Source organism: Candidatus Kaiserbacteria bacterium, assembly GCA_016699245.1.
GTDB lineage: Bacteria > Patescibacteriota > Minisyncoccia > Phycocordibacterales > UBA918 > Damh-18.
This window is the reverse complement of sequence record CP064968.1, coordinates 634387-692057: the sequence shown is the minus strand read 5'-3', so window position 1 is coordinate 692057 and position 57671 is coordinate 634387. Positions and strand designations below refer to the sequence as shown.

The 57671-nt window shown below is 44.0% G+C and carries 60 protein-coding genes, 5 tRNA genes, 1 other RNA gene and 1 other annotated feature (1 of these 67 running past the window's edge); of the genes, 39 read left to right on the top strand and 27 right to left on the bottom strand.

The window, feature by feature from the left end; genetic code table 11:
• Positions 1-531 carry the 5' portion of a hypothetical protein gene (locus IPH92_03390; protein ID QQR64579.1) on the bottom strand. 249 nt of this gene lie to the left of the window's left edge, so only the first 531 of its 780 coding nucleotides appear in the window; its start codon is at positions 529-531; its stop codon lies beyond the left edge, outside the window.
• A gap of 222 nt (positions 532-753) precedes the next feature.
• Between IPH92_03390 and IPH92_03385 the strand changes: the two genes are divergently transcribed.
• From IPH92_03385 to IPH92_03375, 3 genes are all read left to right on the top strand, one after another.
• The gene (locus tag IPH92_03385) at positions 754-1413 is read left to right on the top strand and encodes a hypothetical protein (GenBank protein QQR64578.1); all 660 of its coding nucleotides are present in this window, start codon (positions 754-756) and stop codon (positions 1411-1413) included.
• 262 nt (positions 1414-1675) lie between these two features.
• On the top strand, positions 1676-2284 hold the full coding sequence (locus IPH92_03380; protein QQR64577.1) for a hypothetical protein: 609 nt from the start codon (positions 1676-1678) through the stop codon (positions 2282-2284).
• A gap of 131 nt (positions 2285-2415) precedes the next feature.
• On the top strand, positions 2416-2805 hold the full coding sequence (locus IPH92_03375; GenBank protein QQR64576.1) for a DUF1801 domain-containing protein: 390 nt from the start codon (positions 2416-2418) through the stop codon (positions 2803-2805).
• A gap of 71 nt (positions 2806-2876) precedes the next feature.
• Here the strand turns inward: IPH92_03375 and ssrA are convergent.
• Both ssrA and smpB read right to left on the bottom strand, forming a co-directional pair.
• Positions 2877-3283, bottom strand: a transfer-messenger RNA (tmRNA) gene (gene ssrA / locus IPH92_03370).
• Positions 3284-3376: 93 nt separating this feature from the next.
• Positions 3377-3820, bottom strand: coding sequence for an SsrA-binding protein SmpB (smpB, locus tag IPH92_03365; GenBank protein ID QQR64575.1), 444 nt, complete (start codon positions 3818-3820; stop codon positions 3377-3379).
• A 119-nt stretch (positions 3821-3939) separates the two neighbouring features.
• On the opposite strand from smpB, the gene IPH92_03360 reads away from it, so the two are divergent.
• Together IPH92_03360 and ftsH are read left to right on the top strand one after the other, a co-directional pair.
• Positions 3940-4578 (top strand): hypothetical protein, encoded by a 639-nt coding sequence (locus tag IPH92_03360; protein ID QQR64574.1) that lies wholly within the window; start codon positions 3940-3942, stop codon positions 4576-4578.
• A gap of 220 nt (positions 4579-4798) precedes the next feature.
• Positions 4799-6739 (top strand): ATP-dependent zinc metalloprotease FtsH, encoded by a 1941-nt coding sequence (gene ftsH / locus IPH92_03355; protein ID QQR65453.1) that lies wholly within the window; start codon positions 4799-4801, stop codon positions 6737-6739.
• Between the two features lie 158 nt (positions 6740-6897).
• Here the strand turns inward: ftsH and IPH92_03350 are convergent, their stop codons facing one another.
• From IPH92_03350 to IPH92_03325, 6 genes are all read right to left on the bottom strand, one after another.
• Positions 6898-7596 (bottom strand): ABC transporter ATP-binding protein, encoded by a 699-nt coding sequence (locus IPH92_03350; GenBank protein ID QQR64573.1) that lies wholly within the window; start codon positions 7594-7596, stop codon positions 6898-6900.
• A gap of 129 nt (positions 7597-7725) precedes the next feature.
• Entirely contained in the window at positions 7726-8973 is a 1248-nt protein-coding gene (locus IPH92_03345) for an FtsX-like permease family protein (protein QQR64572.1), read from the bottom strand.
• 1 nt (position 8974) lies between these two features.
• On the bottom strand, positions 8975-10477 hold the full coding sequence (locus tag IPH92_03340; GenBank protein QQR64571.1) for an efflux RND transporter periplasmic adaptor subunit: 1503 nt from the start codon (positions 10475-10477) through the stop codon (positions 8975-8977).
• A 193-nt stretch (positions 10478-10670) separates the two neighbouring features.
• A complete protein-coding gene (locus IPH92_03335) occupies positions 10671-11318 on the bottom strand; it encodes an ABC transporter ATP-binding protein (protein ID QQR65452.1) in 648 nt (215 codons plus the stop codon).
• A gap of 58 nt (positions 11319-11376) precedes the next feature.
• Entirely contained in the window at positions 11377-12624 is a 1248-nt protein-coding gene (locus tag IPH92_03330) for an ABC transporter permease (protein ID QQR64570.1), read from the bottom strand.
• Between the two features lie 6 nt (positions 12625-12630).
• Complete coding sequence (locus IPH92_03325; GenBank protein QQR64569.1) at positions 12631-14139, bottom strand: HlyD family efflux transporter periplasmic adaptor subunit; 1509 nt, start codon at positions 14137-14139, stop codon at positions 12631-12633.
• Positions 14140-14357: 218 nt separating this feature from the next.
• Here IPH92_03325 and IPH92_03320 point away from each other — a divergent pair, with 218 nt between their 5' ends.
• A complete protein-coding gene (locus IPH92_03320) occupies positions 14358-15020 on the top strand; it encodes a hypothetical protein (GenBank protein ID QQR64568.1) in 663 nt (220 codons plus the stop codon).
• Between the two features lie 5 nt (positions 15021-15025).
• Here IPH92_03320 and IPH92_03315 read toward each other — a convergent pair.
• The 4 genes from IPH92_03315 to IPH92_03300 all read right to left on the bottom strand — a co-directional run bounded on the left by IPH92_03315 (position 15026) and on the right by IPH92_03300 (position 19028).
• Positions 15026-15098, bottom strand: a tRNA-Ile gene (locus IPH92_03315).
• A 225-nt stretch (positions 15099-15323) separates the two neighbouring features.
• On the bottom strand, positions 15324-16478 hold the full coding sequence (locus tag IPH92_03310) for an SDR family oxidoreductase (protein ID QQR64567.1): 1155 nt from the start codon (positions 16476-16478) through the stop codon (positions 15324-15326).
• Positions 16479-16490: 12 nt separating this feature from the next.
• Positions 16491-17648 carry a hypothetical protein gene (locus tag IPH92_03305; protein ID QQR64566.1) on the bottom strand — a complete coding sequence of 386 codons (1158 nt, stop codon included), beginning with the start codon at positions 17646-17648 and terminating at the stop codon, positions 16491-16493.
• 12 nt (positions 17649-17660) lie between these two features.
• The gene (locus tag IPH92_03300; GenBank protein QQR64565.1) at positions 17661-19028 is read right to left on the bottom strand and encodes an aldehyde dehydrogenase family protein; all 1368 of its coding nucleotides are present in this window, start codon (positions 19026-19028) and stop codon (positions 17661-17663) included.
• 189 nt (positions 19029-19217) lie between these two features.
• Between IPH92_03300 and IPH92_03295 the strand changes: the two genes are divergently transcribed.
• A complete protein-coding gene (locus tag IPH92_03295; GenBank protein QQR64564.1) occupies positions 19218-20081 on the top strand; it encodes a ThiF family adenylyltransferase in 864 nt (287 codons plus the stop codon).
• 2 nt (positions 20082-20083) lie between these two features.
• Here IPH92_03295 and IPH92_03290 read toward each other — a convergent pair whose 3' ends face one another.
• The 3 genes from IPH92_03290 to IPH92_03280 all read right to left on the bottom strand — a co-directional run bounded on the left by IPH92_03290 (position 20084) and on the right by IPH92_03280 (position 22246).
• Positions 20084-20788: a hypothetical protein gene (locus IPH92_03290; GenBank protein ID QQR64563.1), complete on the bottom strand. Its 705-nt coding sequence runs from the start codon at positions 20786-20788 to the stop codon at positions 20084-20086.
• 64 nt (positions 20789-20852) lie between these two features.
• Positions 20853-21584, bottom strand: coding sequence for a hypothetical protein (locus tag IPH92_03285; protein QQR64562.1), 732 nt, complete (start codon positions 21582-21584; stop codon positions 20853-20855).
• Entirely contained in the window at positions 21572-22246 is a 675-nt protein-coding gene (locus IPH92_03280; GenBank protein QQR64561.1) for a 1-acyl-sn-glycerol-3-phosphate acyltransferase, read from the bottom strand. Before IPH92_03280 ends, IPH92_03285 begins: the two co-directional genes overlap by 13 nt.
• Positions 22247-22311: 65 nt before the next feature.
• Between IPH92_03280 and IPH92_03275 the strand changes: the two genes are divergently transcribed.
• Genes IPH92_03275 through IPH92_03265 form a run of 3 tightly spaced genes read left to right on the top strand, consistent with a single transcriptional unit; the run spans position 22312 to position 23879 of the window.
• Complete coding sequence (locus tag IPH92_03275; GenBank protein QQR64560.1) at positions 22312-23007, top strand: 4'-phosphopantetheinyl transferase superfamily protein; 696 nt, start codon at positions 22312-22314, stop codon at positions 23005-23007.
• Positions 23004-23252, top strand: coding sequence for an acyl carrier protein (locus IPH92_03270; GenBank protein ID QQR64559.1), 249 nt, complete (start codon positions 23004-23006; stop codon positions 23250-23252). Before IPH92_03275 ends, IPH92_03270 begins: the two co-directional genes overlap by 4 nt.
• 3 nt (positions 23253-23255) lie before the next feature.
• Complete coding sequence (locus tag IPH92_03265) at positions 23256-23879, top strand: hypothetical protein (GenBank protein QQR64558.1); 624 nt, start codon at positions 23256-23258, stop codon at positions 23877-23879.
• Between the two features lie 76 nt (positions 23880-23955).
• Here IPH92_03265 and recG read toward each other — a convergent pair whose 3' ends face one another.
• The gene (gene recG, locus IPH92_03260) at positions 23956-26130 is read right to left on the bottom strand and encodes an ATP-dependent DNA helicase RecG (protein ID QQR64557.1); all 2175 of its coding nucleotides are present in this window, start codon (positions 26128-26130) and stop codon (positions 23956-23958) included.
• A 142-nt stretch (positions 26131-26272) separates the two neighbouring features.
• Here recG and IPH92_03255 point away from each other — a divergent pair, with 142 nt between their 5' ends.
• Together IPH92_03255 and IPH92_03250 are read left to right on the top strand one after the other, a co-directional pair.
• Positions 26273-26944 (top strand): hypothetical protein, encoded by a 672-nt coding sequence (locus tag IPH92_03255; GenBank protein ID QQR64556.1) that lies wholly within the window; start codon positions 26273-26275, stop codon positions 26942-26944.
• 120 nt (positions 26945-27064) lie between these two features.
• Entirely contained in the window at positions 27065-28222 is a 1158-nt protein-coding gene (locus IPH92_03250) for an NADP-dependent malic enzyme (protein QQR64555.1), read from the top strand.
• Positions 28223-28322: 100 nt separating this feature from the next.
• Here the strand turns inward: IPH92_03250 and IPH92_03245 are convergent, their stop codons facing one another.
• The 4 genes from IPH92_03245 to IPH92_03230 form a co-directional block, all read right to left on the bottom strand.
• Positions 28323-28475 (bottom strand): hypothetical protein, encoded by a 153-nt coding sequence (locus IPH92_03245; GenBank protein ID QQR64554.1) that lies wholly within the window; start codon positions 28473-28475, stop codon positions 28323-28325.
• Complete coding sequence (locus tag IPH92_03240; GenBank protein QQR64553.1) at positions 28472-29428, bottom strand: hypothetical protein; 957 nt, start codon at positions 29426-29428, stop codon at positions 28472-28474. Before IPH92_03240 ends, IPH92_03245 begins: the two co-directional genes overlap by 4 nt.
• A 124-nt stretch (positions 29429-29552) precedes the next feature.
• Positions 29553-29867: a hypothetical protein gene (locus IPH92_03235; GenBank protein ID QQR64552.1), complete on the bottom strand. Its 315-nt coding sequence runs from the start codon at positions 29865-29867 to the stop codon at positions 29553-29555.
• Between the two features lie 43 nt (positions 29868-29910).
• Entirely contained in the window at positions 29911-30459 is a 549-nt protein-coding gene (locus tag IPH92_03230) for an RNA polymerase sigma factor (GenBank protein QQR64551.1), read from the bottom strand.
• Between the two features lie 290 nt (positions 30460-30749).
• On the opposite strand from IPH92_03230, the gene IPH92_03225 reads away from it, so the two are divergent.
• The gene (locus tag IPH92_03225) at positions 30750-31340 is read left to right on the top strand and encodes a PAS domain-containing protein (GenBank protein ID QQR64550.1); all 591 of its coding nucleotides are present in this window, start codon (positions 30750-30752) and stop codon (positions 31338-31340) included.
• A gap of 33 nt (positions 31341-31373) precedes the next feature.
• On the opposite strand, the gene rsgA is transcribed toward IPH92_03225, so the two are convergent.
• The 5 genes from rsgA to IPH92_03200 all read right to left on the bottom strand — a co-directional run bounded on the left by rsgA (position 31374) and on the right by IPH92_03200 (position 35106).
• Entirely contained in the window at positions 31374-32453 is a 1080-nt protein-coding gene (rsgA, locus tag IPH92_03220) for a ribosome small subunit-dependent GTPase A (GenBank protein QQR64549.1), read from the bottom strand.
• A gap of 76 nt (positions 32454-32529) precedes the next feature.
• On the bottom strand, positions 32530-33183 hold the full coding sequence (locus IPH92_03215) for a hypothetical protein (GenBank protein QQR64548.1): 654 nt from the start codon (positions 33181-33183) through the stop codon (positions 32530-32532).
• A gap of 44 nt (positions 33184-33227) precedes the next feature.
• Positions 33228-33989, bottom strand: a complete 762-nt coding sequence (locus IPH92_03210) for a tryptophan-rich sensory protein (GenBank protein ID QQR64547.1) — start codon at positions 33987-33989, stop codon at positions 33228-33230.
• 316 nt (positions 33990-34305) lie between these two features.
• Positions 34306-34392: transfer RNA gene (locus IPH92_03205), tRNA-Ser, on the bottom strand.
• 102 nt (positions 34393-34494) lie between these two features.
• Positions 34495-35106, bottom strand: coding sequence for a ComF family protein (locus IPH92_03200; GenBank protein ID QQR64546.1), 612 nt, complete (start codon positions 35104-35106; stop codon positions 34495-34497).
• Between the two features lie 52 nt (positions 35107-35158).
• On the opposite strand from IPH92_03200, the gene pilM reads away from it, so the two are divergent.
• The 26 genes from pilM to IPH92_03070 all read left to right on the top strand — a co-directional run bounded on the left by pilM (position 35159) and on the right by IPH92_03070 (position 57548).
• Positions 35159-36253: a type IV pilus assembly protein PilM gene (gene pilM, locus IPH92_03195; protein QQR64545.1), complete on the top strand. Its 1095-nt coding sequence runs from the start codon at positions 35159-35161 to the stop codon at positions 36251-36253.
• Between the two features lie 62 nt (positions 36254-36315).
• Entirely contained in the window at positions 36316-37071 is a 756-nt protein-coding gene (locus IPH92_03190; GenBank protein ID QQR64544.1) for a hypothetical protein, read from the top strand.
• Positions 37068-37634: a hypothetical protein gene (locus tag IPH92_03185; GenBank protein QQR64543.1), complete on the top strand. Its 567-nt coding sequence runs from the start codon at positions 37068-37070 to the stop codon at positions 37632-37634. Before IPH92_03190 ends, IPH92_03185 begins: the two co-directional genes overlap by 4 nt.
• 13 nt (positions 37635-37647) lie before the next feature.
• Positions 37648-37947 (top strand): hypothetical protein, encoded by a 300-nt coding sequence (locus IPH92_03180; GenBank protein QQR64542.1) that lies wholly within the window; start codon positions 37648-37650, stop codon positions 37945-37947.
• Positions 37948-37970: 23 nt separating this feature from the next.
• Positions 37971-39794 (top strand): type II/IV secretion system protein, encoded by a 1824-nt coding sequence (locus IPH92_03175; protein QQR64541.1) that lies wholly within the window; start codon positions 37971-37973, stop codon positions 39792-39794.
• A gap of 17 nt (positions 39795-39811) precedes the next feature.
• Positions 39812-40177: a response regulator transcription factor gene (locus IPH92_03170; protein QQR64540.1), complete on the top strand. Its 366-nt coding sequence runs from the start codon at positions 39812-39814 to the stop codon at positions 40175-40177.
• A 5-nt stretch (positions 40178-40182) separates the two neighbouring features.
• On the top strand, positions 40183-41253 hold the full coding sequence (locus IPH92_03165; protein QQR64539.1) for a PilT/PilU family type 4a pilus ATPase: 1071 nt from the start codon (positions 40183-40185) through the stop codon (positions 41251-41253).
• A 4-nt stretch (positions 41254-41257) separates the two neighbouring features.
• The gene (locus tag IPH92_03160) at positions 41258-42466 is read left to right on the top strand and encodes a type II secretion system F family protein (protein QQR64538.1); all 1209 of its coding nucleotides are present in this window, start codon (positions 41258-41260) and stop codon (positions 42464-42466) included.
• A 150-nt stretch (positions 42467-42616) separates the two neighbouring features.
• On the top strand, positions 42617-43105 hold the full coding sequence (locus IPH92_03155; protein QQR65451.1) for a type II secretion system protein: 489 nt from the start codon (positions 42617-42619) through the stop codon (positions 43103-43105).
• A 41-nt stretch (positions 43106-43146) separates the two neighbouring features.
• The gene (locus tag IPH92_03150; protein ID QQR64537.1) at positions 43147-43575 is read left to right on the top strand and encodes a type II secretion system protein; all 429 of its coding nucleotides are present in this window, start codon (positions 43147-43149) and stop codon (positions 43573-43575) included.
• A 232-nt stretch (positions 43576-43807) separates the two neighbouring features.
• Positions 43808-44512, top strand: a complete 705-nt coding sequence (locus tag IPH92_03145) for a transposase (GenBank protein ID QQR64536.1) — start codon at positions 43808-43810, stop codon at positions 44510-44512.
• A gap of 2 nt (positions 44513-44514) precedes the next feature.
• Complete coding sequence (locus IPH92_03140; protein ID QQR64535.1) at positions 44515-45336, top strand: prepilin peptidase; 822 nt, start codon at positions 44515-44517, stop codon at positions 45334-45336.
• Complete coding sequence (locus tag IPH92_03135) at positions 45329-45970, top strand: prepilin-type N-terminal cleavage/methylation domain-containing protein (protein ID QQR64534.1); 642 nt, start codon at positions 45329-45331, stop codon at positions 45968-45970. The genes IPH92_03140 and IPH92_03135 overlap by 8 nt, the downstream gene beginning before the upstream one ends.
• 5 nt (positions 45971-45975) lie before the next feature.
• On the top strand, positions 45976-46584 hold the full coding sequence (locus tag IPH92_03130) for a prepilin-type N-terminal cleavage/methylation domain-containing protein (GenBank protein ID QQR64533.1): 609 nt from the start codon (positions 45976-45978) through the stop codon (positions 46582-46584).
• Between the two features lie 5 nt (positions 46585-46589).
• A complete protein-coding gene (locus tag IPH92_03125; protein QQR64532.1) occupies positions 46590-47132 on the top strand; it encodes a prepilin-type N-terminal cleavage/methylation domain-containing protein in 543 nt (180 codons plus the stop codon).
• Positions 47104-47772 carry a hypothetical protein gene (locus IPH92_03120; protein ID QQR64531.1) on the top strand — a complete coding sequence of 223 codons (669 nt, stop codon included), beginning with the start codon at positions 47104-47106 and terminating at the stop codon, positions 47770-47772. Before IPH92_03125 ends, IPH92_03120 begins: the two co-directional genes overlap by 29 nt.
• Positions 47773-47879: 107 nt before the next feature.
• Positions 47880-49907: an NAD-dependent DNA ligase LigA gene (gene ligA / locus IPH92_03115; protein QQR64530.1), complete on the top strand. Its 2028-nt coding sequence runs from the start codon at positions 47880-47882 to the stop codon at positions 49905-49907.
• Between the two features lie 72 nt (positions 49908-49979).
• Positions 49980-50273: an Asp-tRNA(Asn)/Glu-tRNA(Gln) amidotransferase subunit GatC gene (gene gatC / locus IPH92_03110; GenBank protein QQR64529.1), complete on the top strand. Its 294-nt coding sequence runs from the start codon at positions 49980-49982 to the stop codon at positions 50271-50273.
• Between the two features lie 5 nt (positions 50274-50278).
• Complete coding sequence (gatA, locus tag IPH92_03105; protein ID QQR64528.1) at positions 50279-51709, top strand: Asp-tRNA(Asn)/Glu-tRNA(Gln) amidotransferase subunit GatA; 1431 nt, start codon at positions 50279-50281, stop codon at positions 51707-51709.
• Between the two features lie 14 nt (positions 51710-51723).
• Positions 51724-52311, top strand: a complete 588-nt coding sequence (locus IPH92_03100; GenBank protein QQR64527.1) for a hypothetical protein — start codon at positions 51724-51726, stop codon at positions 52309-52311.
• A gap of 766 nt (positions 52312-53077) precedes the next feature.
• Positions 53078-53764, top strand: a complete 687-nt coding sequence (locus IPH92_03095; protein ID QQR64526.1) for a nucleotidyltransferase family protein — start codon at positions 53078-53080, stop codon at positions 53762-53764.
• 15 nt (positions 53765-53779) lie between these two features.
• Complete coding sequence (locus tag IPH92_03090) at positions 53780-54469, top strand: NTP transferase domain-containing protein (GenBank protein QQR64525.1); 690 nt, start codon at positions 53780-53782, stop codon at positions 54467-54469.
• Between the two features lie 114 nt (positions 54470-54583).
• A tRNA-Met gene (locus IPH92_03085) sits at positions 54584-54657 on the top strand.
• A gap of 434 nt (positions 54658-55091) precedes the next feature.
• Entirely contained in the window at positions 55092-55754 is a 663-nt protein-coding gene (locus tag IPH92_03080) for a hypothetical protein (protein ID QQR64524.1), read from the top strand.
• Between the two features lie 66 nt (positions 55755-55820).
• Positions 55821-55895 (top strand) — tRNA-Asp (locus IPH92_03075).
• Between the two features lie 521 nt (positions 55896-56416).
• Positions 56417-56556 (top strand) — a sequence feature (23S ribosomal RNA rRNA prediction is too short).
• 179 nt (positions 56557-56735) lie between these two features.
• On the top strand, positions 56736-57548 hold the full coding sequence (locus IPH92_03070) for a hypothetical protein (GenBank protein QQR64523.1): 813 nt from the start codon (positions 56736-56738) through the stop codon (positions 57546-57548).
• Positions 57549-57583: 35 nt separating this feature from the next.
• On the opposite strand, the gene IPH92_03065 is transcribed toward IPH92_03070, so the two are convergent.
• A tRNA-Thr gene (locus tag IPH92_03065) sits at positions 57584-57656 on the bottom strand.
• Positions 57657-57671 lie beyond the last annotated feature (15 nt).

Here is a 57671-nt window from a genome sequence, read left to right as displayed (position 1 = left end):
TTTGTTCCGGAGGACATCTTGGTCAATAGTACCGAAGTGTTCGGCGGGCTTGTCGAGGATGGCGGCATCGTATGTGGGTGCGGGCACCGCGCTTTCAATGTATTCCCTGACACGCAAGGTACACGCTTCGCCCAGCCTGAACAGCAAGCGGTCATAGCCGTAAGCATCGAGATATGCCGCAAGAACCTCGACGCCTGTATTACCGAAGAAGGACTCGGTGGACATGCAACATTCACGTACCACGATTTCGGGCGTGATGCCATCACGTTCGGGAAGGTCTACCCACCGTATACGTTCAATGCCTTCAGCCCAACTGGTGTAGAGCGTATCAAGTCCGTGTCGCATACTCATCAAACACTCCATTTCGATTTGGTCGATAAGGTCTTCAGGATGATGTCGCCTTTCAGCAGCGGCCGTGGCTGCCTCCATGCGTTCCTTGTGTTCGACGATTTTCTGCGGTAGAGGCCTACCGTTTTGCATGTGGTCTAAAATGCGTATTGTCGCTTCGCGACTCAATACTTTGTGCGTCATGTGGTTCTCCTAGAAGGTTCAAATTGATGGGGAACTTATAGGGTTCTGCACCCAAAAGCTAGTCGAACAGTATAATGAAAAGGTTGGTTTGTAAATACAGACTGGTAATGCGCTTGCACATTACCAGTATCTATTGACTTAAGTGTGTTTATATTTTAGGGTATGACAAGTTCTTTTACATGAATCCAGACAGTTTCGTCATAGCAGAAAGTGGCCATATTTATGGCTATTCTCTGCTATGACGAAACCAGTCGGCCAAGTCCCCTAGCAACAAACAAAAACCTTGAAATGGAGTCAGTTATGGTATCTACTCAACGTAATGCAGAATTGGAAGCGGCTTTCGAAAAAGGAGCTGCCTGGGGAGCAAGTATCAAATTCCTCGACACGATTAACTCGGTCGATGAGTTAGAAGAACTTGCTCCCTTGCTGAAAGACGCGAGTCGTCAAGATTCCGAGCCAGTCGATGATAGACTGCTTTCCTTTTATCGGAAATGTCTCACTCTCTGGCCTGATCCGAAACTGGAAGACTGGTTTATGAAGGAGTTTCCACTGGTAACCGCACGTCTCGACACTCCGCAGAAAGTTCGAATTTTCCTGCGAGGCGCTGAGTTCCGTCGAGTGAGCGTTTCGACGATGGCGTCCGTTTTCGAGGACATCATCAAGAAACACGAAGGCGAAGGACAGAAAGTGGTTCGATATGAGCGCTATCGCGGAAATTCTTGGTGTGACGCTCTCCGTATCGTGTATCACACTCAACTCCAAGCCTGGACTCTGACTGGCCTGATGTTGCCCGGATACACGCGCTGTAGCATCTGTAGTGTCGAAGGACTGTCCATCGACTGGCGTTCCAAAGAAGAAAGGGAGGCCGCCGGCGAACAGTAACAACAAACGCTATGAAGATGCTCGTATCACTCCACCCCCCTCGAACAATTTAGTTCGAGGGGGTTTTATTTTTTTGTAAAGTCGAAATGAATTATTTTGACTTCCGTATTAGGACTAACTTTTTTATCATTTTCTCCATAGGTCAGACCTATGGAGAAAAACAGCCCTAGTTAGCCATATATATTGAGTGTGACTAGCCACATAAAGATAGTAGAACAGTAATGTATAATCAAGTTGTATTTATGAGTCTAGGAAAGAAAACATGGGATTTGAAGGTTTAAATAAACCAATAAAGAATACGATAGAAACAGACAAATATGGCAATCCTGAAAAAGGAGAACAGTTACTTGAACAAGATGTGGCAAGTTGTAGAGACTTCAGAGATTTGATTGTGAATGTTATAGATAGATATGACGATTGGAAATACTCAGATGGGGAACCAATGGATAAAGAACAACTAAAAGAAATAATAAATTCTGTAAGGTTGGGTGAAAGAGGGGTCGAGACTGTAACCCGACGATATGGTTTGCGTAGTAAAGTGACAGAACTTTTAAATCAATTAATTACGAATATAGAAGAACCAGCAAAAATTGAAAGTAAAGAAGAAGATTTAACTTCTCCTGAGAACCAAGCTAAGTTAGCACAAGAGTATCTTGATGCCTATGCAGACTATAGAGAAATTGCTGACAGAAGAAGTAATGATTTGAGAATATTGGATAAATTAAGAGATGAGGCGGTTTCTCCAGAATCAATCGCTGAGCAGGAAGCTTTATTCGCTTCAACACATGATGCAGAAGAGATGGCAATGAAAAAGTATGTAGAAATTGGTAAAAAATTAACAGAGCAAACTAAAAATGAATACTTAAGATAATACTATAATACCGCTCAATAGAGCGGTATTATTAATGTGGTGGAGCAGTTTAACTCAAGTAAAAACCTCTTTGATAGAAATGGAGTGTCCTAATTTTTTGAAGATTATTGATTTGTGGTAAATTTATGTATATGGAAAAGTATAAATCATTAGAAGAATTTTTTTCTGGTCAAGATGCTGAAAAACTCCAGCAAATCATGGCAGTACGTAAAGTTATTTTGAGCTCTAGTTCTGATTTAACAGAATCTCTCAAGTGGAATGCTCCAAATTATTTATATAAAGGAGAAGATCGCATCACTTTTAATGTGATGAATAAGCAAAATAAAGTGAAAGTTGTAATCCATATGGGTGCTAAAAAGAAGGAAGATAAGAAAGGCTCACCTGTTATTGCCGATCCTGATGAGTTGGTAGAATGGAACTCTGATATCCGGGGGGTTATTCAGTTTGAAAATTTAAATGATATAAATTTGAAAAGTAAAAATTTCAAAAAACTAATTAAGAACTGGCTAAACGTTGCATAACGTTGCATAACGTTGAAGTTGTCATTAAAAAACTGCCTTCGGCAGTTTTTTAATGTTCTATGTATTTCTATATGTGGAGATGGGCGGATTTGAACCGCCGTCCGAGAGTGACCGAACGTCTGGGTCTACAGTGTGTAGTTTACCTTTTGATTTGAACTGATGATGTAAAAGGAAAACCAAAGCATCAGCAGTCGAGCCTCGAAGAATTTGGTCTCTACCGGAGGCGAGGGAAGAGACTAGAGCCTGATGTTTATATCACCACGCGTATCGTATTAGGCATTCGACACGGTGATGCCACACGAGCGGGGTAACCTAATTTCTTGGGTTACGCGAATGCTGGTGCGAATCCGAATGCGTTAGCATAAGGACTTGGTACGCTTTTCTTAGCACGTACGGATAGATGCATTTTAACGAAGTTACATCCAACTTCGACACTGCACAGATCGTGCGGGGCAAACCGTCAAAGCCTGTCATCCCCCCATTGGTACCTTTTGAAAGACTTCAAAAAGTGACAATGGGCGAATTGCTGGCTTATACAATGACGTACCCGAGGGTACTTTATTACCGGTAACTACTGGTACTTAAAATCGCGGGCGAGGTCGCGCTTCACGTCGCGTTCTTTGATACTTTCACGCTTGTCTTGCTTTTTCTTTCCACGGGCAAGGGCAATACGTAGCTTGATTTTTGAATTAACATTATGCCACTTAATGGGCACTATTGTCAAACCCTGGCGTTCGCTCCCTTGGTCGAGAATTTGAATTTCCTTTTTATTGAGGAGGAGTTTGCGGGGACGCTCGGGGTCATACCCTTTGCCTGCATTTACTTGCTGGAAAGCGGGAATAGACGCACCCACGAGAAATGCTTCGCCACCACGGATAATCACGTGCGCTCCGTCTAGTTTCCCTTGGCCATTACGGAGTGATTTTACCTCGGTACCGAGCAGGGAAACACCCGCCTCGTAGGTCTCGAGGATTTCAAAATCAAAGGTGACCCGTTTGTGTACAATGAGTGCCATCTTCCTACTATAACGTTTCTCGCGAATGGAGGGAAGTGTGATTAGGAAAGAAGTTCGCTCTCATTACTTTCATGGTGAAGAAAATTCATGCTGGTTTCAGCATGATACACTATACTTATATGTTAGAAGCAATACTCAGCCAAACTGAGATTTACCTCCAATCAGATATAGCCCTCGTAAGTCTTTTTGTAATTTGGCTCATTACCTTTCTAACCGGAGAAAATGGAGCGCTCCTCGCTCTTGTTCTGGCTTTTCAGGGATATCTTCCTATTCAGGATGCTATCCTCTTTTCATTTCTCGGGTCACTCTCAGCTGATATCTTTTGGTATGGTATGACCGTAAGTACAATCCGCCCATGGATTGAGAAAAAATTTAAGAAGAAGTTTCCAAAAAAAGTTGAAGCAGAGCAACGCTCATTTTTTGCACTTGCAGATACACATCCTTATATTGTGCTCGTTTTCATAAAATTTTTAGTGGGCATACGATTGTTTCTTACGGTGTATATTATCTCCAAAAAGAATATTCCATTTATTCGCTACGTCATAGTAAATGTGTTTGCAAACATTCTTTTCATAGCAGGACTTACGCTCCTCGCTTGGTTTTTCAGTGAGAGTACAGAATATGCATTTAAGACAGAGCAAACTATTACTCATTTGTTTACACTCATCGTGGTTGTCTCTATTGGGGGAAATATCGTGTTACGCTTTCTTGAGAAGGTTGTATTGAAAATTATTAATACGCCGAAAGAAAAAAAATAACCAAAATAATAGAGTGATGGATATTTTGTGCAGATTTATATTTCGCTCCTGATTTCTCGCAAAAATGCCCAGTATATGTATAATGGGCATCATGACACAGAATCACGAACCACAAAAAAATACACCGCCTGCTCCGGGTGAAAATGAAACAATTTCCACTGAAACGGGTACTGATAAGCCTAAAAACAAGAAGAAATCCCCGCTCAAAATGCCTGACCGTATGCCCGTAGGTCCCGGTAATTTTTGGAACAATATTCTTTCGACTGTTCTTTTCCTGATTGCGCTCACATTCCTTTATTCCTATGCGACGGATACAAATGGAGAACCCGAGGAATATTCAGTCTCACAGATTGCAGAACAAATAAAGAATGATGAGATTAAAGAGATTGTGGTAAAGGGTACCGCGCTCGAAATTCACTACAAAGATGAAACGCGCACACAGGGTCTTTCCAAAAAAGAGAATGATGCTGCCATCACCGAAACACTTACAAATCTCGGTGTAACATCTGAACAAATCTCTCGTGTTGCGATTAAGGTACAGAATGAGTCTGGATTCAAATATTGGCTCTCTAATCTTGCACCTTTCTTATTCCCACTCATTTTGCTCGGGTTTATCATTTGGTTTTTCACGCGCTCGGTAAAGGGTGCGGGGATGCAGGCGCTCAACTTTGGTTCCTCAAAAGCGCGTGTTATCTATCCTGACGACACAACGCAAAAAGTAACCTTCAAGGATGTTGCGGGTGCAAAGGAGGCAAAACAGGAACTCGAAGAAATCGTAGACTTTCTCAAGAACCCAAAGAAGTTTCTCGATATTGGTGCGCAGATACCGAAAGGGGTGATGATGATGGGTGCACCGGGTACCGGAAAGACGCTCCTTGCACGCGCCGTTGCGGGTGAAGCAGGGGTACCGTTCTTCTCAATTTCTGGTTCTGAATTCGTTGAGATGTTTGTGGGAGTTGGAGCAAGTCGTGTACGTGACCTCTTCCAGATGGCAAAGAAAGCAGCGCCGGCAATTATTTTTGTTGATGAAATCGACGCGGTAGGGCGCGTGCGAGGCACGGGTGTGGGGGGAGGGAACGACGAACGTGAGCAAACCCTCAATCAAATCCTCGTGGAGATGGACGGCTTTGAGCCGAATGAAAAAGTGGTGGTGATAGCAGCCACGAATCGTCCTGACGTACTCGATCCCGCGCTCTTGCGCCCTGGCCGCTTCGACCGCCGTGTGACGATTGACCTTCCTGATCGTATCGACCGTGAAGCAATTCTCCAAGTGCATGCCCGCAAGAAGCCACTCCAGGAAGATGTGAATCTCGATATTATTGCGCAACGCACACCAGGCTTCTCAGGAGCCGACCTGTACTCGCTCATGAATGAAGGTGCTATTCTCGCCGCGCGTGAGAGTAGGAAGAAGGTGGGGCAGTTCGACCTCATTCGCTCTATAGAAAAGGTGATGCTCGGCCCCGAGCGCAAGAGCCATGTGCTCAGTCGTCGCGAGCGCGAGATTACCGCCTATCATGAGGCAGGGCATGCGCTCGTGGCATCAGTACTTCCGTATGCCGACCCCGTACAAAAGATTTCTATCATCTCGCGCGGACGCGCTGCAGGATACACGCTCAAGCTTCCTGACGAAGATCGTCGCATGCAGTCAAAGAAGGAGTTTCTCGATGATATTGCAATGACCTTAGGTGGCTATGTCACCGAGGAGATGATTTTTGACGACCTCACCACTGGCCCTTCCAATGACTTGCAGGTGATTGCCAATCTCGCGCGCGACATGGTGACCAAGTATGGCATGAGTGACAAGTTTGGTCCTATTGCACTTGAAGGTACAGGTGGCCGTCTTATTGGCGGCGGTATGAGCGAAGACCGTGGTTATTCACTTGAGGTCGCAAAGCAAATTGACGAGGAAGTTAATATGATTGTGGAATCGGCTCGTATGCGCGCAAAAGATATTCTCGTGCGCCATAGGAAAGCACTCGATGCGGTAGCAAAGCGTCTCCTTGAGGTAGAGACACTTGAGCGTGATGAGTACGAAGCGATTTTGAAAACAGAGGGGGTAAAGATAGAGGATGCATACAAGGCAATGCGCGAAAAAGAAGAGCGAATTGGTGATCCTTCGAAAGTGCTTGAGCCTGCTACCGACACGCTTGCAGGAAAATAATTGAAGTAAATAAAAAACACCACGGACGCAGTACCTGCGCCCGTGGTGTTTTTTATTTCATTCATATGCAGATGATTTCGTGGCAGTGGTGGCGCGAGGTAGATACATTGCTTATTATTAACACTCATTGGGAATACGCGATTAAAGATTATATGTTCTCAAACTCTGTACTCTGGTGTTGTATCACGCACATCCTCATGGGTAATAACACCATCCTCGAGAAAGATAATCCTATTGCACTTATCGGTGTACTCTGCTTCATGGGTAACCATAACAACGGTTTGTCCACTTTGATTTATTTCAGCAAGAAGATCAATGATTCTGCGACCTGAGACACTGTCAAGGTTTGCGGTTGGTTCATCTGCAAACAGAATTTTTGGCCTTCCTGCTATTGCGCGAGCAATTGCAACACGTTGCTGTTCGCCACCAGACATTTTGTTGGGAAGATGTGTGTACCTCGTCTCAAGCCCTACGCGTTCAAGAGCAGTATGAGCCAAATTCTCTGCTTCATCCCATTTCATATTGCGCATAAGGAGTGGGAGTATGACATTTTCAAATGCAGTGAGATCGAGAATGAGTGCGTAATCTTGGAAAACATAGCCCAACGTGTTGAGTCTGAAGATAGTAAGTTCATCTTCATTCAGTGCAAGAATATCGGTTCCTGCAACAGTAATACTTCCTTCACTCGGTTTATCGAGGGCTGATAGTTGGTACATAAGCGTAGATTTACCAGCCCCCGATTTACCCATGATTGCAATGAACTCATTCTCTCGAACAGAAAGTGACACATTTTTGATAACATGGAGTGACGTATCCGCTTCTATAAAATATTTGTGTATACCGAAGGCCGAAATCATTACTGAGTCTGTTCGGGGTGTATTCTGTTGTATATGCTCGAATGCCATTCAGTCGTGATTGTTAATAGTATATATTACGATTTTTCTCTGCTTATTGTATATTCATTACCAGTTTTCACAAAACAAATTTTATTTTCTACCAAGCACTGCATTGAGTGTATTTTGCCTTGTAATGAGCCATGCGGGAACGAATCCAGCGATGAGTGTTACGCATATGAGTGCACCTGCACGAAGGAAAAGATCGGTGTCGGTGAGTGAAAGAGACACATATGAATAGGGGAAGTCGATAGGATTCTCTATGAAGTAGGGAATAAGGAAAAAATATGTGAGGAAGAGACCAAGTGCCGCCCCGATAATGGTGTATGTTCCTGCTTGTATGACGTATGCGTATTCAATACTCTCCTTACTCATGCCAATCGCTTTGAGGATACCAATTTGCCGTCTCCGTGAAAGTGCGTTGATGAAAATAATGATAAAAATAGTAATAGACGCCACGATGATACCAATGACACCAACAAATAGACCAAGAACGTCGAACGTCTTCGACACGTCAAGTATATATTTTGGTAATGACTCTGTAAAAGTCTCTACGCGAGTGAACAAACGTATATCAGTCATTTGCAATGCTTTTTTTACTACATCTTCATCTTCTCCTGGTTTTAATCTAACGATAATCTGATTAACATTATGGTCATCGCGACCAAAAAGTCGGCGAAATTCTTTCTCAGGCATGAACATACTGAAAGAGATGAGATCAATTTTTGAATCAATGATTCCTTTTACCACAAATTCTTCACTTCTATCTCCTGCAGTGACACGCACGGTGTCACCAGGGTATACGTTTTCAAGTGAGGGAAATACACTTCCAAATTCCACGGCATAACGGTCTATTGCATATTTTCCGAGTATGATGTAACCACTCTCTCCTTCTTTGAAGTATTCGCCCTCACTGATAATCGACTCAATGGCGACTGTCTCTGCTTCCTTCACAGGATTAATACCTGTCATGGTAATAGAGATAATGTCTGGATCAATACTGAGGTCACGACGTTCTTTGTAGTTTGCTTCTATCGTCGCGAGATTTGTATAGCGGGGTGAATACGATTGAATTTCGGAGAATGTATCGAGTATTCCGAAGATGCGTGCTGATTCCTTTATGGCGCTTTCACCAGCGAGGGGGTTAATGATAATGTCCGCAAGCCCCTCACTACGGGTTGCCTTCATAGCGCCATCAACGATACCTGAAAGAATGCCACTGACAACGACGAGATTGAGAAACGTGAATACGATGACAATAATAATAAGTATTGTTGTCCAGGGATTCGTGTGTTGCATCTGTCTCAGGCCTAGAAATAGTCCAATGCGGAGATTGAGCATACTATGGTGCAGTTACTTGAGTTCCGAGTGGAAGATCAATAATCTCGACAAGACCATTTGTACCCACAAGGCCGGTCGTAATTTGTGTCGGGGTGGTTTCATTTTCTCTATATACAAAGTTTTTTCCATTTTTGCGTTCTATAAATCGTTCTGGGAGAGTGAGCGCTTGTTGTTTTTCTTTGGTGATGATACGAACATCGGCATTGAGACCTGCGCGGAGCCAATCAGGAGCAGTTTCAAATGTAATTTTTGTATCATAATATGCAACACCTTCTACTTGCTCTGCGTAGGGTGAGATGTAGGCAATAGTTCCTCGAAGTGGTGTTTCGGGGAGCGCATCAAAGGTGACGTCTGCTTGATTACCAAGTTGTATCTTAGCAACATCAACTTCAGGAATACGTGCCTTGAACTCGTAACGACCATTTTCCATGAGCGAAATAGAACGAGCGGGGTGTACTACCTCGCCCACTCGAAGTGTATTTTCGGTAATAGTACCCGCAAAGGGAGCCCGAATGGTGTAGTCGCGTATCTCTGCTTCAAATCGGGCAACATCTGCTCGCGCGGCTGCTATATTTGCCTGAGCACCCCCCAGTAACCCTTGTCGTGCAGGTGCTATTACACTCGACTCCGTATTCTGCGCAAGAGTGAGCGCTTGTGTTGCGCGCTCGATTGCGTTTGTACGCTCGGTGACTGCAAGATCATATGCATTTTTTAGATTTAGGTACTCTGGGCTTCGTGTGTTGGGAAGGCTAATAGTCCATGTGGTATTGCGATACCTATCATTATCATCGAATTGAATAGTGAGCCCGCACATGCCGAGCGGTGTAGCAACAGCAGTGTACGCTGTGTACGTACCACTCTCGAGACCGGTGAGAACATATGAATAACCACTCGCAGATTGAGAACTGAATACTTTAAGCGTGTACCCCCCTTCTGTATCACAGATATAGTTCCCTGAAATGATTGGGGGAATGTCATCATTTGTGCTTTTTTCAGGAATGGCGGTGAGTCCCTCTGAAAGAAGTCTTGCGCGTGCATTTTTTACAATAGCATCGTATTCCTTAGTGACTCGTGCGAGTTCTGCATCTGCTATCGCAACGTTTGTTTTTGCTATTTGCTTGTCAACGTCTTGTGTCCCCGCAGCAATATCATCTTTTGTATACTCATAATACGCAAGTGTTTCCTTTGCGGATTCGTATGATGCAATGATGGAATCCTGGGTAAGTGATGCAATAATATCTCCCTCTTTCACAACGTCCCCCTCTCGAAAAAAGATGTGCTGTATGGTGCCGGAAACAGGGAAGCCGAGTTTTGCTATATTAAGCGCATCCATCTTTCCAGATGCTTTTACGAACACTGAGATATTTGCGTGTGATACACGCTCAGTTGGCCGGATTTCTTTATTCGACTCATGACTTTTCATGTAGAAAAATGCACCAATGAGAATTACCCCAAGGGTGAAAAGCGTATACAACACAAAATAACGCGTGAAGAGTATCTTCATACTTTCATTCAGTATAACAAGCAACAGGTAAAAAATACATGTAATTATATGAAAAGAGTGAGTAGTAATTTTGAGTCTACAGAGAATGCCGAGGTTACGTAACTGACGAGATGAAGGGATATCTATAGTTTAAAAGGAGTATAAAATATGGTATTACATCTTTTTTGTATACTTATAATATGGAGTGTTGATGTTACGCAATAGTGCATCTATTTTTATTTTGTTCCTCTTTCACCACAACACCATCTTCCATGTACACGAGTCGATTGCAGTATTTTACGTACTCTTCTTCGTGCGTCACCATAACAATCGTTTGACCCTTGCAATTGAGGTCGCCAAGGAGGTCGATGATGGCATTTCCTGAGATACTATCAAGATTGGCCGTTGGTTCATCGGCAAAAATAATCTTTGGATTACCGGCAATGGTGCGCGCAATCGCTACACGCTGTTGTTCACCACCAGAGAGTTGTGCAGGAAGGTTGTTGTATTTATCGGAAAGCCCAACCGCAATAAGTGCTTCCTCCGCATGCATTTTTGCTTCTTCCCACGACTGGTCTTTCATAAGGAGGGGGACGACTATATTCTCTCCTGCGCTTAAATCAGGTACAAGGGCATAGTCCTGAAAGACGTAGCCAAGGGTATTGAGGCGAAAGAGTGTTTGCTCGTGTTCGGTGAGTTCACTCACCGTGACACCATCAATGGTGAGCGTGCCTTCAGTGGGGCGGTCGAGGACAGAGAGTTGGTACATGAGTGTCGATTTACCTGCGCCTGATTTTCCCATGATAGCAATGAAGTCACCTTCGTGAACGTCGAGTGTAATGCCTTTGAGCACGTGGGTCATCAAGTCCCCAGTACCAAACGAGCGATGAATATTTTTTGCCGTAATGAGTGCCATAATACTATTTGCGTCCAAGGATTGAATTAAGGGTGTTTTGGCGGGTAATGAGCCATGCAGGTAGGAAGCCAGCGATAAGGGTAATAATAAAGAGTGTCAGGAATTTATAAAAAGTACTCAGTGGGTCGGCAACAAGGACACCATCGCTGAAAGGGAATTGAATTGGATTGTTGTCAAAGTATGGGACTAGGAAACCGTACGTGACGAGTGCACCTATCAGGGAGCCTACAAGCGCATAGAACGCAGCTTGGAGCACGTACGCAATCTCAATAGCACGTTCTGAAACACCAATACCTTTCAAGATACCGATGTATCTGCGTCGCGAAAGCGCGTTGATAAAGATAATAATAAAAATGGTAATTGAAGCGACGACAATGCCTATCGAGCCTGTGAATGCACCGAGAATATTAAAGGTATCTTTCATGTCGATGAGGAACTTCGGCAAACTTTCTTCAAACGTTTGAATTTTTGCATACTGTTCAATACCACCAGCAACCAAAGCATTTTTGACTGTCACATTTTGGGATGGTGAATCAAGACGTATCACAATCTGGTCCGCGTTTTGGTCGAGTTTGCCAAAAAGACGTCTAAACTCACGCTCGGGAATGTATGTGTTGAGACTGATTTCATCTACTTTTGAATTGATGAGGCCTTTCACTTTCATTTCTTTTGAAACGCCATTCAGAGAAATACGCACCGTGTCCCCAGGATGCACATTAGACACACTATCAAATACATCACCAAATTTTTGAGCGTACTCCTTGATGTAATACACTCCGACGAGTATGTAGCCTTCTTCATCGGGATTGAGATACTCACCTTCAACCACATAGTCACTTAAGTGGGTCATTGCATCTTCATGAATGGGATCTATACCGGTAAGGATAATTTGCGCGGTGTCGCGTTCGTTACTCAAGTCACGACGTTCTTTAAAATTAGCTTCAAGAAGTGCACTTCCTTTGAGTCTCGCTGAGTATGACTCCAATTCTGGATATGTAGCGAGTTCGCGAATGATATTCGGAGTATTGAGGATTGCTGCTTCACCGACGAGCGGGGTGATCACAATGTCACCCACAGAGCTCTCACGTACGGCGCGTTCGGCACCCACAATAATTCCTACCAAGATTCCCGAAAGCGCAATGAGATTCAGAAAAGTAAACATCATCACAAAGATAATGAGCATCGTTGTCCACGTGCTTGCACGTTGAATTTGCCTGAAGCCGAGAAGTAATCCGATACGAAGACTGCGCATAGTGAATTAAGGGGCGATGATGGTGTCGCCAGGGTTGATGCCACTCACTTCTACATACCCATCATTGCCTTCAAAGATAAGCGTGACAGGGATTGATTGTGTTACAGTACCACTTTGGATGAGCACCGAGGGATTTTTACCTTCAGTAACGAGAAAACGTGAAGGAATACGGGTGACATTTTCACGCGATTCAATAATGATATCAATGTCAGCATTGAGCCCGCTTTGGAGCCAAGAAGAAGACGTATCAAGCATGAGTTTTGTTTCAAAATAAGAAACACCATCAATTTCGCGGGCAAGAGGGGAGATGACGGTGATGGTTGCTATGAGCGTCTCGCCTACCCGTGCATCAAAGACGACGTGCGCTTTTTGCCCGGGAGTAATCTTCGTAACATCGATTTCAGGGACGAGTGCCGTGAGTTCAAAGACATCGCGTGAAATCATAGTGACGACCGGCTCTACACCAACAGTCTCTCCAACAACAGGTTCAATGTTGGTAATGGTGCCGTCAAATGGTGCTGAAAGAATGCGGTCTTTCAGTTCCGCTTGGATTTTTTGGACACGCGCCTCTGTTTGAAGGACACGTGCGCGGGCACGGGCGATAGCTTCTTCACGTGGTGTTGCGGTGTCGAGAGTGGCATTTTGTTCTGCAAGTTTTAGATTTTGGGCCGCACTCTCTACGGCGTTGTTACGCTCTGTTTGTGCAAGAATATAGGCATTGCTATTAGTGACGTAGGGAGCACTCTCTGTGTTCGGAATAGTGATGGTCCAATCAGCACTGCGATACGACACTCCATCTGCAAATTGAATTGAAAAGCCACACGTGCCAAGATTTCCTGGAGAATCGGTATACGCAGTGTATGTGCCACTCTCAAGGCCACTGAGGCGATATGAATAACCTGATTTCGCTCCCGAGCGAAATAGAGAAAGGGTATAGGTACCTTCGGCACACGTGTACGTACCCGTAATGGTGGGTGCGGTGTCATCGTTGTCTTTGTCAATAGGTCGAGCGACGAGATCTGAAGAAAGGAGTGTGCGATATGCATTTGCTACCTTATCGTCTGAAGATTTGGTTACACGTGCGAGTTCCTCTTTTGCGATAGCGACCTTAGTTTCATTTATCTTTCGTTCTTCGGGGCGGATACCAGAAGCGAGTTCTCTTTGGTCTGCTTGTGCAATGAGGAGTGCGCCATATGCATCTTGATATTCAGCAAGAAGTGCATCGCGCTCGAGTGTGACGAGTTCTGCATCTTGCAGTACCACATCCCCTTCTTTCGCGGTGATTGTTTCAACAATACCCCCAGAGGGGAAGGAGAGGTCTGCACTTTTGGTGGCATTCATGGTGCCCGAGACCGAAATGATTTTGCTGACAGTACCAGTTTCGACTGTCGTGGTAACCCAATTCGGTATGTCAGTGTGTTTGCTATACATATATATCCCCACCATAGTTATGAGGAGCAGGAGCAAAAGTATACGAATCCAATGTACACGAAAGAACGAGAGAATTTTTTGCATACACTCAGTATACCGCACCGCTCAGTGTTCATTGAGAGACGAAAGGGAATAAGGACAGATTGTCTGATTGTGTATTTCAAAAATCTCTTACGGAGAGAGTCGTTGAGTTTATTTGATGACTTGTTATATGAGCAAACAGTTTTCAGAATTTGTTCGTTGTTAGTATGTGATATAATAGAACCAATGAAAAACAGTTATAAGTAGAACTATTTAATAGTATGGCACTTTATAAAGAAAGAGAGAAGGCAATTACACTCAGGATGCAAGGCCTGAGTTATAGCGCAATTAGGGCAAAGGTACCGGTTAGTAAAAGTACATTGAGTTATTGGCTTCGAGAATTTCCACTTTCTAGAGAGCGAATAAATGAACTTCGTGCGAAATCTCCTGCACGCATTGAAAAGTTCAGAAATACTATGCAGAGAAAAAGAGAAGAAAGACTCACAAAAGTTTATGCACGTATCGCGAAGGAGATTAACAAGATGAGTAAACGCGAAATTTTTCTTGCAGGCCTATTTCTGTACTGGGGTGAAGGGGGTAAGACAAAAGAATATAGTATTTCACTCTCGAACACCGATCCTCAAATGATTATTTTTTACCTGAAGTGGCTTAGAGGTATTTCAGTTTCACAAGAAAAAATTAAAGTCCGTTTGCATTTATATTCAGATATGGATATCGGGATAGAGACTCGGTTTTGGGAAACAGTAACAGGTCTTAAAAAGACTCACTTTCAAAAACCACACATAAAAAAAACGGATAGCAAAAAAATTACCTATCGAGGATTTGGTCATGGAACTTGTAATATCATTGTTGATGACAGCACTATTTCAGAATATGTTCTTCAGGGTTTGAAATACATCAAAAACAACTTTGATAAAAGATAAATCTGTCCGTGCGCCAGGACTCGAACCTGGGACCAACTGTGTATAAGACAATCGCTCTACCAACTGAGCTACGCACGGGAAGTGGACATCAAAGACTATAGCGCACTCAAGATATGAAGACAAATGTATAAAAATGGGCCAGCACTCGCATGCTGGCCCGGGTTGAGAAAAGTGGAATAATAATCAGCGTTTCTGCGCTGATAGATAGCCTTTCGGCGGATCACCCCCTTTCGTGGAAACTGTTGCTAGGGTATATCGTGTAACACACTATGTCAATAGTGTGTATGAATACACTGCTATTCTTTACGTTTTTGGGGTTTTGTAGAGCGATACAGGAAGTTTTTGTGTTTGTATTATATATGCACATAATGTTGGAAGGTACTCTGTAATATTTGGAATTTCTACTCCTCTCGATTCCATAAAAGCTTTCATTTGTGCATTGTCTGGTTTGGCATTAAGGAAGAAATAGCGAATCATATCTCGTTGTTCCTTAACTTTTCTTTTTGGTTCTCCCCACAAAAAGGTATAGAGTATTGTCATGAATATGTATGGAAGTAGTGGAGCTATAAATATAGGTTTTTTAATTCGTATACCAAGCTGCTCATAATAAATTGTTTGAAGCAAATCAATGAATTTTGGTATGGTTATATTATGATTGCTCCCCGCTACGAAGTGGTATACGCGACCACACGTTTCAGGTGCATCATACATGTGTCGCATGCCGTGTGCGAGAAAATTTATTGGCATCGGATCTATTCTAAAGTTTCTTCCTGGTAATAGTATCGAGGGCGGCTTAAGAAACATATCTTGAATAATGTGATAGAGAGATTGTGGATTGATTATTTTTCCTGTTTGAGCATCTCCGACAAGCATACTTGGGCGTACGACAGTGATAGGGAACTGTTTGGTGAGAAAAAGTGAGTGAAGGTACGACTCAGCCTCAGCCTTTGCTTGTTGGTATGTGTTTAAAAAACGTAGCTGTGATATATCAAAAAAGGTTTCATATATGGTACCTTCCTGCATTCCTACTGCATCGAGAGAACTAATATATGTGAAGTGTTTAAATACTTGATTTTTGGTTGCTTCAATACCGAGCATGGCTACATTTTCTGTCGCTTCCACAATCGAACGTCGTGCGTCTTCAAGGCTCATATCAAGTTTAAAATATGCCGCACAATGAATGATGTGTGTCACGGTGTGGGAAAGTGAGTCAAATATAGATGAATCTAGGCCAAGCATTTTTTGTGTAGTATCACCACAAAGTACCGTAAGTCTATCGTGGACCACGTCCCACTCAACATTCCAGAAAGAGAGCACCTTTCGTATTTGTTCTTCAGCGTCTGACAGGTTAGGGGCGTATACGAGTACTACACATCTTGCATCAGTATTGAGAAGAAATTCAACAAGTGTTCTGGAGCCAAGATTACCTGTTGCTCCTGTAATAAAAATAGTGTGCATACAGAAAGATGATTATCGAATACCAACATCAGCACGGGTCAGTCCCAACTTCTCAAGCACAACATCGACAGACGAAGAAATAAATTTTCCTGTTTTTGCAGAGTACTCCATAAGTTCAAAAATATTTTGCCACTTCTTTTTATCAGTTTTACCCTCTCGAACCATACGTGAAAATTCTGGCTCCCAACTTGAGTAGCCAAGATGCGCAATGTCAACGAGACCACAAAGAGGAATGAGTTGGTTGTTTGTGACAAGAGGACTCGTCTCCTTTGTGTCCAGAAGTCCGAGTGCCGCGACCTCTTTCTCCACCACTACTTCGTTCATTCTCCAGACATAAAATGGACATATGATTTGTGGGATATGCTCAGATGCATATCGAGATGGATCCCACCATGTAGCAACATGAGAGGGAGGGAGAAGTTCTTCTGGTGTGTAGATACCAACTTGCATTCGCTTGGTCGTGTCGTATGTCGTATTATGAAATGAATTCCAATGAAGATATCGTGTAACTTGTTCAAATGAAAAACCAGTAACAAGAAGCGGAATCTTAAATGTCGCTGCAATATGTTTTCCAAAATCGAGGAAAAGTTCACCATCTACAGTATCAACGGTCTGCGCACACCCAAATGTACCAAGATGGGTAAATGCATATTTGAATGCAGTTCTATATATATCTGGATTAGGGCGTAAACGAATGTGAGGAGTATTAAAAGCCTCAACGATTTTATCAACATTTCGAAGAGCAATGGCACTCATGAAACTGTTATCGATGGTGATAGTGAGAACACGGAGGGATGGGTACTCGGTACGGAGTTTGTGTATGAGGAGTGTACTATCCTTCCCACCACTTATCATGATAAGTGCATCATACTCGCCCGTACCGGCGCCTGCATAGCGCGAAAAGATAGTATGAAGCTCCTCTTCAAGTTCTGCTTGCCTTTCTGGTTTTATGACATACGTATCATCAGTATTCGTCGTACACAAAGAACAGACACCGGCATCATTGAGAGTGATTGCACGTGCAGAAAGTGCACACTTTGTACACCGCGGGGTTAGATATTTTTTTGCAAATAACCGATGTATAGGCCATACATGAGATGCATAAAATTCAAAAAGAGCACTTTCGCGCATTGTTGCAGATGTAGTTTTTTCTTTGAGGGTATGTGTCATACTCAGGAATTTTTATAACAATTTTTTCAAGAAGGGTAGGAGCATTTTCGTATTGTATGGTGGGAATCTAAGGGGGGTGTCGAATGCGACATTTTTGAGAACACTTCGTGTGTGGGTAAATGCATCAAAACAATTTTTACCATGAAGTCGTCCAAAACCACTTTCTCCAACACCGCCTATCGGCATATCAGAGGAAGTTGATTGTATCATGAGGTCATTGATACAGGCGGTTCCCGAATCGGTATTTCGCATCACAGAGCGAGTTGTCTCTTTACAATTTGAAAATATGTATACTGCCAAGACCTTTGGTTTGCTATTGATAGATTTCACTACATCAGCAATATCTTCAAATTCAAAAATAGGAAGAACAGGTCCAAAAATTTCTTCACGGAGCACAGTGGCGTCCGTATGTATGGTATCCATAATAGTAGGGGCGATGTAGTGGTCTCTACGGTCAACCACTCCGCCATAGACGACAGTTCCTTCACTCAGATACCGAGAAATCCTATCAACATGACGTTCATTCACAATTCTGCCGTAATCAGGACTTTGCTGTGGATCTGTTGTATAGAATTCCTCAATAGATGTTATGAGCGCTTGAATAAAACGTTTCTTTATTGATGCGTGAACGTACAGGTGGTCAACGGTGTTGCATGACTGACCTGCATTCCAATATTTCCCCCATGCAATGCGACGTGCAGTAGTCTCTATGGGGACATTTTTATCTATGATGCCTGGGCATTTGCCACCAAGCTGGAGAGTGACCGGAATAAGCTTATCTGCTGCGGTACGCATAATTGATTTACCAACTGCACTACTCCCCGTAAAAAAAATATGATTGACGTCGAGCGTGAGTAAACCTTGAGAGATTTCTGCAGGCCCTTGTACCACAGCGACATATTCATCTGAGAACACTTCTTTAATAATACTCTCTATGACATGTGCGGAGTGTGTGACGAGTTCAGATGGTTTTAGAATGACACAATTACCTCCTGCGAGAGCACTCACCAGCGGAGTGAAACTTGTACTAATGGGGTGGTTGTATGGAGAAAAAATAAGTGATGTGCCGTGTGGTACTACGTCAACAGTCCCTCGGCTGAAAGGGAAAAAAGCAGGGTGGTTCGCTTTACGTGATTTTGACCATGTACGTATATGTTTTAATGTGTATGCAATTTCAGAGAATACGGGGAAAAGCTCGCCTTGAACGACTTCAAATTCAGATTTTTTTAAATCATGATAGAGAGCGTCAATGATTTTATCCTCATGGAGTCTGAGTGAGCGCCTCAGTTCACGAAGAGAGTGTTCACGAAAACTAATATCCTTTGTTATGCCGGACTGAAAATATGCTCGTTGCTTTTCGAGAATTTGATGAATCTCCATTGCTTTTGATAGGGGCGTACAACAGTTATAAGTACATCTACATCCATTATGGAGGATATCATTAAATTATCAATCATATTCAATTGTATAAGACCGCTATGATTGTACGACAGACCCACTCAGAGTGAGGTGGGAGAAAGCCCGGCACATCAATTGCACAGATGTGACACCCGTGTACAATATAAGGATATGCATGATACCTCATTTAATTATTATGAAGCATTTTCCCGTAACATCGGTCTATTGACCCAAAAAGAGCAAGAAGTACTTCGCAAAAAAACTATCGCAATCGCCGGAATGGGTGGTGTTGGGGGAGTGCACCTTATATCACTCGTTCGTCAAGGATTTGAGCATTTCAAAATTGCAGACCTTGATATTTTTGAAGAGAAAAATATGAATCGCCAGTACGGTGCGCGCATGGATACCCTCGGACAAAGCAAAGTGGAAGTTATGAGAGAAGAAGCACATAAAATAAACCCTGAGTGTACCATTGAAGTTTTTGAAGAGGGAGTGACAGTAGACAATATTGACACATTTCTTGCACAAGCAGACCTTCTCGTTGACTCACTCGATGCCTTTGCTATCGATGCGCGTAGAATGAGTATTATGAAAGCACATACATTAAATATTCCTGTTATATCAGCAGGTCCTATTGGTTTTGGTACTGCATTTTTTATTTTCATGCCAAACAGTCCTTCATTTGACGAGTATTTTGCAATACATGACGGCATGACAGAAAAAGATATGACGGTGCGTTTTTTCATTGGACTTATACCCAAGTTGCTTCAGCGGAGCTACATGAAAAATACAAATCTCGATGAGAAACGAGGGCCATCATCTATTGGGGCTGTTAATCTATGTGCGGGGGTAGTGACCGTGAATGCTGTTAAAATACTGCTCAATAAGGGAACGGTTCATGCGGTCCCCTACTACCATCAATTTGATCTTATGCACGACAGATACGTACGAGGCAAACTTCGATTTGGTAATCGAGGTCCGATTCAAAGGCTCAAAATACTTTTGTTCCCTCTTCTTGAAAAAAAACAACGATAACGCTAGTAACGGAATCCGTTTTTAACCATTTCGTTCCACATGCGAAGGTACCAGAGTGCATATCCGCGTGAGTTTGGATGAATTCCATCTCGAGCGAAAAGCCCGCGAGAATTCTTTAGAAACGGGTTGTCAGTTGTCGTAGTGAAGAGGTCAATGGTGGGCACTTTAGCCTTATGTGTGGTTTGATAAATTGTACCGTATACCTTTTTGCTTCTCCAACGTAAAAATAATTGAATGAGTAAAGGCCAGATAGGAGCTAAGGCGATGGTGTTGTATACAAGAAAGATAACTTTGTGGTCACTTATACGAGTTGCTTCTAGGAGTACGTTCTCGAGGTGACGTTCAACCGTGCGTGTCCACGTGCCATGCCAGACATCATTTCCACCAGCACTGATGATGATCATATCGAAATGCTCATTTTTTACTTTTGCAATTTGGTGGGTGAGGTCGGAAATGAGCCCGCCATTTTCTGCGAGGTTCACAATCTGCGAATGAGGGAAGTCATGAGCGAGTCTACCCGCGATGGTGTCTTCAGGTGCGCTCGCTCCAGTGCCGACAGCGGTACTGTCGCCCAGGATGAGTATCTTTTTTTCTTGAGGAGTGGTTGAATTGTATGGCTTACTCGAAAAGCCAAGTTGTTTATTGAGAATGAGCCTTCCTATCATGATAAGGACCCGGAGGACCGAAAGGATGATGAATATATTCATCACGTATAAAAAATAATTTTCTTGTGTTATTGCGGGAAGATACGTGAGTGTATGTGTGAAAGATTCAATCATGGTGCATGTGCGGGTGAATTATGGATTGAATGTGATTATACCAGATAGCATATCCCTGATCATTCGGATGAGTGCCGTCTTCTGCAAAAAGATTAGGTTGTTGTATGAGAGGATCTGTATATTTCTCTCGATACAGGGGTACATGAAGAATATTGTACTTCACTGAGAGTGTCGCAAGATGTTCGGTAAGGTTACGACTGCGTCTATCAAAAAATCTATTAAGAGGAAACCCCCACATGGGAGCATTTCCAACGTTATTGACTGAAACGAGAATAGTCTGGTGTACACCCAAACGGTGTAGATGTTCTTGTATACGGGCGACATGTTTTGCTATTGACGAGAATGGAGTACATCGGAGCACATCCATACCACCAACCGATAGAATGACTATGTCGTAGGTCTCATCCGTTATGTTTGCAAGTACTTGTTCGACCTCATTAAACCCAAGGGCATTTTTTGCGCGGTTGTCTATGTGAAGGTGTGGGTATGATTGAATGAGTCGTCCTACGAGAGACGTTTCTGGCGCACTCGCACCCACACCGACTGCAATACTGTCTCCGAGAATAAGTACGCGCTTATGGGGCGTCACTGGTGATTGCGATGATGGCACTGCACGCTTTCCAAGTGCTACAGCACGAAAACCATAAAACAGTGCTCGGATACTTATGGCGAGTATAAGACCAATGAATATAGTACCCGTGATACTCATTATTACTGAAGACATATATTTTCTTTATGGTTATTTTCCGTAATATAAAAAAATTCTATCATTGTTTCAATTTTTTTCTCTCGAGAAACATCACTTCCGAGCGGTACGCTGTATGAAAGTTTGGTACAAGATTTTTTCCAAAAGTGGAATCGATGCTTCGTATTGAGGCCGGTGAGTCTCACAAAAACTACAGGGTAGTTCTCATTGAAGAGTGCTGATGCACCACGTTTGAATTCATCAACCATATCACTGTCACGAGTAATTTTCCCTTCGGGGAAGAGAACAACAGTATATCCACGATGGAAGAGATTGCGTGTAAATACAAGTTTCTTGAGACGCTCCATGTGATTTCCCCCGATATCGTATCCACCGAGGAGACGTATACAAAACCCAATAAACGGTTTTGATATGTATTTGTGGTCAACGGGATAACGTATAGGAATGGTAGTAAGTATGTTTCTTATGCCAATGTGATACGAAATGAGAAAAGGATCAATTTTACTTTGATGGTTTGCGATAATGAGCATACCATGCGTTGTCTTAAAAGCAGGTGGACGCTCGACGACGAGTTGAAGTAGACATGAAAAAATAATATTTGCAGGAATTGTAAGAATTTGAATGAAAAAAAACCACTTTTTGAGAAAATATTCTTGTAAGTCCTTGAAAGGTGAACGCATATAGTCTCATGATAGCAAAAAATACCAAGCATTTCTATACATTTAGAATATGGTATACATATGGTATGTATACATTAGTAGAGACTTTGCCGGTACTTCCATTGCATAGTGCTAGTTTCGCAATGTATGACGTACGAGACCATGAGGCATACCAGAAGTTTCTTACTGAAAATGAGTGCACGTATCTCTCACGTAAGAATGTGGAGAAATATCGTGACTCCCTCATAGGACGTGTTGTAGCAAAGTTTGCTGTTGCTCGATGCGTTAAAGAAACATTTGATGTAACACTCAATCTTGCAGATATCGATATTAGGAGTGACGGGAGACAACCCGTATGTACGCTAGGTAGAAATGCACAGAACGTTATTCCACCGCACCTCTCTATAGCACATAGTAATGGTTGTGCTATTGCACTGGCTGTCCATGCAGAAAAGGCGCGTGGTGTCGGTGTCGATATGGAACCTGTGCGATTATGGAAGGAAGAGACCGTCCGAGGGTTCCTCGTTGATCAAGAGTATGCGCGATGCTCAGAAAATAAGGAGAGCTTTTCTTTCTACGCGACACTCTATTGGTGCCTTAAAGAAGCATATTTGAAAGCAATTGGCATTGGACTCCAGATGCATCCACGGGACATCGAGGTACATATTGACCCATCGGACGAACACAATATAACCCTTATAATACATGACAGAATTATACCTGCACAAATAGCCTGGACACAAAAAGAAGGAGGTTATATCATTACTACTATCATTTTATGAAACCGTATTCTGATATTATTCTGGAAGTGAAGTTTCTTATTTCAGAGACACTTGAATGCCATGTTGATACTATAGATGAGACACATTTAATAGCTGAATTGTCAGAGGATTCTATTCAACTCTTTGAACTTCTTCTCGCATTTGAACGAAAGTATGCCGTGCAGACATCATACGAAGATGTGCTCACACTCAATACTGTGGGTGATATCGCGCAGTATGTGGGGCGTGCAAAGTACGCACTGTAACGCATGGTCACGTATCATCTCGCTAAAAGTGATTTTGAAATTGAGAGCGCAGTCGCGCTCATTTCACGAGTGTACGCTCGTGAGGGATATGTTAAAAGTGAAGAAGGAGAGAGTGGTGTGAGTGCGTATCTCAGAAGTTCCACGTCGGTAACCTTTCTCGCGTGTGTAGGGGAGACACCCGTGGGCACCATCTCGCTCGTCGGTGATAGTGAAAGATATCTTCCCATGGACCTCATCTATAGAGAGGAACTCACATTACTCCGTAACACAAAGACTCGCCTTGCTGAGGTTTGTCAATTTGCGATTGATACTGAACTTCTTAAGGAAGAAAAGATGGGTACGCAACTCGATGTGAGTACCAGCCTTCTCTCGCTTGTTGTGGCTCATGCACGGAGTAAAGATTACACACATCTTACTTTTACGGTAAATCCGAAACATCGAAAGTTTTATGAAATGCTTGGCGCAGTCCAAATTGGTGGTGAGAAATCATATCCCTCAGTGGAGAACGCTCCTGCACTCGGCTATGTGCTCGATATGACTATTCTGAATAATGCAGAAGAACAGAGTAAAGTACGTCACTTTCTTGTTGAGCGTATTCTGAATCGCGTGCCCGTATGTGTCGAGTAATAGATACTCCTGCACAGATTGTGTCCTTGTTTTCGAAATAAGTCTCACTTCATAGTGAAAAATGCTTCGAGAACAGTTATTCCATGTGAAGTGTCTCTTTGATGTGTGCTACACGCGTGCGAATGAGGGGGACTGAATCAAGTGTGGGGTCTTTTGCAACAAGGTTTTGTGCTTCGGTGCGCGCGGCCTCGACCATCTTGATATTTTTAATTGCTTCCATACCGAGGTCGGTGAGGCCCGACTGCTTTGCGCCATAGAGTTGCCCGCTTCCGCGGAAAGCAAGGTCGTACTCAGCAAGGTCGAAACCATTTTTGGCGGTCGTGAGCGCCGTGAGGCGCTCACGGGTTTTGTCGCTCTTGCTTTCGCTCACGAGAAAACAGTACGGCTGGTAGGTACCACGAATGACGCGCCCTCGAAGTTGGTGCAGTTGGGCAAGGCCAAAGCGCTCGGCGCCCTCGATAATGATGTTGGTTGCATTTGGGACATTGACACCCACTTCCACCACGGATGTTGCCACGAGGATATCGGTTTTGTGTTCCGAAAATTCCTTCATAATTTTTTCTTTCTCTGCGGGTTTCATCTTGCTGTGGAGGACAGCAATACGATATGTGGGAAAGACATCTTTTTTCAGTCGCTTCGCTTCCTCGGTAACTGACTTTGCATTGATTGCGGTTTCTTTGTCAGGATCAGGTTCGTCGATGCGGGGGCAAATGACGTATGCCTGCCTTCCTGTGGCGAGTTCGGCAGCCACGTGCTCATACATGGATTTTGATTTGTCTTTAGTAATCATCTTCGTGATGACGGCTTTCCGCCCACTCGGCATTTGGTCGAGGAGCGTGATGTCGAGGTCGCCATAGATGGTGAGTGCGAGCGTGCGGGGGATGGGGGTGGCAGTCATAGAGAGGAGGTGTGGCATACGTACATCTTTTTTCGCAAGTGCTTTGCGTTGCGAGGTGCCAAAGCGATGCTGTTCGTCAATGACGACAAGTGCAAGATGTTTAAACTCCACTGATTTATACATGAGTGCATGGGTACCGATAAGAATTGGAATTTCGCCGTTTTTAACCCACTTCAGCAACTGTGCCTTTGAGATACTCGTTGGCTTTTTTGGGTCTGTCTTTGAGGGGAACTTCATGCAGCCACTTCCGGTGATAAGACCGATTTGAATAGGGAGGTGGTGAAAATATTCGATAAAGGACTCGAAGTGTTGCTTTGCGAGAATTTCGGTTGGGGCCATATATGCTGTCTGCAAATTGCCAAAGTCTTGGGCATTGCCGTTTGCATCTTTTGGGCGAGACGTTGCGGTAGCGTATGCCACAGTCGCAGCCACTGCCGTCTTGCCACTACCTACATCACCCTCAAGCAGTCGCGACATAGGGTACTCGCCCGTGCAATCTTTGAAAATATCGGTGATGGCCTTTTTTTGCGCGGGCGTGAGTGCAAAAGGGAATCGCTCGGTGAACGCTTTGATATGCGTTGCATCGGTCTTGAATGCATAGCCCTCGGCATGACGAATCTCCATACGGGAAAGTGCTTTTGCGGTTTGGATGTAAAAGACCTCTTCAAAGGCAAAGCGTTTTCGCGCACTCTGTGCGTGCTCGGCTTTTTTGGGTGTATGCATCCACTGGAGGGCGGTGCGGAGTGAGGGAAGGTTGTATTTACCGAGTATCGCTTCGGGGATAGGGTCTTCTAGGGTATCAAGAATTCCTTGCTCAAAGCATTTGAGTACCGTGTGATAAAACCACTTGGAGGTCACGCCCTTCGTCTCGCGATAGACAGGATAAATAGTTTCATCGAGATTTTCGGTGTTGTTGAAAATAGAGTCATGTCGGTCAATGGGGAGGGATTCTAGTTTTTCTATTTCAGGATTGGCGAGGTAGAGTTTTCCCTCGCTCCCTGTCACTTTGCCCGCCATTTTTACATACATCCCATCCACAAGCATCTTTGCAATGTATGGCTGATTAAACCACATCACCTTGATACGCGCAGAGCCGTCTTCTATCCAGCCTTCCGCAATAGGGACACGACTCTTCCATGCTTTGCGCGTCTTGAGTCCTCCTACCTTGCCGTACACCACAGCATCTTGCCCCTTCTCGAGTCCACCCACGGACTGAATAGTGCTGATGTCCTCATAGCGTTGGGGAAGGTGATAGAGAAGATTTTCGACAGTTACGATACCCAGTTTCGTAAGCGCTTTGTGATGTTCAACATCAATCCGAAAATGTGTTTTGAGAGTGTCGGTGGCGCGCATGATATGTATATAGTATCAAAGAGGATACGAGAACAAGTATTTTTGAGGTATTGTAATGAGTGAATTTATGTTGTATAGTGTTGGCCGATAAAGTTTGTTTGACCTTTTACATCAACTCAACCAACGCTCCGAGGAGGGCACCATGAAGATCATATTTTTTGTATTATTTCTTGGACTGTGCGCAGGTTACGTATTTGTTGAAGAATGTGGTGTAGCACAGAATAGAAAAGACAGTGAGGTTGTGAACTCATTATCCAAAAATGCTGGCGTACGGATTGATCCCGCACTCAAAGGGAAACTTACCGTTGAGCAATTTAATGACCTGACGTCACTCCTCTCTCCTGTACTCGAAATTCCACTCGATAGCAAAAAACAAAGCGTGGGATGGAATAGGTATCTCACGCATCTGACTGTAGAAGAAAGGTATTCCGACGCAGCTATGCTTCAGGAGAAGGAGGTCATAAAAGTAGCAAAGGTAGGAAGTGTGACCCGAGAAGAATTTAATCCAACATTCTTTTGTGGGTCGCTATTCATCATCGCGGTGTTTTTTGCGTATCTCATCCTCGGTACGACACATTCGCGTGTGGGGATAGAAATGGATATAAGTTTTGCACTTTTTCTACTTGTTTTCCTAACGTGTGTTGGAATAATTTCCGGCCTTAGGGGAATCCCTGAGATAGACTTTTTGGTATTATTCCCCTTCATACCGTTGGTTTTATTTCTCATGGGAATTCTTTTGGAAAGTAGAGGTATTCTCTGTATGTGTATCCTCGGGATGTTAGGGTTCCTTACGTACGTTTTTGCAGTGACGTAGGGCTGTAGCGCAGCGGCGATTCAAATGACCGACACAGAGACTTAGTCTCACGTGCCGGTCATTTTCTTTTTTAAAATTGGTCAAAATATCGTATACTTAGCCTTCACATAATTTGAAACTATGAAAGCAAAAAAAGTAGTAAAAAAGGACTACGCAAAGATGGCACTTGCGCTCCATAAGAAGATGCAGGGGAAACTCTCGGTGGTCTCGAAAGGAAAACTGGTAACACGTGACGATTGGAGCACGATGTATTCACCAGGAGTGGGTGCGGTATCGAGCCACCTTGCTCAGCATCCGGAGGAGGCACGCATGTATACGATAAAGCGCAATACCGTCGCCGTTATTTCTGATGGTTCTGCGGTACTTGGGCTCGGAAATCTGGGGCCTATCGCCGCACTTCCGGTGATGGAGGGGAAGTGTGCTATTTTAAAAGAAATGGCAAACATAGACGGTTTTCCAATCGTGCTCGATACACAGGACACCGAAGAAATCATCAAGACTATACTCAATATTGCTCCAACCTTTGGCGCAATAAATCTTGAAGACATCAGCGCACCACGGTGTTTTGAAATAGAAGAACGTCTCAAGGAGAAACTTACTATTCCACTCATGCACGATGATCAGCACGGTACGGCGATTGTGGTGCTTGCGGGACTTATGAATGCTGCAAAGGTTGTAAAGAAGAAATTTGTGGATCTCAAGGTGGTGGTGACGGGTGCCGGCGCTGCGGGGCGGGCTATTACACTCCTTCTTATCAAAGCGGGAATTATTCATATCACAGTCACCGATAGCACGGGCGTCATCTATCGAGGCCGCAAGGGTATGCCACAATACAAAAACGACCTTGCGCGCATGACGAACCCCGAGAACGTACAGGGACTCCTTGCTGATGCAATTGCGGGCGCAGACGCCATCATCGGTGTCTCAGGCCCAGGCACCATTACACGCGCACATATTGAGAGTATGGCAAAAGACGCTATCGTCTTTGCGCTCGCCAATCCGCTTCCCGAGATAAAGCCCGAGGACGCGCTCACTGCAGGTGCGCGTGTGGTGGCGACGGGTCGCTCAGATTATGCAAATCAGGTCAACAATTCACTCGTATTTCCCGGCATCTTCCGTGGGGCACTTGATAGAAATGTTACAAAAATAACCGACGAGATGAAAATTGCTGCTGCAAAAAAAATAGCGGGATTGGTAAAGAAGCCAACAGCGGGGGAGATTGTGCCAAAGGTGACGACTCCTGGTCTCGTGAAGGCGGTGGCGAGTGTTATACGTTAAATAAATAAAAAATAAATAAGTAAATAAAAAAAGTAGAACATAAATAAGAAAATAGAAAATACCGCACGCCTTTGGCGCGCGGTATTTTGGTGCATCGTACCTACAGCCCAATAGTCCACGTCGTCCCTGCGATAGGGAAGGTGCTTTTTGTCTTTGCATTATTTTTTACATCGGTCGCGGAGAGTTTTAATTGTGTACCGAGGTAGGGTGAGACATTCGAGGCAAGGAGTGCTTTGATGGTGAACAGTTTCATGTCTCCGGGAGGAAGGAGTACTTGTGTGGGGATTGTTGCAACCGTATCTTTAAAAGGTTTTGCACCAACTGTTCCCCAAGAGTCCCCTGTATCACTCCCGCGTCATCGGAAATGGTAAGTCCAATGATTGCATCTGTTGATGCAGAGCCATTTTGCTTCACCGTAAAGCCCTGTATCAGAGCGGGTGCATTTCCCACGTTAATCACTTGGAGATAGGAGACGCTCACTGCTGATCCTCCTCGCGCGGTCCCTCCGATGAGGAGCGGTACCGCCGCTACCACAAGTGTGGTGTCTACTGAAGGGCTGTCTTTCACCACCTGGTTCCCAACAGTGAGAGTTTTTTCTGTAATAGTATTGAGTTCAAACTTTTTTTCGCCTGAAAGTACTACCGTATAGGTACCTTCGGGAAGTTTTTTCGTGACGGTAGTCTTCCATACATTTTTCTTTACCGTAATCACTTTGCTCGTATAGAGTGCTTTTTCTGCACCTTCTTTGTAGATACGTACCTGCACACTTTTTGTACCAGAAGCAGTTCCTGAAAGTACTGCTTTCGAATTTTTCTGCGCTGTCGATTGTGTGATGGTACCGCTCACGACATGTACGGTAAGGGCACAGGTAGCAGATTTGCTGCCTGAGACAAAGCGATAGGAGTACGTGGTGGTTGTGCTTGGTGTCTGCGTGGCAACACCCGAGCTCGCAATTTTTCCTCCTGGGTTTACGGTGGCAGATTTTGCATGTTTGCTTTTCCAAGCAATTTCTACCGTCTCACCTGCGGGAAGCAAGATAGAATCTTTGGTTTTAGTGGTCAGTACTCCTGCCGACGTACTTGCCGTCAGTACACAAGAAGGTTTTGTGCTTGCCGCTCGTGCATTCACGGGAATACTGAGTACGCAGAAGAGACCAATCATGAGACCGGCGCTGAGGATTGTTCGCGTCGAAGTATATGAGGTCATAAAATAGGGGATTATCGAGTAGTGTCTGTATCCATCATACGCGCAATATGCGTATTGTCCTACGATGTGTCTAAAAAAGAGGAGACCGTGGCGGTATCCCCTTTCTTAAATGTATGGAGTGGTATTAGAATGCTTTAACATCGTCACCAACAATGGTGAAGTCTGCTGCGGTACTGAGGAGAAGTACTCCACTATGCATGTGAATGTTTGGAGCAGTGTTGATTGCAGTTCTCCAGTCCGGTGCGGTAATTGAGCGAACTTCTCCCTGTGCATCTACATATGCGTATGAAGCAGCATTTGCAAAGAGTGGAAGGCTTACCGCGATGATGCTGAGAAGCGCGAGTCCCATGCCAAGTACCATTTTTGTACCAGCGGTCATTTGAGTGTTCTGTGTGTTAAACATAAAAATATTTCTTATGCGAATAATATCTGTACACATGAGTAGTGGTTCTATTTATAATGCCGTGTACCTGTCCAAATTATTACAAGGTACGCCTACGAACGAGTGTTTTAGCCACATTTTGTGTATAGAGCACCTTTAGTTTTTCAAGTCCGCGGTGTATCTGTACCGCCACGGTGTTGCGTGTCTTTCCCGTAATCAAGGCAATTTCTGCAATAGATAAATCCTGTATGTACCTGAGACGTATCACCTTTTGATACATTGGCGGAAGTTCATCGATGAGCGCGATTGCCTGTGTGCCGTCGAGTATATCTATACTTTGATCGGTAGTGTCTACTCCAGGAGAAAATCCTTTTTCAATGAGCCCATCAAGAGACGTCGTTTGACGCTTTCGATACTCATCAATAATGAGTGCCTTTAAAATATGATAGTGAAATGCCTCCATTACTTTTATTTTCCCTCCTTTAACAAGATACTTCCAGGTTTTGAGGAAGGTATCTTGGATGAGGTCGTCGGTAAGCGGGAGGTTGTGTGTCCGAGAACGTGCGTAGCGTTTGAGATTCACACCAAAATCATCGTACCCAGCGGTAAGAAGAATTCGCTGTCGTTTCATGTGTGCTTGTGAAATCATATATAAAGGTATGCCGTACTGCTACCAGACATATTACAGAGGTATTACACACGCGTGGGTGTGTGACGGATAACGCTTGAATTGGAGTGGTAAAACCTTAGAGTCTGTACCGTAGAGGATTACACCAGTATGACAGATTGGTGTTTTTTGAAGTTGTTCTTACCCACGATTATATCATAATTTCCATCATTGAGGAATAGGTTACGAATGACTGCAATAATATGCTTGTGTATACGGCTAGCAAATACAAGGAGAACAAGGAGAATTGTTTAAGGGTATAAAAACATTGTATGACAATATCAAATAACACGATGACAGAAGCGGGGATGCAAGAAAAAATTCTTACCGACGACCTCTTTGGTGAATTGTGGAATGAAAGTTGGGTGTATATCAAGACAGTGGTTGATGTCGTGAGAGAGCCGATGCTCATTCTTGATGGTCGCTTTTGTGTGATGGCAGCAAACGAACCCTTCTATCGGATGTTTCAAGTCGAAAAAAATGATACAGAAGGGAAAGTGGTGTATACACTCGGAAATGGTCAATGGGATATACCCGCACTTCGCGAATTGCTTGAAGAGATTCTTCCACACAATACTTTTTTTAACGGTTTTGAAGTCACACACATTTTTCCCGCAATTGGGAGAAAGGTGATGCTCCTCAATGCACGGCAGATGTACTATAAAGAAGATGCGACAACGAAAAAATTTCCTCCCATCATCTTGCTTGCGATTGAAGATGTGACGGGAATCATGGATATTGCAGAGTCACTTGCAGGGCGTGTAAAGGAATTTGATTCTGCGTATAGCAATCGTACGGGGAAACTGGAAGTGCAGGTCGCTCGCCTTGAACGAGAAATGAAACGAAACAAGAGGAATGAATAATAAAAACTCCCGCGGCCTAGGGCCGCGGGAGTTTTATTCGCTTGGTTCCTTAAGTTCACGTAACGTCTTTTTAATTAACTTCCCAAATTTCTTATCTTTTCTGCGCTTTTCTAAGTCGTTCATTTCGTTATATTTGTTTTCATTCAAAAGCCTCAAGTAATTTTGATACCGTGCCTCATCCAACTCACCCTCCTGAATGGCGCTTTGCACTGCACATCCTGGCTCACGCATATGTGTGCAGTTAGCAAATTTGCATTCGGTCCCGAGGGAGACGATGTCATCAAAGGTCTCTGTGATACCTGTCTCAACCTCCACTACTCCCACTCCGCGTGTCCCAGGATTATCTATCACGATACCGCCATTTTTGAGGAAATACATTTCACGAGCAGTGGTGGTGTGTTTGCCACGTTTTGTGGAGTCACTTATCGTACCTGTTTTAATGGTGTCGTCTTCTAAGAGGGTATTGATGAGTGATGATTTACCAACTCCTGATGAGCCAAGAAAACAATGCGTCTTTCCTGTATGTATATGCTCTCTGAGCACGGAAAGTCCTGATGTGGTACGGGTGCTCGTGGTGAGTACTTCTATATCGGGGAATCGGTGATGAATTTCCATAATCTTTTCACGCAATACGTCTTCTTCTACCAAATCACTTTTATTGAGTACTAAAACAGGAGTAATGTGCCCTTCACGTGCAAGCACGACATAGCGTTCAAAGCGATTAAGATTATAGTCTCGGTCGAGTGACTCAATAATAAAAGCAGTGTCGATATTGGTACCTATTATCTGTGTATCTTTGGCGTCGTTGTGTTTTTTCTTGAGGACGGTTTTTCGAGGAAGAATGTCTCGAATCATTGCTTTTTCAGAATCGAGTATTTCTATAATGACAAAATCACCAACTGCAGGGAAATCGGCTCGCTTCAAAGCGGTAAAGACATGTTTCCCTGTAATTTTCGCACTGTATTCACCATGAATACTTTTGACGGTGTATGACTCTTTGTGCTCCGCAATAACACGCGCGATGACAGCCTCTGTTTTATCAATGGGTGCATGGGTATCAAAAAACTCCTCATACCCGAGGTCTTCAAGAGTAATGATGGGCGAGTGGGGCATGTGTTTCAGTATATATCAAAAAATGAAAGTGGGAGGGGCGATTCAGAACCACGATATGTATGGTGTGTTACCCACCTCACTCAATGGTGGCAGAAATTAAATAATGGTCAATCGAACCAACTTTATGTTTTACAATTTTGACATCTTTTTCCTTTAAATCATGCGTGATAAATATTTTATCTAAGGATAATTGTATGCGGCATGTTGCACCAAGATGCTTGAGGCAATCAGTATGATTTTTTATAATTTCATTGTATGAAGCTCGGTCTCTTTTTGAGAAAAAGAAATCGTTATATATCCAAAAATTTGTGTCACCGAGAATAACTCCTTTTTCTCTTAGTAAATCTGGAAGAAGAAGGTTCGTTTGCACAGAACGCACCTTTGAGGAAAAGGCGTGCAGGTGTATAGGAAAAAAGGTAATGCCATTAATTTCATAATCATTACTATACGTACTGTGTATTTCAGTAATTGGATAGTTGCTCAAAAAAAGTGACAGTGCGTGTGTCTCGGTTTGAATTTTTAATGAATAGGGAAAAACGGAAAAGTGGTCACGAAGTAAATCTGCATCTTCATGTGTTGCGATTTCTTGCAAGAATACAACATCAGCATTTTCATTCTTCACAAGAGCAACAACAGCATTTGTATCTTTTCGCTGAAAAGCATAATGCAACGCTCTTTTTGTGTACATAATCCATATAAAGTTCCCAATATTAAACGAGACTATTTTCATATATTAGTGTAAATACTCTATTGCAATAATGGGTTGCATATATTTCAGCATTTCTTATACAGTATCCTTCCAATAAAAAATACAAACAACAGTAAACATAGAATTGCCGTAGCGATAACGCTCGGGTATTGACCATCAAAACCACCTGCAGAGACATGTTTAAATAGTATCCATGCATACGCCCAGACGAGCACTATGCCGTAAGCGACATTTTTGTCTTTATTCATTCGAAGTACTCCAATGAGTGCACCGACGAGTAAAATAATGCTTGTCCAGATAAAGTCGGCAATGCCAAATCCGTTCCAGCCAATACTCACTAAAAACACCGTAATGTTGGCAATGGAGGCCACCGTAATCCAGCCAAAGTAGATACTAAAAGGCGCCCAGATAAAAAGTTTTTCGGGTGTGGTAAAGTGCTCAGCGCGAAGGATGTCGGCAATCTTGATGAGGAGAAAAAGCAGTGTCGCCATAATAAACACTGAAAGACCAATAAAGTCATAGTGCCACGCAAATATCCAGGAGATGTTGGCGAGTGAAGTAGCAATAAAAAGTGGATTGATTTTTGTGAAGAGGTCCTCTGTTTTTTTATCCTTCTTCACAAATTGGTAGATGATATACGCACCGAGCAAAAGGTAAATCAAGCCCCAAATAGAAAAGGCGGGACCCGCAGGAGCGAAGATATTTGGGTAGGCATCAGATATATCGCCTGTAGAGCGATTGTTGAGGGGTAGGCCATTCGCTAAAAAATTCATCACGACCATGCAAGCGTACGCGACGAGGGTTCCGGGAAGTAGGTATTTTTGCATAGAGAAAAAATTATTTATTACTGGGTCATGTAGACATAGAGTATAAAAGCCATCAACAGCATTAATGATACCATTTTGTTTGATTTTGATTCAGTAGCAAATCAAAAACTATGTCCAATACACACCGCTCAAGAAAATAACCACCTGACGGTGGTATTTTCTACGAGCGGAGAGTGTGGGATTTGAAACCTACAGTTTCAGTACCCATTCAGGATATTTTTGTTCGTCCACAGGACTCAAAAAATATCTCTGAATGGCTTCAAATCCCCAAACAGTCTCCCAGACTGTTTGCTCTCCTTGCTCACTTCATTCACTGCGGAGAGTGTGGGATTTGAACCCACGAGGGCGTTTAAACCCTGCCTCGTTAGCAGTGAGGTGCTTTCGACCACTCAGCCAACTCTCCAGATATGTTGTTTCAACCGTACACGCGTGTCACGTCACTGAAATAAATATGCCTGTGACGCGAGCAAGAATACCATATTTTTTTATAGGGCGCACACGTACCCTAGTGCGCAAGTGCGACACAGGTCACGGAGGCGGGGGAGTGCTGTAACAGGGTGGCTTTTGCTGCGCGGAGTGTTGCGCCAGTGGTCATGACGTCGTCAATAATAATGATGTGTTTTCCGGTGATTTCGCTCCCGTCCGCGACGCCGAAGGCGTTGCGGACATTCACGAGTCGCTCGGCGCGCTGTAACTCTGTTTGTGGCTGCGTGTCGCGCGAGCGTTCAAGGATATCGGTGCGGATTATTGTATGAGGAGAACATGTTGCACGACGCACCACTTCTGCTACCTGATTGTATCCGCGCGCTCGCATCCGTTTTTTGGAAAGGGGAATAGGGAGGATGTAGTTAATATGTTCCAGTCTACCTATATGTAGTGACAGGAGTGTTCCTAAAAGTAAAAATGAATGCTCATTCCCCTTGAATTTTGCTTCGTGAACAAGTGCGCGTATACGCGGGTCGCTATACGCACTGAGCGTGTATACACCATCTACAGAACGGCATACATATATTTTTCCGATAGTCACAGTATCAAGTGTCTGCACCAGTCGTGCGTCTTTTGAAGGAGGGAAGACGATATCGTATAGGTGTGAAAAAAACCTATAAACAAATTTCATGTGAATATCTTAGCATCAAGTGCTAGAATGTATGTAACTATATAAAGCACCTATGGCATTTGATCTTTCGACACTCACATCACTTCTCAAAACGGATACTGCGAAAGCTGCGACACGCTCCGGTGTGCTTGGTATTGATATCGGTACATCGTCTATTAAGGTTGTGCAAATTAAGGATGTAAAAGGACTACCCACACTCGAGACGTATGGCGAACTCCAACTCGGTCCTTACGAAGGTATCGACCTCGGCAGAGGGACACATCTTCCTGCACCTAAAATAGTGGAGGCACTTGTTGATATACTTCGTGAAGCAGGAACCACAGCAAAAGATGTTGTGTACGCGTTGTCCTACAACGCGAGTTTCACCACGACAATCCAAGTTCCCACAGTGGAACAAGAAAAACTCGACGCAATGGTCCCTGTGGAAGCTCGTAAATATATCCCCGTATCACTCACAAAAGTAGAATTAAATTGGTTCCCTGTCGGAGTACATCCCGAAGAAAGAGTCACTAATGTACTTGTCTCTGCAATCTACAACGAAGCACAGGAACGGTATATGTCCATTATGGCAGGATGTGGCCTTAAGGTAATTGCTCGAGAGATTGAAATTTTTAGCATGATTCGCGCAGTACTCACTCCTACGGATGATGTCGTTGCCATTATTGATTTTGGTGCTACATCATCACGACTTTGTATAGTAAAACAGGGTGTTCTTGTGAAGACGCACAGCCTCCTCCTTTCTGGTGTAGAAATTACGAGTATACTTGCAAAAACGCTTGCAATTGAGTTTAAAGAAGCAGAAGATTTAAAACGCGCGGTGGGTCTACGGGGAATGGAAGATGATGTCCGTATTCAAAAAACAATCATCAGTGCACTCGAGCGTGATCTTCGAGAAATTTATATGGTGATTAAGCGTTACGAAGATGAAGATAAGGTTGCCGTACAAAAAATTGTACTCTGCGGGAGTGGCGCTCAACTTACAGGAATCCAAACGTATGTGCAGGATATGTTCTCGCGCCCTACTATTTTAGCAAATCCATTTGCAAAGGTGTCCTACCCGGCATTTCTTGAAGACACCCTCAGACATGCGGGACCTACCTTTGCAGGTGCACTTGGTGTAGCGTTGCGTGTATTTCAAAATGAATAATAAATACCCTGTCCACAGGTGAGAGATGTTGTAGTTAGTCTACAGGCATTATAATAAGTCAAATGGCATATATTCCTCGTTCTTCATTTGGACAAGCACCGAGCATCATCCCGATGCAGGTTAAAAAGAAGCATACGATTCGCATTGTGAATCTTTTGGGTACTATTATGTTGTCTGGTGTTGTAATATCTGCAGTAGGTGTTTTTGTGTATAAGCAGTATCTCAATAATCAACTCCAGAGTGTTCAGTCAGAACTCAATGGGCTGAGTGGCAGCGATAACGAACGCAAAATGAAGGAAATTGAGGTATATGACCAAAAATTGACCATTGCCCATGGTTTGCTCAACAATCACCTCTCAACATCAAAAGTTCTTGCCGAAATTGAAAATATTACAAAACAAACTGTTCGCTTTAAAACGTTTGAATATATATACGACCCAGGTTATGAAGCAGAAGTAACACTTGGAGGAGATACGAAAGCACTCACTTCGGTGGCACTGCAAAAGATGGAACTTCTCAAAGGAAGTACTTTTTCTGACTTTGTAGTGAGAGGTATTACTACGGAGCCAATCGCAAATCCAAATGCTGATGACTCAAAAGAGGTCTCTAAAAAAGAAGAAGATAAAGGTGCTGAAAAGTCCCTGGGTGTTGGATTTGAAGTGGTGGGTATTTTCTTGAAAGATAAAGTTGCATACACGGGTGCTACACCTATACGACAAAATTTTACATCTCTTGATACAGCGTCCGCTACGAACAATGGAACTGACATTGACAAAGTAACCCCAAGCACCGCTACGAGTAACAATCAAATGCCATGATTTTGCGCACGCTTACACCCGTTCTTACAATTATAATTGCCATACTTTTATTCGTGTTCTTTGTAAATCCAAAGTATGACGAAATTGTTGCTGTACAAGCAGAAATTGCAGAATACGAAGATGCTGTTCTGAAATACAATAATTTCACCAGCAAACTTGAAGCAAAAATTTCCACAAAATTAAATCGTCCTGCGATAGAAAACGAACGTCTAGATAGATTTGTTCCAGAGGAAATCGATACAACACAATTGCTTGTCGATATTGAATCGCTTTCTCGTCGTCACAGCTTACTTTTTGGGAACATACAAGTGGAGAGTGGAGACACGGACCTCGTGCGAAGTAATGCCACCTCAGAAAATGTCATCGTGAAGAGTGATGAATTACAAACTGCAGATATCTCTTTTGCAGTTATTGGCACATACGAACAGTTTAAGATGTTTCTTCTCGACATAGAAAAGAGTATGACCTTATTTGAGGTAATTAAAATATCACTCGATGCAGATGACTTACCATTCCAACAATATGAGGTTACCGTGCGTGCTTATTCGTTACCAGAAATGTAATTACGTGTGATGTATGTCTAGTTTGTTCAAAAATCTCTTCGTTGCACTCGGCATTGCACTGCTTCTTGGCGGGGTATATTACGTTGCGACGAGTGGCTCTGATGAAGAATTCGTTGATGATGGTGCAGGTATGTCGGACACTGATGTATCGGTGCGTACTCAAAAAATCCTTGCAGATACAAGGCAGATTGATGAGTATGCACTTGATGTGTCAATTTTTGAGGATCAGCGGTTTAGGACTTTGGTGGATTATACAGTTTCTATCCCAGACGTTTCGACAGGCCGTGCTAATCCATTCGCTCCGGTTGAGTAATTGCCGGTAATTATTTTGAATGTATGAATTTACTCGCACTACTTGCAGAGAAGGGAATTGTCGACGCAACGTTACAAGCGCGTGTTTCTGACCGTGCAACTCAGGATGGTTCTACCTATGAAAAAGCGCTCCTTGCAGAAGGAGTGGATGCAAACATCATTCGAAATGCTATTGGTGAATACTTCGACCTGCCTACACGAGAAATTACCGAACGTGAACGTATCGAAGCTTCGGTGCTCAAGTATCTCTCAGAAGATTCTGCTCGCCACTACGGCATTCTTCCGATTGAAATTGAGGACGATGTTCTTATCGTGGGTATCACCGATCCTGAGAACCTCTCTTTTCGTGACGCACTCAATTTTATTACTGCAAAGGATCAGATGCCTTATAAAATTGTGCTCATTCTTGAACATGACTTTGAATATGGTGTTCGTTCGTACGCCAATCTTTCGGGAGAAGTAGATGAGGCGTTGAGCGTGCTTGAAACTGAACTCAAAGAGGAATCGGGAGATGATAAAAAGTCAATGGTGAGCACCCCACAAAGAAGAGGGGTAGAGCACATTAAAGAAGATGCACCAATTACAAAAATTGTCGCCACTATTTTGCGCTATGCGGTGGATGGGCGCGCATCTGATATTCACATAGAACCACGAGACACAAAAACAATTATTCGCTTTCGTGTTGATGGTGTTTTGGTGCGAAGTTTGGAACTGCCACAAAAAGTGCATGAGGCCGTAGTGGCGCGTATCAAGATTCTCACTTCACTACGTCTCGATGAAAAACGTAAGCCACAGGACGGTCGTTTTTCAGCAACTATCGACAATCGCCCCATTGATTTCCGTGTGTCAGTACTCCCTACAAGTCATGGTGAAAAGGTGGTAATGCGTATTTTGGACACAGAGGTTGGTGTACGTTCTCTCGAAGAAACAGGAGTATCACCCCATAATATTGAGCTTATTCGTAAGGCTATTAAGCAACCGTACGGCATCATTCTCATTTCTGGTCCGACAGGCTCGGGTAAATCCACCACACTGTATGCGATGCTTTCTGAAATAGATAGGGTAGGGATGAACGTGATTTCGCTCGAAGACCCTGTTGAGTACAACATGGACGGTGTGAGTCAGTCGCAGGTACGTCCGGAAATTGGGTACACCTTCGCAAACGGTCTTCGTACTGCACTGCGTCAAGACCCTGACGTCATCATGGTGGGAGAGATTCGTGATAAAGAAACGGCGCAACTCGCTATACAAGCTGCGCTTACGGGACACTTGGTGCTTTCTACTATTCACACCAACAACGCCGCGGGTGTGATTCCACGTCTCATTGACATGGGAGTTGATCCGTACCTTATTGCACCTACGCTCGAACTCGCGCTTGCACAGCGCCTTGTGCGTCGTATTTGTCCTGATTCCGGAAAGAAAATTATGCTTCAAAGTAGTCTTGTACGCATGATTGAGGATGAGTTTAATGATTTACCTATCGAGTATCGCGCACTTATTCCACAAACTGACCACGTGCTTTTTGCTGAACCGAGTGCAGAGTGTTCAAGTGGTACCAAGGGTCGTGTGGCAGTAATGGAGGCAATTACGGTGAACGATGAAATTGAAAAACTTATTCTTGAGAGTGCAGATGAGGATGCTATTTTGAAAGCAGCCCGCAAAAGCGGTTTTATTAGCATGAAAGAGGACGCTATTATTAAGGCGCTAAATCACATGATTCCATTTGAGGAGGTGAGTACTTTGGGGGGTTCAATGCTCATGTCTGATGAAGCAGCCAGAGAAGAGGTAAAACTCAAAGAAGAAGATCAATCAGAAGATGTCGATAACCTCGAAAAAACTGGAGTGTAACAGCGTATACTACAATTATGAAAATTTTACTTATAGATGATGATGCATTCCTTCGGGATATGTACGCGACAAAATTTAGCGAGAAAGGATACACCATTGAGAGTGCTGAAAATGCAGATATTGCACTTAGTATGCTTCACGAAAACACGTATGATGTTGTTCTTGCCGATTCAGTTATGCCCGGAATGACAGGTACTGAATTGCTCGCACGTATTCAAAAAGATAAGTTAGCAGGAAGTCCTGTGTGTATCATGCTCTCTAACCAAAGTGAGGAAGAAGACAAAAAAGCGGCACTCGCTGCGGGGGCAGTAGGGTACCTTGTTAAGGCAGAACTCATTCCAAGTGAAGTCGTTGCAGAAGTATTAAAACTCGTTTCAAAATAAGTATTATGTCAACCGTTGATTATAAAAGAGAGCTTGATGACCTCATTGATATTGTGTCATCAGAACATGGTTCTGACATCCACCTCTCTGTGGGTTCACATCCTATCATTCGTGTTGATGGTTCGCTCATTCCTCTTATTAAAAAACCTGTTTTGACCAACAAAGACGTCGCTGGTTTTATTGAGACACTCCTTACGAAAGAGCAAGAGACAAAATTTCTTGAAACACGAGAAATAGACTTTTCTTTTGCTGCACATGGTGGGATACGTTTTCGCGGTAATGGATTTTTTCAACGCGGTGCGGTATCACTGGCACTTCGCCATATTCCAAGTTTTGTACGCAACTTTGAACAACTTGCACTGCCTCCGGTGCTCGCATCGTTTACCCAACGTCCACAAGGATTCTTTCTCTGTGTAGGGCCGGTAGGGCAGGGTAAATCCACCACGCTTGCTGCCATGGTAGAACTCATCAATACCACCCGTTCAGAGCATATTGTCACCATCGAAGATCCGATTGAATACATTTTTGAGGCAAAAAAGTCACTTATCGACCAGCGTGAAGTACGCGTTGATACTGCCGACTTCCATACAGGTCTCCATTCCGCGTTTCGTCAGGACGTTGACGTCATCATGGTGGGTGAGATGCGTGGAAGGGAGACTATTTCTACCGCGGTGACTGCAGCTGAAACAGGTCACCTCGTGCTTTCCACCCTGCACACCAATAATGCCGCCCAGACTATCGACCGTATCATCGACACCTTCCCGGCAGGTCAGCAAGACCAAATCCGAGTGCAACTTTCCGGTTCGCTTACCGCTATCTTTTCACAGCGACTCATTCCGCGTATTTCGGGAGGACTCATTCCTGCATATGAGCTCCTCATCAACAATTCTGCTGTCGCCAATCTTATTCGCGAAAAGCGTACTCATGAAATTCAAACTGTCATTGAGACAGGAATGGAACTTGGCATGATTGACATGAATCGCTCGCTCGTAGAGCTCGTACGAAAAGGTGAAATTACGGTGGAGAACGCATTTGCGTATTCAGTCAATCCAAAAGGTCTTGAGCGTTTAATGTAATTCTATGTTATTTACGTATACTGCAGTTGATAAAGAAAGTACTCCTCGTGATGGAACGGTGGATGCTCAGAATATTCAGGCAGCGATTGAAACCGTGGAAGGGCGTGGGTACACCATTATTTCAATTGATGAGGTTAAAAAAAGCGATACTGCATTTAATTTTGAAATCACTTGGTTTCAGCGAGTGACCAACAAGGAGATTGTTATTTTTTCACGACAAATTGCAACGCTTTTTGAAGCCCAGGTTTCTGCGCTACGTATCTTTCGTCTTCTCGCTGCTGAATCGAGTAACAAAATGATGCAAAATATCCTGAATGACATTAGCGATAATCTACAGGGAGGAAGCTCAATCTCAAACGCCCTCGCACGACACCCTGACGTATTTTCGCCATTTTATATCAGTATGGTGAAGTCAGGAGAAGAGTCAGGAACGCTCGAAAAGACTTTCATGTACCTTGCCGACTATCTCGACCGTATGTACCAAGTGGTGTCAAAGGCCCGCAATGCACTCATCTATCCTGCATTTGTTATTTCTGTATTTGTTGCCGTGATGCTCCTCATGCTTACCTTGGTGATTCCAAGTGTGAGTAAGATTCTCATAGATTCAGGACAAGAACTTCCTATTTATACAAAAATAGTTATTGCGCTCTCTGACTTTGTGCGTAATTTCTTTCCTTTGATTATTCTGCTTATAGCGGGTGCGGGGGTGTTCTTTTACCAGTTCAAAAAAACAGTAGCAGGGAAGCGTATGCTTGATGAACTCAAACTCTCTATCCCATTCCTCGGATCCTTGTATGAAAAACTTTTCCTCACTCGTATTTGTGACAACCTCTCCACAATGCTTACAAGTGGTATCTCTATGGTGCAAGCACTTGAGGTAACAAGTGACGTCGTAGAAAACGAAGTGTATCGCGAAATTATCGAAACTACGCTTGCTGATGTAAAGGCAGGTAAGTCTTTTGCTGATTCTATCTCTGAATACAGAGAAATTCCTGGCGTACTTGCACAGATGAGTAAGGTAGGAGAAGAAACAGGTAAACTTGGGGATATCTTGAGTACACTCGCCGTCTTTTATCGTCGTGAGGTAAATAACTCGGTAGACACGCTCATTGGTCTTATTGAGCCAGCCATGATTGTACTCCTCGGCCTCGGGGTAGGGGTACTCCTTGCGTCGGTACTTATGCCTATCTACAACCTCACCGGCGCCATTTAAAATAGCCATAGTGAAAACCCCTCGGGCGCGCTCCGCGCGCCCGAGGGGTTTTCTTGTCCACACTCCAACAATTAAATATATAGAAACACCGTATAATTATAGCAACCACACTACGTGGAGTAATATATTACTTATTTATAATTTTTTATGATGAAACAAACATTCAAACGAGGTTTCACACTCATTGAGCTCCTCGTGGTTATCGCTATCATCGGTATCCTCGCATCAGTGGTGCTCGCATCACTCAATACCGCTCGAGATAAAGGTGCAGACGCCGCAATAAAATCCAATCTTAAAAATGCCGTCGCACAAGCACAAGTTTTTTACGTATCAAATTCCAGAAATTTCTTTGGTGTTTGTGGATCAGGAGCAGGAACGATTGGTAACATGATTCATGATGCTGAAAACAAATATAAGGGTGGACAATCAACCGCTTTTGCTATTGGTACTCCTGCTACGTACACTACAGCACAATGTCATGATATTACAAACAGCGGTGGGGTACGATCAGCTTGGGCAGCCCAGGTTCCTCTGAAGGGATCGACATCAGGAGCCCCTCTTACATGGTGTGTAGATAGTACAGGAGCTTCGAAAGCGACAGCAAATCTTCTTGCATCTAATGCTACAGTCTGCCCATAAATATTATTTGTTTTGGCACTTATTTCAATTAAATTTCTACTATGAAAAAAACATTTACCCGCGGCTTCACACTCATTGAGCTCCTCGTGGTTATCGCTATCATCGGTATCCTCGCATCAGTGGTGCTCGCATCACTCAATACCGCACAAGATAAAGGTTCAAATGCAGCAATGATGTCAGACGTCAATAACGCGCGTGCTCAAATGGAACTCTTGTACTCAGACGGTAATACATACACTGGAGCTTGTGGGACTCAGAAATTATTAGACATTATTGCAGCGGTTGCAGCTGAAGGTGGTACACTCACCTGTGAAATCGCAACGAGCGGACAGGCATGGCGTATGAGTACTCCTTTGATAGCTCCTCCGGCAAGCAACTTCTATTGTGCAGACAGTGCCGGTAAGGCAGGACAGGGCGCTGCTCCTGCAGCAGTGACGGCTGGAGATGATACAACATTTATCTGTCCTTAATATCAATTTATTTTTTACTCACTTAAGATACTTATTTCTAGCTAATTCCTACTAATAATCTCTAACCTTCCCCTAGGAAGATTCAAAAACAACCTGAGCCCCCTCAGGTTGTTTTTCTCTTCTAATCCCGATGTAATCCCTAGGGTTCCCCTAGGGAAATTCGAAGGGTTGTGTAATCCCTAGGGGAACCCTAGGGAGATTTGATGGGTTGTCATATAATTAATAAAATTATATGAGTACGCGAGGTGTATCATTTGTCCAAAACGAGTATTACCACATATATAATCGCGGTAATAGTAAGCAAAAGGTTTTTCTTGTCCCACAGGATTATGAACGGTTTGTAAAACTTCTTTTTCTCTCGAATAGCATTCATTCATTCAATGTGCGTGACCTGGGTGCACAAAATGTATTTGATGTTGATCGAGAAAGGCAGTTGGTGAATATACTTGCATATTGTCTTATGCCAAACCATTTTCACATTTTACTTACCCCGCTAGAAGATGATGGAATAAGTAAATTCATGCTGAAACTCAGCACTGCATATTCCATGTATTTTAATAAAAAAAATAATAGAACAGGGACTCTATTTGAAGGTCCATATAAATCAGAATTTGTATGTGATGATCGTTACTTTAGATATCTTTTTGCATATATTCATTTAAATCCGGTTAAACTCATTGATAAGAATTGGAAGATTGATGGAGTAAAGAATGAACAAAAAACAATCGACTATTTGTTTTCCTATAAATACTCAAGTCTGTCTGATTATATAGGTGCATCAGAGATAATGAGAAAAGAAAGCACTGTTATTGATAAAGATCTTTTTGGCGAGATTTTCAATAAGAAACAAGTAGTGCTAAAGGAACTGACCGATTGGTTTAGTGATTTCCCTAGGGGAACCCTAGGGAAATCTGGCGGTGTACAGGATATGATATAGGTATGGCATTGTACTGGTACGTATTCTTTTTTGGGTTTGGGGCTATTATTGGGAGTTTTCTGAATGTGGTGATTTATCGTTTGCATACGGGGCGGTCGCTTAATGGGCGGTCACACTGTATGTCGTGTGGGAAGATGCTCTCATGGTATGAATTGCTTCCCGTGTTTTCTTACCTTTCGCTCCGTGGGGCGTGCAAGGGATGTAATGCGTATATTCCCTCGCGTTATCTTATGGTGGAAATACTTACTGGAATCCTGTTTCTCCTTGTATGGCATACCTATGCTTTTGATGTGGTACTCCTTGCACTCAATTTGGTTTTAGTATCAGCTTGTGTAGTGATGCTTGTGTATGACATGCGACATATGATTATTCCGAATGAACTCACACTACTTGTGGCTGGTATTGCTGCGATATTTCTCGGTTATGGAGTCAGCCAGGAAGAGGACGCATTATTTATTTTTGGACACGTTGTTGCAAGTCTATCCGTAGCATTCTTTTTTTGGGCATTGTGGTTCGTCTCGAAGGGGAGGTGGATTGGGTTTGGAGATGTGAAACTTTCGCTTCCATTTGGCTTTCTTGTGGGGCTTGAAGGGGTCTTTTCAATGGTGGTGTTTTCATTTTGGATTGGCGCAGTTGTAAGCCTCTCATTACTCGGTCTTGAACGGCTCACAAAAAGGGGAAAAATACGCTTACACTTTCTTTCATCATCGCTTACAATTAAGAGTGAAGTACCCTTTGCGCCATTCTTCATCGCAGGATTTCTTTTAGTACACCTTTTCCATGCAGATATCTTCACCCTTACTCACACCATTTTCTTTGAATAAGTACACTACGTACAAACGACGTGGCTTTACGCTTATTGAACTCCTCATTTCGGTTGCGATTATCGGTGTTTTGACCGCATTGGTGACGGTAAAATATAAGGCGTTTGATAGCACGACCCTCCTGAAGGGTGCTGCATACGAGATAGCGCTCACCATCCGTGAGGCACAGGTAAAGTCTATAAGCGCTGTGAGAAGTACTGCAGGATTTGATTATCCACGTGGCGTGAGTGTTACTCCAGCTCCAGGCAGTACACCAACAACTGCAAGTAAGACCTATCTTGCATTTCAATTTCGGGATTCTTCACTACCACCTTATAATGATATAGCAGACAGCGACCCTGATGTTGCGACTATTCTCGGAACATCAACACTTGATCGTTCCATCTATGTGAGTGATGTGTGTGTTAATCCTGGAAACGATTGTACGCCATCAGGTATTGATATTTCATTCCGCCGTCCCGAGTTTAAGGCGCTCTTTCATGGGCGGAACTCTTCAGGTGTGAACTTTACACCAGCGCAGGACGAAGCTATTTCAGACGTCACCATTAAAGTTACCTCAAGCAACAATACTGCAAACGTATTTCTTGTGACTGTGTCACAGTTGGGTCAAATTACAGTATCAAAACAACCATAATGAATATGTACCATAGATTTCATATACATCATATAAATAAAGAAAGAGGAGGGTTTTCACTTATAGAACTCATGGTTTCTCTGTCAGTGTTTGCCATAGTAATGGTGGTGAGTACGGGGACACTTATTACACTCATCGATGCTAATGCAAAAGCGCAGGCACTTAACACCGCGATGACCAACCTCTCCTTTGGGCTCGATAGTATGACGCGTGAGATGCGCATGGGATATAGTTATAATTGCTTTACTTCTGATAGTAGTGCTATCCAACCTTTTCCAGCTCCTGCTTCTAATGATTGTACTGGCGGAAAGGATGCAATTGCATTTTATCGTGAACGCGATGGCAAACGTATAGGGTATCGTCTGCAATGGGGTACAATTCTACAACAAAAAATCGAAGGGGACCCGTGGAAGAATCTCCTCGCAAACGATGTGATTATTAGCACCTTCAAACTTGTTGTAAAAAATACTGATCCATATAGTGGTGGTGGAAATAACACAAAACAACCAACAATTGATTTCATACTTAAGGGGTATGTGAACAACGGACTCGATACAGATACTGATTTCAATATTCAAACTCACATCGTACAGCGTCGATTAGATATACTATAAATTATATGCATAATGTTTCGTATACAAAAGGCTTCACTCTGGTAGAGACACTTGTCGCAATCTCTATTCTTGTTGTGGTGATTGTAGGCCCCATGACTATTGCCCAAAAGGGGGTACAAAACGCATATTTTGCAAATAACCAAGTCACCGCAGTCTTTTTGGCACAGGAAGCTATTGAAGGAATACGTGAGTTGCGTGATGAGGCAGCACTAAAAGCGTATCAGAATGGTACTTTGGATACTGACACTTGGCTGACTCTTCTTAATTGTAACGGTCCATATGGGTGCAAATTCTTACGGGAGAATACTAGTAATCCATATATAAAATGTGATGTACTTGATGATTGTAAATTATTTGTTGATAGTAATGGTGTGTATTCACACACTACAGGGTCTCCTAGTCTTTTTACACGTACGGTGACTATAGGCACAGCGGTGGGCGGCGGAGTGCCTGTTGAAGTGAGCGTCACCTGGAAAAGCAAAAATATTAACCGAGAGGTAAAACTGCAGACATGGATATATGACCACTACCAGCGCTATGGGAATTAATATGATGAAATACATTCAAAAAAAGGAAGGGGTCACACTTCTTGTAACATTACTTCTTGTGGGCGTATTGCTTGGTATTAGCACCTCACTCCTTAATATTAGTTTAAAGCAGTATCAACTAGCGGGTATTGCATATTCTTCAGAGATTGCTTTTCAGGCGGCGAATGCCGGTATGGAATGTGCACTCTATCATGATTATCCTAAAACAGGCTCAAGTACTTTTGCGGTACGTGCTAATGGGTCTGAGCAAGTTGCACAACCAACACTTACCTGTATGAATGGAGGAGCGGTGAATGTCGTTGGTAAACCAAATACACCAGGTACGGCAAGTTATGCTGGCGATAATGACGGTTTTTCTGTAAGTGGGGAAGAACAAAACTTTCAATTTGATTGGGGAACAAACCCTGTTGTGTGTGTGGATGTGAGTGTGTACAAATATAAAAGCGATTCAATGAACCTCATTCGTTCAGTCAATGGGATTGATTTTGGTGGAGTAGATGGTCTTGGAAATCCGATTTTGTGTACTGCCAACAGCGAATGTACGATTGTGCAGTCGCGTGGGTACAACCAAGATTGTGCAACAGTTAATGCGGGAACAAATCTGCGTACTGTTGAGCGAGAGTATACTCTGGTGTACTAGGTATCTAAATGGATGGGGTGATAATCCCGTGGCAATTTTCTGAGGAAAATTGCCACGGGATTTTAGACAACACATGCATAAGAATGCTTTTCATATTACTATAGGGTATGTCCAAAATAACCACGAGTGACAAAGACCGCGCCCAAACCTTGGCGGCACTCATTGCGCACCACCAAAAGCGCTACCATGAACAGGATGCGCCTGAAATAAGCGATGAAGCGTATGATTCTCTCGTGTCTGAACTCCGTGGACTCATCGCAGAGAATCCATCACTTACAGATCTGTATACAGCAATAGACGCGGTAGGTGGGCGTCCTGATAATGCATTTGAGAAAGTGAAACACCGTGTGCGACAGTGGTCTTTTGATAATGTGTTTACCGATGCAGAACTCGTTGCGTGGGAAGAGCGCCTTATGCGCGTGCTCGAAAAAGAGGGATTGGGGAAAGAAAAAGTATTCTACGTGAGTGAGCATAAAATAGACGGATTAAAGGTAGTACTCGAATATGAAAAGGGTGTGTTCTTGCGTGCAGCAACCCGCGGGGATGGGGAAGTGGGAGAGGACGTGACCCATACCGTGCGCACGATACACGACATCCCTCATACACTCAAAGTACCCGTGACGCTCATTGCGGTGGGTGAGGTGTGGCTCGGAGAGGATGAGTTTAAAAAGGTGAATACCGCGCGCGAAGCGCGCGGTGAGCAACTCTTTGCAAATCCACGCAATGCAGCAGCGGGATCACTTCGCCAACTCGACCCTGAAGTAACCCGTGCGCGCAAATTATCATTTTTTGCCTACGATATTGATTTTCTTGATGAAGGAGTGGTACCTGTTCCTACAACGCAGTGGGATGAATTATCTCTCCTTAAAAAACTAGGCCTTGCCACAAACCCCCATGCACATTTGTGCGTATCACTTACTGATGCAATCGCCGACAACAAAAAGTGGGTGCCCAAAAAGCATAGTATGCCCTATGGTATGGACGGCACGGTACTCAAAGTGAATGAAGTGCGACTTCAGAAAATTCTTGGCTATACTGCCAAATCACCACGCTTTGGGATTGCGTATAAGTTTCCTTCAGAGCAAGCAACTACTGTGGTGGAGGATATCGTATTACAGGTAGGGCGTACGGGAGTGCTGACACCGGTGGCGCACCTCCGCCCCGTGCTCATCGCAGGCTCTACAGTCTCACGTGCAACTCTCCATAATGAAGATCAAATAACACGCCTTGATATCCGTATTGGTGATACCGTGATTCTCCAAAAGGCGGGAGATGTTATCCCAGAGATTGTATGTGTGGTACGTGAGTTGCGTCCAAAAAATACAAAAAAATACCAGTTTCCTACCAATGTGCCCGAGTGTGGAGGGGATGGGAGCATTGAGCGCGTGCCGGGGATGGCTGCATGGCGATGTGTCGCGCAGGATTCCGACATACTCCATCGCCGCCGCTTGTACTACTTTGCGTCACGCGGTGCAATGAATATTGATGGCCTCGGCCCACGCATTATTGACCTTTTCCTTGATAATAATCTTATCAATACTGCATCGGATTTATTTACCCTCACCCCTGGTGACCTTATAGGACTTCCAGGATTCAAAGAAAAATCTGCGCAAAATGTAATCACTGCGATTGAGCAGGTACGGAGCGTGCCACTCTACCGATTTCTCGTTGCTCTCTCTATTCCGCATGTGGGTGAGGAGACTGCCCGCATTATTGCAGAGGAATTTAAGAGTATAGAAAAAATACGTCGCGCCTCAAGAGAAGATTTAGCAGGTGTGTACGGAGTAGGGGAGATTGTGGCAGAGTCTCTTGCGTCATGGCTTGAAGATAAAAACCATCAACATGAACTTGATGCGCTTCTTGCGCATATTCAAACTGAAAAGGTAGAGGCTACACCACGTGCCGCCACGCTACTTTCAGGAAAGATTGTTCTTTTTACTGGGACACTTGCGAGTATGAGTCGGGAGGAGGCAGAAGAACGCGCCCGCGAAGCGGGCGCGCATGTGACGAGTTCTGTCTCAAAAAAGACTGACTATGTGATAGCGGGTACTGACCCAGGCGGGAAGGTAGCAAAAGCAGAATCCCTTGGCGTACCCATACTAAATGAAAAAGAATTCCTCGCTCTTTTGAAATAATTTAAAAACAGTGTCGTGGTTTTGTATTCTGGAAACTTTAAGCCTCAGATGCTACTATAGCCCACATATATTATGAAAAAAGAAGATATAGAACATCTTGCAAAGTTGTCACGTATTGCGCTCAGTGATACAGAAACCGATGCACTTGCGAAGGATATTACGAGTATTTTAGGCTATGTGAGCGAAATCGAGGCAATCACCGGGAGTGGTGCTGGAGAAAAGAAAGTAGGCGCTCTCTATAATGTGATGCGCGAGGACAAAAATCCTCATGCACCCGATATGTATACAGAAGATATTTTATCGCAAGCACCAGAGCGTGATGGTCGGTATGTGAAGGTTCAGAAGATACTCGGTGATAAATCGTAATGATTATGTTGACTACTATTACAGCCCTCCGCAAGCAATTTATTGCAGGCACATACACACCACTAGAAGCGCTTACCGACATGCGTGCGGTTATTGATACTCGTGATCCAGAAATTCATGCATTCCTCGATGTGTATGAAGATGCACGTGAAGACGCACAAAAAGCAACCGAACGCTATGCCCAAGAGGGAGCGAATACTCCTATACTTCTTGGTCAGCCACTTGCAATCAAAAACAATATTCTCATGAAGGGAAAGCGTGCGACCGCAGCATCAAAAATGCTTGAGCACTACACCGCCCCCTACGACGCCACCGTTATTAACCGTTTGCGAGAACAGGGAGTAGTCTTTGTAGGTGCAACGAATCTCGATGAGTTTGCGATGGGTTCTTCGACCGAAAACTCTGCTTTTGGCATGACGAAAAATCCTATCGACCCCAGTCGTGTTCCTGGTGGTTCTTCTGGTGGTTCTGGTGCGGCAGTCGCCATGGGCGCGGCCGTGGCAGCACTCGGCACCGATACGGGTGGCTCCGTGCGTCTTCCTGCGAGTTTCTGTGGGAATGTAGGATTCAAACCCACATACGGTCGTATTTCCCGACATGGACTTATTGCCATGGGTTCTTCTCTTGATCAGGCTGGCACTTTTACTAATTCTGTAGGTGATGCCGAGATTCTTTTTAATGTACTCCATGGCAAGGATAGGTATGACGCAACAACGATAGATGAGGACACATTCCCCGTAGTCCCTCTTAAAGAAAAGTATCGTATTGGTGTTCCGCGGGACTTCCTTGGAGAGGGAATGGATGCAGACGTGCTCGCACTTTTTAATGAAAATGTAGAAAAACTCACCAAAGCAGGTCATGAGATAGTGGACGTGTCACTTCCACTTATGAAGAAGGGACTTGCCGCGTACTACATTGTGATGCCGGCAGAAGTTTCTTCGAATCTTGCACGGTACGATGGTATGCGCTTCGGGCTTCGCGTGGAGGGAAAGGATTTGCTTGAAGACTATATGCAGACTCGCGCAGCAGGATTTGGTGCCGAGGTAAAGCGCCGTATTCTCCTTGGCACCTACGTACTTTCAGCCGGCTACTACGATGCGTATTACGGCAAGGCAGAGCATGTGCGCGTGATGATGCGTGAGGAAATCGGAAAGGCATATGAAAGTGTTGACCTCATTATAACTCCTACCGCACCAACACCAGCCTTCAAAATTGGTGAAAAGAGCGACCCGCTCTCTATGTATCTTGCAGATATTTTCACGGTACCCATAAATCTTATTGGTGTACCTGCAATTTCTATCCCCGGAGGCACGGTTGTGCGTGATGGCGTCGCACTTCCAGTGGGTATTCAATACATCGCACCCCATGCAGGCGATGAACGACTCTTTGATTTTGGGAAACGCACATACGATACGACGCTCAACATCGCTTCGTAGTGTAGAATAGTGCTATGGGAAACATGAACACCTCAGACGGATTAGATTTTTTTAGTGTCTTTCGAGTTCTCTTTGAGAATGTTTTTGGTGGTAATTGGAATGTGCTCGTAGATACGGCTTCTTTTTGGTGGAATATCTACTCACTTCTTGCGCTTCTTGTATCACTCCTCTTTTTCGCCGGGTTTGTGTATGCACAAATACAATATGGTGAGCTCTCTGCTGAAGAACAGACGGCTCTTCGCGCTGCTGAAAAAGCATGGGCTGCACAGCACGATGCTCCCGAAACAAAGAATGCGCGGTGGGATGCAATTCAAGTAAAAATTGCAGATCATAATCCGGAATCATGGAGAATTGCTATTATTGAAGCAGATATCATGCTCGAGGAAACACTTACGAATGCGGGGTACGTAGGGCAGGGCATAGGTCAAAAACTCAAGTCAGCAAATACTACCTCTTTCACGACGCTCCAAGATGCGTGGGAGGCACACAAAATCCGGAATGAAATCGCACACGTCGGTAGCGACTTCGTCCTCACCCAACGCTCCGCCCAAGACACCCTCATGCGTTTCGAGCGCGTCTTCCGCGAATTTGGGGTTGTGTAAGTTGCATATATCGACAACATGCGGTACATTCTACATACGCATTTTTGCAATGCGTATACACAAAATGCACAAGCATTTACATAGCGGGGTAGAGGAGAGGTACCTCGGGAGGCTCAGTGAGTCATCCCCCCCGCCCGAGGGGGGGGGGGGGGGAGAAGAGGGGGGCGGGGGCCGGGGGGCCGGGGGCCCCGGGAGGGACCACAAGAGCCCCCCCCGCAGCGCCCCCCCCCCCGGGGGGCCCCCCCCCCGCCCCCCGCCCGCCCCCGCCGAGCCCCCCCCCCCCCCGGGGGGGGGGGGGAGGGAGGGGGGGGGGGGCGCCCCCCGCCCGGCGGGGCCCGGGAGGGGGGGGGGGCCAGCCCCACAGAGGGGGCCCCCCAAGAAACGAAAGGGGGGGGGGGGCGCATAACCTCCAGACCCCGGTTCGATTCCGGGCCCCGCAACAAGTACATAAAAACACCAGCTTAAGCTGGTGTTTTTATGTACTAATTCTGCGGGGCCCAGAATCGCACCGAGAAGGGGGTCGGGGAAACTGGTTTCCCCGTGGAGGAAGGCAGTGAGCGAAGAATGAGCGAACGTCGGAAAACCGTGGGTTTCCGAGTAGGTTCGATAGCGAAGCGTCCGGGCCCCGCAACACGATTGAAAAGCCGAGGACGTAAGTCCCAGCTTTTCTCGTGTTGCGGGTTAAGACAGGCGCTCTGTGAGACACAAACACTCCTCCATACATAGATATTCACGAATATGATTTATATGCTACAATTTTGACCATATGCAATGTGTCATTTTAGCTGCCGGAAACGGGAAGCGTCTGCGCCCTTTAACAGAAGATAGACCGAAGCAACTCGTGAAAGTTCACGGTAAACCACTTATTGATTACATTGTAGAAGCACTCCCGAGTTCTATAGATGAACTCATCATTGTAGTTGGATATAGAGGAAATATGCTTCGAGAGTATTGCGGTGAGGTTTTTCATGGAAGAAAGGTTACATACTTTGAGCAACCTGTTGCTGAAGGAACCGCAAAGGCCCTCTGGCTTTGCAAGGATCATTTACGCGGTCGATTTCTTTTTATGTTTGGAGATGATATTCATGGAAGAGAAGATCTCGCGAGGGCTACGTCGTATGTACGTTCACTTTTGGTTTCTTCAGTTACTCAGCCTGAGAAATTTGGTATTGTTGTCCGCAATCCTGACGGGACACTGGGGCTTATGATAGAGAAACCAGAACACGCACCGTCTAATTGTGCGAGTACGGGGGCCATGGTCCTCGATGATCATATTTTTGAGTTCGAACCACAGACCCCCGTAAACGATGAGTACTACTTGAGTGAAGTCATTGAACGGTATGCAAAAAAATATCCCATTGCTGTTGTAGAACAGCAAATCTGGATTCCTATAGGGTATCCCGAGGATATTACAAAAGCAGAAACACTACTCTCTGTGTATAAGCAGATATAGAATAATCTCATTTGTATGCAATGCGTTATTGTCTGTGCGGGAAAAGGTACCCGAATGAGTCCGCTTACTAATACCTGCCCAAAACCACTCATACACGTGGGTGGTAAACCAATCATTCAACATATTGTTGAGGCATTGCCGGAGGAAATAGATGAGCTCGTACTTATTGTGGGGTACCTGAAAGAACAGATCATTGCTACTTGTGGAGAGACATACCTCGGTAGAAAGGTGATATACCGAGAGCAGGAAAATCATGCAGGAGGCACTGGCGACGCACTTTTATGTGCACGTGATGTACTCAAAGATACGTTTCTCTTTATGTACGGTGATGATATCCACGGAAGCGAGACCCTTGCACAAGCGGTACAGAGTGATTACGCTATTTTGAGTGCGCATTCGGCGACTCCCGAGCGTTACGGAGTACTTGTGCTTAATGGAGATGGCACACTCAGTGCAATTCTTGAAAAGCCAGAAAATCCACCGTCAAACCTTATTAACATTGGAGGATTTGTCATTGATGCGTCAATCTTTGAATACACCACGTCGAAATCTTCAAGTGGAGAACTGTATGTGACAGACATGCTCACGCAATTTGCGCAACATAATCCCGTGACTGTTTTCGAACAAAAACTTTGGATTCCACTTGGCTATCCGGAAGATATAGGAAAAGCAGAAGAAATCCTCAAAGCAATGGGTCGACTCTAGGTTGAAGGAAAGGGAGAGAGATGGTATTCTCTCTTCACAATTCACTTGTATAAAATCATATAAGTTTCGATTGTCCAGGAATAAGAATATTAAAATCACTCTTATTTCACCCCTGTCGACGTAGCTCAGTTGGTTAGAGCGTAGCACTCATAAAGCTAAGGTCGGAGGATCGTTCCCTCCCGTCGACACAAATTTCAAACCGCCCCAAGGCGGTTTTTAATTTGGGTCGACGGAGAACAGTCCGGGGGACTGTTCGCGAGGGAACGATGAGGTTGCCAGCTCTTTTTTTAAAAAGAGCGACAACCTGTACTGAACATGTAATGTTCGTTCCCTCCCGTCGACACAAATTTCAAACCGCCCCAAGGCGGTTTTTAATTTGGGTCGACGGAGAACAGTCCGGGGGACTGTTCGCGAGGGAACGATGAGGTTGCCAGCTCTTTTTTTAAAAAGAGCGACAACCTGTACTGAACATGTAATGTTCGTTCCCTCCCGTCGACACAAAGGAAACCGCTCGCAAGAGCGGTTTTTGACTGTCGACGGGAGGGAACGATCGGTTCGCGATATGCATCATTATCCATAATCAAGTGTAGAGCAATATACTGTCACGTTGTATTATGGTTGTATGCCAATACCATTGATCTATGACAAAAACTTTTTCAAGACATGGTCATCTGACATGGCGTATATACTTGGATTTTTATATGCGGATGGTAATATCGTACAGACGAAAAGAGGAAATCATTATGTTGCGATATATACGGCAGATAAGTCATTACTGGTCTCTATGAAGAGATGTATGAAGTCTGCGCATAAAATTTCTCCTCGATTGAGTTCCACGGGATGTGTACACAGGATTCAGATTGGAAGTAAAGAGTGGTTTACTGATCTTGGCACTCTCGGGTTATTTCCCAATAAGACTAAACGGATGGAGTTACCTGTTGTACCTGAAAAATATTTTGGAGATTTTGTAAGAGGATATTTTGATGGTGATGGCAACGTGTGGGTTGGTATGGTACATAAAAATCGAAAGACCGCTCTTACGGCAATCCAAGTATCATTCACAAGTGGCTCATATGAGTACTTAAAATCACTCCATGATTCACTTAAAGAGCGAGGTGTCTTAAGGGGTAGTCTATATTCTTCAAAAACAGGGAATTATGCCCGACTTTCACTTTCTATTAAAGATGCTTTGAAAATTTATGAAATTATGTATAATACATCCTACAAATTGTATTTGAGACGAAAAAAGCTCGTTTTTGATAAATTTGTAAAAATGCGGTCATAAGAGAAATCTTTCCACCGCTGCACTCGGAGATATAATGTGAGCAAGCTCACCCTATCCTCCTCATTTGCGGTCGTAGCTCAACTGGTTAGCAGCACCCGCCTGTCACGCGGGAGGTTGCCGGTTCAAGTCCGGTCGACCGCGCATATGAAAAAACCCCGAAAGGGGTTTTTTCATATGCGCGGTCGAAGAAAGTGAACTGCTTCACTTTCGTCCGGACTTGAACAGCCGGAACGATATGGCTTTGCCATGAGTGAGGCCGGGAGGAAGTCTAGTTTTTGCAGTGATAAAACTAGAACTTGACCCTAAGTCGCGACCGCCAAAACCCCTCGCGTCAAGAAAGTGAACTGCTTCACTTTCGTCCGGACTTGAACAGCCGGAACGATATGGCTTTGCCATGAGTGAGGCCGGGGAGGAAGTTCTTAGTTTTTTAGAACGAAGTGAATAAAAAACTTAGAAACTTGACCCTCAAGTCCGGTCGACCGCGCAGCTCAACTTCAAAAAATTTGCACAGAGACAAAAATTTCGATAGTATCTTTGAGGACGTGGTCTTGATGTGGTGGAAGCACGATGAGGGTCTGCTATAGCGGTAGGCGGTTGCTCTGAGGAAGCAATTAATTTTACCTCATTGAAAAAAGCATAGGATCACAATGTCCATTCTCAACTCTATGAAGGACGTAGGAGTGTGCGATAATCTTTGGGTAGCGAACACACACGCTTTGACCCAGAGGTCTCCGAATAGGGAAACCCAACCGGTGTATCATTTCGGTTATATCGAAAGTAATGGCGAGCGAAATCGATATGAGTTGAGTGTCCTGTTTTAGGGAAAACGCTGATGCATTGCATTGGCGTTTTTTTATTTTTTTGACTTGATTTCCGATTGTCTTGTTCAAAAATTAGGACACCTGATGTCCTAATTTTATTCTTTGAGCTATCTCCGAGCATCGCACTCAGATCCTGATTTGAAATGATATACTTTTATTCATGACGGAACATTTTAAACCCCAAATGGAAACGAAACCACTTTCACCAGGCGAACTAAAAATTGCAGAGTATGTTGAACGCATTAGAAATGGAGAATCAAAAAAATCAATATACAGTGGACTCTCACCCGCATTTATTGAAGGGGTTGAAAAAAGACTTACTCTGGAAGAGGGAGTTGGTAGTACTCAAGAACAGAAAGATAGATATGGTGAGTTTGCTGAAAAACATGGTGAAACTGATATTGGAATGTGGTGGTTTCAATACAAAAATCAACCAGCTGAAGAATTAGCACAGCAGGGAAAATTTGAGTGGGGAAAGGAGCGACTCTACTTTGATGTGTCGATTGATGATTGTGAACGATTGCGAGATTTGGTTATGGAGATTGCCAAGCAGGAAAAAATTCCACTCTCGTTTAAATACATTGATGCTAAAAAAACATTTCCTGTGCATATTGATGGTTCAGAAACACGATTTGTTGTAAATTTTGCGATTGAAGATGATGCGCGTTCTTTTTACCATGCACTTGCTTCATGTCCAGAGTATCAGTTCGTGACGGAACGTACTCAGTCGTATGGTGGGTATCGAGTTGACGCGAATGCAGAGTATGCAAATGGATATCGCGAGCAACGAGGCGCACTTGCACGTATTGTCGAAGGAGGTCAAATGGTAGATGGACAGATGTGGGAATGGACTACTGAAGGAGGAGAGACGAGAAGAATTCCTGAAAAAGAATATCTCGTTTTTCAGAAACAGTATGAACTTCTTAATAAAAAGATTGCCGAGTCGGAGGAGAAGTGGAAACAACGTAAATAAAAATAACTCCCCTTGGAGAGTTATTTTTATCTTTGAGCCGAGGGCCGGAATCGAACCGGCGACCTGAGGTTTACGATACCACTGCTCTGCCAACTGAGCTACCTCGGCAATTTTTATGGCGAC

Excerpts from the sequence above, each read along its gene's own strand:
- IPH92_03250 (QQR64555.1), top strand. The coding sequence starts at position 27,065 with ATGAAAGCAAAAAAAGTAGTAAAAAAGGACTACGCAAAGATGGCACTT.
- IPH92_03310 (QQR64567.1), bottom strand. The coding sequence starts at position 16,478 with ATGCACACTATTTTTATTACAGGAGCAACAGGTAATCTTGGCTCCAGA.
- IPH92_03160 (QQR64538.1), top strand. The coding sequence starts at position 41,258 with ATGTTATTTACGTATACTGCAGTTGATAAAGAAAGTACTCCTCGTGAT.
- IPH92_03185 (QQR64543.1), top strand. The coding sequence starts at position 37,068 with ATGATTTTGCGCACGCTTACACCCGTTCTTACAATTATAATTGCCATA.
- smpB (QQR64575.1), bottom strand. The coding sequence starts at position 3,820 with ATGGCACTCATTGTACACAAACGGGTCACCTTTGATTTTGAAATCCTC.
- IPH92_03280 (QQR64561.1), bottom strand. The coding sequence starts at position 22,246 with ATGCGTTCACCTTTCAAGGACTTACAAGAATATTTTCTCAAAAAGTGG.
- IPH92_03295 (QQR64564.1), top strand. The coding sequence starts at position 19,218 with ATGCATGATACCTCATTTAATTATTATGAAGCATTTTCCCGTAACATC.
- IPH92_03320 (QQR64568.1), top strand. The coding sequence starts at position 14,358 with ATGGCACTTTATAAAGAAAGAGAGAAGGCAATTACACTCAGGATGCAA.
- IPH92_03340 (QQR64571.1), bottom strand. The coding sequence starts at position 10,477 with ATGAAGATACTCTTCACGCGTTATTTTGTGTTGTATACGCTTTTCACC.
- pilM (QQR64545.1), top strand. The coding sequence starts at position 35,159 with ATGGCATTTGATCTTTCGACACTCACATCACTTCTCAAAACGGATACT.
- IPH92_03255 (QQR64556.1), top strand. The coding sequence starts at position 26,273 with ATGAAGATCATATTTTTTGTATTATTTCTTGGACTGTGCGCAGGTTAC.
- IPH92_03235 (QQR64552.1), bottom strand. The coding sequence starts at position 29,867 with ATGTGTACAGATATTATTCGCATAAGAAATATTTTTATGTTTAACACA.
- IPH92_03170 (QQR64540.1), top strand. The coding sequence starts at position 39,812 with ATGAAAATTTTACTTATAGATGATGATGCATTCCTTCGGGATATGTAC.
- IPH92_03245 (QQR64554.1), bottom strand. The coding sequence starts at position 28,475 with ATGAAACTGTTCACCATCAAAGCACTCCTTGCCTCGAATGTCTCACCC.
- gatC (QQR64529.1), top strand. The coding sequence starts at position 49,980 with ATGAAAAAAGAAGATATAGAACATCTTGCAAAGTTGTCACGTATTGCG.
- IPH92_03325 (QQR64569.1), bottom strand. The coding sequence starts at position 14,139 with ATGCAAAAAATTCTCTCGTTCTTTCGTGTACATTGGATTCGTATACTT.
- IPH92_03335 (QQR65452.1), bottom strand. The coding sequence starts at position 11,318 with ATGACCCACGTGCTCAAAGGCATTACACTCGACGTTCACGAAGGTGAC.
- rsgA (QQR64549.1), bottom strand. The coding sequence starts at position 32,453 with ATGCCCCACTCGCCCATCATTACTCTTGAAGACCTCGGGTATGAGGAG.
- IPH92_03070 (QQR64523.1), top strand. The coding sequence starts at position 56,736 with ATGACGGAACATTTTAAACCCCAAATGGAAACGAAACCACTTTCACCA.
- IPH92_03290 (QQR64563.1), bottom strand. The coding sequence starts at position 20,788 with ATGAATATATTCATCATCCTTTCGGTCCTCCGGGTCCTTATCATGATA.
- IPH92_03375 (QQR64576.1), top strand. The coding sequence starts at position 2,416 with ATGGAAAAGTATAAATCATTAGAAGAATTTTTTTCTGGTCAAGATGCT.
- IPH92_03350 (QQR64573.1), bottom strand. The coding sequence starts at position 7,596 with ATGATTTCGGCCTTCGGTATACACAAATATTTTATAGAAGCGGATACG.
- IPH92_03330 (QQR64570.1), bottom strand. The coding sequence starts at position 12,624 with ATGCGCAGTCTTCGTATCGGATTACTTCTCGGCTTCAGGCAAATTCAA.
- IPH92_03090 (QQR64525.1), top strand. The coding sequence starts at position 53,780 with ATGCAATGCGTTATTGTCTGTGCGGGAAAAGGTACCCGAATGAGTCCG.
- IPH92_03200 (QQR64546.1), bottom strand. The coding sequence starts at position 35,106 with ATGAAATTTGTTTATAGGTTTTTTTCACACCTATACGATATCGTCTTC.
- IPH92_03275 (QQR64560.1), top strand. The coding sequence starts at position 22,312 with ATGTATACATTAGTAGAGACTTTGCCGGTACTTCCATTGCATAGTGCT.
- IPH92_03230 (QQR64551.1), bottom strand. The coding sequence starts at position 30,459 with ATGATTTCACAAGCACACATGAAACGACAGCGAATTCTTCTTACCGCT.
- IPH92_03190 (QQR64544.1), top strand. The coding sequence starts at position 36,316 with ATGGCATATATTCCTCGTTCTTCATTTGGACAAGCACCGAGCATCATC.
- IPH92_03240 (QQR64553.1), bottom strand. The coding sequence starts at position 29,428 with ATGACCTCATATACTTCGACGCGAACAATCCTCAGCGCCGGTCTCATG.
- IPH92_03360 (QQR64574.1), top strand. The coding sequence starts at position 3,940 with ATGTTAGAAGCAATACTCAGCCAAACTGAGATTTACCTCCAATCAGAT.
- IPH92_03285 (QQR64562.1), bottom strand. The coding sequence starts at position 21,584 with ATGTCTTCAGTAATAATGAGTATCACGGGTACTATATTCATTGGTCTT.
- IPH92_03095 (QQR64526.1), top strand. The coding sequence starts at position 53,078 with ATGCAATGTGTCATTTTAGCTGCCGGAAACGGGAAGCGTCTGCGCCCT.
- IPH92_03180 (QQR64542.1), top strand. The coding sequence starts at position 37,648 with ATGTCTAGTTTGTTCAAAAATCTCTTCGTTGCACTCGGCATTGCACTG.
- IPH92_03225 (QQR64550.1), top strand. The coding sequence starts at position 30,750 with ATGACAATATCAAATAACACGATGACAGAAGCGGGGATGCAAGAAAAA.
- IPH92_03145 (QQR64536.1), top strand. The coding sequence starts at position 43,808 with ATGAGTACGCGAGGTGTATCATTTGTCCAAAACGAGTATTACCACATA.
- ftsH (QQR65453.1), top strand. The coding sequence starts at position 4,799 with ATGCCCGTAGGTCCCGGTAATTTTTGGAACAATATTCTTTCGACTGTT.
- IPH92_03305 (QQR64566.1), bottom strand. The coding sequence starts at position 17,648 with ATGACACATACCCTCAAAGAAAAAACTACATCTGCAACAATGCGCGAA.
- IPH92_03130 (QQR64533.1), top strand. The coding sequence starts at position 45,976 with ATGTACCATAGATTTCATATACATCATATAAATAAAGAAAGAGGAGGG.
- IPH92_03385 (QQR64578.1), top strand. The coding sequence starts at position 754 with ATGGCTATTCTCTGCTATGACGAAACCAGTCGGCCAAGTCCCCTAGCA.
- IPH92_03140 (QQR64535.1), top strand. The coding sequence starts at position 44,515 with ATGGCATTGTACTGGTACGTATTCTTTTTTGGGTTTGGGGCTATTATT.
- IPH92_03150 (QQR64537.1), top strand. The coding sequence starts at position 43,147 with ATGAAAAAAACATTTACCCGCGGCTTCACACTCATTGAGCTCCTCGTG.
- IPH92_03125 (QQR64532.1), top strand. The coding sequence starts at position 46,590 with ATGCATAATGTTTCGTATACAAAAGGCTTCACTCTGGTAGAGACACTT.
- IPH92_03300 (QQR64565.1), bottom strand. The coding sequence starts at position 19,028 with ATGGAGATTCATCAAATTCTCGAAAAGCAACGAGCATATTTTCAGTCC.
- IPH92_03175 (QQR64541.1), top strand. The coding sequence starts at position 37,971 with ATGAATTTACTCGCACTACTTGCAGAGAAGGGAATTGTCGACGCAACG.
- IPH92_03080 (QQR64524.1), top strand. The coding sequence starts at position 55,092 with ATGCCAATACCATTGATCTATGACAAAAACTTTTTCAAGACATGGTCA.
- IPH92_03270 (QQR64559.1), top strand. The coding sequence starts at position 23,004 with ATGAAACCGTATTCTGATATTATTCTGGAAGTGAAGTTTCTTATTTCA.
- IPH92_03345 (QQR64572.1), bottom strand. The coding sequence starts at position 8,973 with ATGCTCAATCTCCGCATTGGACTATTTCTAGGCCTGAGACAGATGCAA.
- IPH92_03120 (QQR64531.1), top strand. The coding sequence starts at position 47,104 with ATGACCACTACCAGCGCTATGGGAATTAATATGATGAAATACATTCAA.
- IPH92_03215 (QQR64548.1), bottom strand. The coding sequence starts at position 33,183 with ATGAAAATAGTCTCGTTTAATATTGGGAACTTTATATGGATTATGTAC.
- ligA (QQR64530.1), top strand. The coding sequence starts at position 47,880 with ATGTCCAAAATAACCACGAGTGACAAAGACCGCGCCCAAACCTTGGCG.
- IPH92_03380 (QQR64577.1), top strand. The coding sequence starts at position 1,676 with ATGGGATTTGAAGGTTTAAATAAACCAATAAAGAATACGATAGAAACA.
- IPH92_03265 (QQR64558.1), top strand. The coding sequence starts at position 23,256 with ATGGTCACGTATCATCTCGCTAAAAGTGATTTTGAAATTGAGAGCGCA.
- IPH92_03210 (QQR64547.1), bottom strand. The coding sequence starts at position 33,989 with ATGCAAAAATACCTACTTCCCGGAACCCTCGTCGCGTACGCTTGCATG.
- IPH92_03155 (QQR65451.1), top strand. The coding sequence starts at position 42,617 with ATGAAACAAACATTCAAACGAGGTTTCACACTCATTGAGCTCCTCGTG.
- IPH92_03100 (QQR64527.1), top strand. The coding sequence starts at position 51,724 with ATGGGAAACATGAACACCTCAGACGGATTAGATTTTTTTAGTGTCTTT.
- recG (QQR64557.1), bottom strand. The coding sequence starts at position 26,130 with ATGCGCGCCACCGACACTCTCAAAACACATTTTCGGATTGATGTTGAA.
- IPH92_03165 (QQR64539.1), top strand. The coding sequence starts at position 40,183 with ATGTCAACCGTTGATTATAAAAGAGAGCTTGATGACCTCATTGATATT.
- gatA (QQR64528.1), top strand. The coding sequence starts at position 50,279 with ATGTTGACTACTATTACAGCCCTCCGCAAGCAATTTATTGCAGGCACA.